49 protein-coding genes, 1 rRNA gene and 1 riboswitch (1 of these 51 cut by a window edge) are annotated in these 56,701 nt (G+C 72.7%); of the genes, 21 read left to right on the plus strand and 29 right to left on the minus strand.

Features of this window, described 5'->3' with window-relative positions:
* The 4 genes from ACFVU9_RS06500 to ACFVU9_RS06515 form a co-directional block, all read right to left on the minus strand.
* Positions 1-93: ribosomal RNA gene (locus ACFVU9_RS06500) — 16S ribosomal RNA — on the minus strand; the annotation flags it as partial.
* A gap of 410 nt (positions 94-503) precedes the next feature.
* Positions 504-1,580: a threonine aldolase family protein gene (locus ACFVU9_RS06505; protein WP_380448890.1), complete on the minus strand. Its 1,077-nt coding sequence runs from the start codon at positions 1,578-1,580 to the stop codon at positions 504-506.
* Positions 1,577-2,335 (minus strand): SDR family NAD(P)-dependent oxidoreductase, encoded by a 759-nt coding sequence (locus ACFVU9_RS06510; RefSeq protein WP_380448888.1) that lies wholly within the window; start codon positions 2,333-2,335, stop codon positions 1,577-1,579. Before ACFVU9_RS06510 ends, ACFVU9_RS06505 begins: the two co-directional genes overlap by 4 nt.
* Complete coding sequence (locus tag ACFVU9_RS06515; RefSeq protein ID WP_380448885.1) at positions 2,332-3,732, minus strand: DUF6421 family protein; 1,401 nt, start codon at positions 3,730-3,732, stop codon at positions 2,332-2,334. The genes ACFVU9_RS06510 and ACFVU9_RS06515 overlap by 4 nt, the downstream gene beginning before the upstream one ends.
* Positions 3,733-4,239: 507 nt before the next feature.
* Between ACFVU9_RS06515 and ACFVU9_RS06520 the strand changes: the two genes are divergently transcribed.
* The 5 genes from ACFVU9_RS06520 to ACFVU9_RS06540 all read left to right on the plus strand — a co-directional run bounded on the left by ACFVU9_RS06520 (position 4,240) and on the right by ACFVU9_RS06540 (position 9,086).
* Positions 4,240-5,148, plus strand: coding sequence for an ABC transporter substrate-binding protein (locus ACFVU9_RS06520; RefSeq protein WP_387590636.1), 909 nt, complete (start codon positions 4,240-4,242; stop codon positions 5,146-5,148).
* Positions 5,109-6,113 (plus strand): amino acid ABC transporter permease, encoded by a 1,005-nt coding sequence (locus ACFVU9_RS06525; RefSeq protein ID WP_380448881.1) that lies wholly within the window; start codon positions 5,109-5,111, stop codon positions 6,111-6,113. Before ACFVU9_RS06520 ends, ACFVU9_RS06525 begins: the two co-directional genes overlap by 40 nt.
* Positions 6,114-6,169: 56 nt before the next feature.
* Positions 6,170-6,931: an amino acid ABC transporter ATP-binding protein gene (locus ACFVU9_RS06530; protein ID WP_380502977.1), complete on the plus strand. Its 762-nt coding sequence runs from the start codon at positions 6,170-6,172 to the stop codon at positions 6,929-6,931.
* A 341-nt stretch (positions 6,932-7,272) separates the two neighbouring features.
* Complete coding sequence (locus tag ACFVU9_RS06535; RefSeq protein ID WP_387590641.1) at positions 7,273-7,881, plus strand: DUF5134 domain-containing protein; 609 nt, start codon at positions 7,273-7,275, stop codon at positions 7,879-7,881.
* Between the two features lie 257 nt (positions 7,882-8,138).
* Positions 8,139-9,086: a M56 family metallopeptidase gene (locus ACFVU9_RS06540; RefSeq protein WP_380502982.1), complete on the plus strand. Its 948-nt coding sequence runs from the start codon at positions 8,139-8,141 to the stop codon at positions 9,084-9,086.
* Between the two features lie 102 nt (positions 9,087-9,188).
* On the opposite strand, the gene ACFVU9_RS06545 is transcribed toward ACFVU9_RS06540, so the two are convergent.
* A complete protein-coding gene (locus tag ACFVU9_RS06545; protein ID WP_380502985.1) occupies positions 9,189-9,614 on the minus strand; it encodes a MarR family winged helix-turn-helix transcriptional regulator in 426 nt (141 codons plus the stop codon).
* A gap of 86 nt (positions 9,615-9,700) precedes the next feature.
* Here ACFVU9_RS06545 and ACFVU9_RS06550 point away from each other — a divergent pair, with 86 nt between their 5' ends.
* Together ACFVU9_RS06550 and ACFVU9_RS06555 are read left to right on the plus strand one after the other, a co-directional pair.
* Positions 9,701-11,218, plus strand: coding sequence for an MFS transporter (locus ACFVU9_RS06550; protein ID WP_380502988.1), 1,518 nt, complete (start codon positions 9,701-9,703; stop codon positions 11,216-11,218).
* Between the two features lie 332 nt (positions 11,219-11,550).
* The gene (locus ACFVU9_RS06555; protein WP_380502991.1) at positions 11,551-12,183 is read left to right on the plus strand and encodes a TetR/AcrR family transcriptional regulator; all 633 of its coding nucleotides are present in this window, start codon (positions 11,551-11,553) and stop codon (positions 12,181-12,183) included.
* A gap of 127 nt (positions 12,184-12,310) precedes the next feature.
* On the opposite strand, the gene ACFVU9_RS06560 is transcribed toward ACFVU9_RS06555, so the two are convergent.
* The gene (locus tag ACFVU9_RS06560; protein WP_329930454.1) at positions 12,311-13,177 is read right to left on the minus strand and encodes a helix-turn-helix transcriptional regulator; all 867 of its coding nucleotides are present in this window, start codon (positions 13,175-13,177) and stop codon (positions 12,311-12,313) included.
* A 418-nt stretch (positions 13,178-13,595) separates the two neighbouring features.
* On the opposite strand from ACFVU9_RS06560, the gene ACFVU9_RS06565 reads away from it, so the two are divergent.
* Positions 13,596-14,120, plus strand: coding sequence for an ATP-binding protein (locus ACFVU9_RS06565; RefSeq protein ID WP_387590646.1), 525 nt, complete (start codon positions 13,596-13,598; stop codon positions 14,118-14,120).
* A 498-nt stretch (positions 14,121-14,618) separates the two neighbouring features.
* Here ACFVU9_RS06565 and ACFVU9_RS06570 read toward each other — a convergent pair whose 3' ends face one another.
* Positions 14,619-14,891: a DUF397 domain-containing protein gene (locus ACFVU9_RS06570; RefSeq protein WP_380442137.1), complete on the minus strand. Its 273-nt coding sequence runs from the start codon at positions 14,889-14,891 to the stop codon at positions 14,619-14,621.
* A gap of 571 nt (positions 14,892-15,462) precedes the next feature.
* Between ACFVU9_RS06570 and ACFVU9_RS06575 the strand changes: the two genes are divergently transcribed.
* The 3 genes from ACFVU9_RS06575 to ACFVU9_RS06585 all read left to right on the plus strand — a co-directional run bounded on the left by ACFVU9_RS06575 (position 15,463) and on the right by ACFVU9_RS06585 (position 18,762).
* Complete coding sequence (locus tag ACFVU9_RS06575) at positions 15,463-16,440, plus strand: hypothetical protein (RefSeq protein ID WP_380502994.1); 978 nt, start codon at positions 15,463-15,465, stop codon at positions 16,438-16,440.
* Between the two features lie 362 nt (positions 16,441-16,802).
* Positions 16,803-16,962, plus strand: a riboswitch (cyclic di-AMP (ydaO/yuaA leader).
* Complete coding sequence (locus ACFVU9_RS06580) at positions 16,949-18,277, plus strand: transglycosylase family protein (protein ID WP_387590650.1); 1,329 nt, start codon at positions 16,949-16,951, stop codon at positions 18,275-18,277. It overlaps the preceding riboswitch by 14 nt.
* A 284-nt stretch (positions 18,278-18,561) precedes the next feature.
* Positions 18,562-18,762, plus strand: coding sequence for a hypothetical protein (locus ACFVU9_RS06585; RefSeq protein ID WP_380442142.1), 201 nt, complete (start codon positions 18,562-18,564; stop codon positions 18,760-18,762).
* Between the two features lie 174 nt (positions 18,763-18,936).
* Here ACFVU9_RS06585 and ACFVU9_RS06590 read toward each other — a convergent pair whose 3' ends face one another.
* From ACFVU9_RS06590 to ACFVU9_RS06610, 5 genes are all read right to left on the minus strand, one after another.
* The gene (locus ACFVU9_RS06590) at positions 18,937-19,956 is read right to left on the minus strand and encodes a LacI family DNA-binding transcriptional regulator (RefSeq protein ID WP_380442144.1); all 1,020 of its coding nucleotides are present in this window, start codon (positions 19,954-19,956) and stop codon (positions 18,937-18,939) included.
* Between the two features lie 25 nt (positions 19,957-19,981).
* Complete coding sequence (locus ACFVU9_RS06595) at positions 19,982-21,697, minus strand: glycoside hydrolase family 13 protein (protein ID WP_380442147.1); 1,716 nt, start codon at positions 21,695-21,697, stop codon at positions 19,982-19,984.
* A gap of 75 nt (positions 21,698-21,772) precedes the next feature.
* Positions 21,773-22,678 carry a sugar ABC transporter permease gene (locus ACFVU9_RS06600; RefSeq protein WP_387590655.1) on the minus strand — a complete coding sequence of 302 codons (906 nt, stop codon included), beginning with the start codon at positions 22,676-22,678 and terminating at the stop codon, positions 21,773-21,775.
* An 84-nt stretch (positions 22,679-22,762) separates the two neighbouring features.
* A complete protein-coding gene (locus tag ACFVU9_RS06605; RefSeq protein WP_359972458.1) occupies positions 22,763-23,767 on the minus strand; it encodes a sugar ABC transporter permease in 1,005 nt (334 codons plus the stop codon).
* 136 nt (positions 23,768-23,903) lie between these two features.
* Positions 23,904-25,181, minus strand: coding sequence for an extracellular solute-binding protein (locus tag ACFVU9_RS06610; RefSeq protein WP_380442152.1), 1,278 nt, complete (start codon positions 25,179-25,181; stop codon positions 23,904-23,906).
* Between the two features lie 309 nt (positions 25,182-25,490).
* Between ACFVU9_RS06610 and ACFVU9_RS06615 the strand changes: the two genes are divergently transcribed.
* A complete protein-coding gene (locus ACFVU9_RS06615) occupies positions 25,491-26,012 on the plus strand; it encodes a GNAT family N-acetyltransferase (RefSeq protein WP_387590658.1) in 522 nt (173 codons plus the stop codon).
* Here the strand turns inward: ACFVU9_RS06615 and ACFVU9_RS06620 are convergent.
* Both ACFVU9_RS06620 and ACFVU9_RS06625 read right to left on the minus strand, forming a co-directional pair.
* Positions 26,009-27,073 (minus strand): aldose epimerase family protein, encoded by a 1,065-nt coding sequence (locus ACFVU9_RS06620; RefSeq protein WP_387590661.1) that lies wholly within the window; start codon positions 27,071-27,073, stop codon positions 26,009-26,011. The genes ACFVU9_RS06615 and ACFVU9_RS06620 overlap by 4 nt on opposite strands.
* Positions 27,074-27,369: 296 nt before the next feature.
* A complete protein-coding gene (locus ACFVU9_RS06625) occupies positions 27,370-30,432 on the minus strand; it encodes an ATP-binding protein (RefSeq protein ID WP_387590664.1) in 3,063 nt (1,020 codons plus the stop codon).
* Between the two features lie 297 nt (positions 30,433-30,729).
* Between ACFVU9_RS06625 and ACFVU9_RS06630 the strand changes: the two genes are divergently transcribed.
* The 3 genes from ACFVU9_RS06630 (at position 30,730) to ACFVU9_RS06640 (ending at position 34,327) form a co-directional block, all read left to right on the plus strand.
* A complete protein-coding gene (locus ACFVU9_RS06630; protein WP_380503005.1) occupies positions 30,730-31,677 on the plus strand; it encodes a hypothetical protein in 948 nt (315 codons plus the stop codon).
* Positions 31,678-32,182: 505 nt separating this feature from the next.
* A complete protein-coding gene (locus ACFVU9_RS06635) occupies positions 32,183-33,706 on the plus strand; it encodes an aldehyde dehydrogenase family protein (RefSeq protein ID WP_387590667.1) in 1,524 nt (507 codons plus the stop codon).
* Between the two features lie 297 nt (positions 33,707-34,003).
* Positions 34,004-34,327, plus strand: a complete 324-nt coding sequence (locus ACFVU9_RS06640) for a nuclear transport factor 2 family protein (RefSeq protein WP_380442165.1) — start codon at positions 34,004-34,006, stop codon at positions 34,325-34,327.
* Positions 34,328-34,382: 55 nt separating this feature from the next.
* Here ACFVU9_RS06640 and ACFVU9_RS06645 read toward each other — a convergent pair whose 3' ends face one another.
* The gene (locus ACFVU9_RS06645; RefSeq protein ID WP_380442167.1) at positions 34,383-35,606 is read right to left on the minus strand and encodes a serine hydrolase domain-containing protein; all 1,224 of its coding nucleotides are present in this window, start codon (positions 35,604-35,606) and stop codon (positions 34,383-34,385) included.
* 128 nt (positions 35,607-35,734) lie between these two features.
* On the opposite strand from ACFVU9_RS06645, the gene ACFVU9_RS06650 reads away from it, so the two are divergent.
* The 3 genes from ACFVU9_RS06650 (at position 35,735) to ACFVU9_RS06660 (ending at position 39,319) form a co-directional block, all read left to right on the plus strand.
* Positions 35,735-36,259 (plus strand): NUDIX hydrolase, encoded by a 525-nt coding sequence (locus tag ACFVU9_RS06650; protein ID WP_380442169.1) that lies wholly within the window; start codon positions 35,735-35,737, stop codon positions 36,257-36,259.
* Between the two features lie 33 nt (positions 36,260-36,292).
* On the plus strand, positions 36,293-37,159 hold the full coding sequence (locus ACFVU9_RS06655) for a TetR/AcrR family transcriptional regulator (RefSeq protein ID WP_380442171.1): 867 nt from the start codon (positions 36,293-36,295) through the stop codon (positions 37,157-37,159).
* 177 nt (positions 37,160-37,336) lie between these two features.
* Entirely contained in the window at positions 37,337-39,319 is a 1,983-nt protein-coding gene (locus ACFVU9_RS06660) for a hypothetical protein (protein WP_387590670.1), read from the plus strand.
* A gap of 126 nt (positions 39,320-39,445) precedes the next feature.
* Here the strand turns inward: ACFVU9_RS06660 and ACFVU9_RS06665 are convergent, their stop codons facing one another.
* From ACFVU9_RS06665 to ACFVU9_RS06720, 12 genes are all read right to left on the minus strand, one after another.
* Entirely contained in the window at positions 39,446-40,465 is a 1,020-nt protein-coding gene (locus ACFVU9_RS06665; protein WP_387590673.1) for a TetR/AcrR family transcriptional regulator C-terminal domain-containing protein, read from the minus strand.
* 63 nt (positions 40,466-40,528) lie between these two features.
* The gene (locus ACFVU9_RS06670) at positions 40,529-41,239 is read right to left on the minus strand and encodes a spermidine synthase (protein WP_380442179.1); all 711 of its coding nucleotides are present in this window, start codon (positions 41,237-41,239) and stop codon (positions 40,529-40,531) included.
* 97 nt (positions 41,240-41,336) lie between these two features.
* Positions 41,337-42,434, minus strand: coding sequence for a YeiH family protein (locus tag ACFVU9_RS06675; RefSeq protein ID WP_387590676.1), 1,098 nt, complete (start codon positions 42,432-42,434; stop codon positions 41,337-41,339).
* Positions 42,435-42,441: 7 nt separating this feature from the next.
* Positions 42,442-43,023 (minus strand): cysteine dioxygenase, encoded by a 582-nt coding sequence (locus ACFVU9_RS06680; protein ID WP_380442182.1) that lies wholly within the window; start codon positions 43,021-43,023, stop codon positions 42,442-42,444.
* A gap of 158 nt (positions 43,024-43,181) precedes the next feature.
* Complete coding sequence (locus tag ACFVU9_RS06685; RefSeq protein WP_380442229.1) at positions 43,182-44,087, minus strand: LysR family transcriptional regulator; 906 nt, start codon at positions 44,085-44,087, stop codon at positions 43,182-43,184.
* Between the two features lie 208 nt (positions 44,088-44,295).
* A complete protein-coding gene (locus ACFVU9_RS06690; protein WP_380489200.1) occupies positions 44,296-45,165 on the minus strand; it encodes an amino acid ABC transporter permease in 870 nt (289 codons plus the stop codon).
* On the minus strand, positions 45,162-45,806 hold the full coding sequence (locus ACFVU9_RS06695; RefSeq protein ID WP_380442186.1) for an amino acid ABC transporter permease: 645 nt from the start codon (positions 45,804-45,806) through the stop codon (positions 45,162-45,164). The genes ACFVU9_RS06690 and ACFVU9_RS06695 overlap by 4 nt, the downstream gene beginning before the upstream one ends.
* A gap of 13 nt (positions 45,807-45,819) precedes the next feature.
* Entirely contained in the window at positions 45,820-46,686 is an 867-nt protein-coding gene (locus ACFVU9_RS06700) for a glutamate ABC transporter substrate-binding protein (protein ID WP_380442231.1), read from the minus strand.
* Positions 46,687-46,813: 127 nt separating this feature from the next.
* Positions 46,814-47,533 (minus strand): amino acid ABC transporter ATP-binding protein, encoded by a 720-nt coding sequence (locus tag ACFVU9_RS06705; RefSeq protein WP_380490073.1) that lies wholly within the window; start codon positions 47,531-47,533, stop codon positions 46,814-46,816.
* A gap of 56 nt (positions 47,534-47,589) precedes the next feature.
* A complete protein-coding gene (locus ACFVU9_RS06710) occupies positions 47,590-47,835 on the minus strand; it encodes a LapA family protein (RefSeq protein WP_380442188.1) in 246 nt (81 codons plus the stop codon).
* Positions 47,836-48,024: 189 nt separating this feature from the next.
* A complete protein-coding gene (locus ACFVU9_RS06715) occupies positions 48,025-49,797 on the minus strand; it encodes an ABC transporter ATP-binding protein (protein ID WP_380442190.1) in 1,773 nt (590 codons plus the stop codon).
* Between the two features lie 73 nt (positions 49,798-49,870).
* Positions 49,871-51,745, minus strand: coding sequence for an ABC transporter transmembrane domain-containing protein (locus tag ACFVU9_RS06720; protein WP_380489210.1), 1,875 nt, complete (start codon positions 51,743-51,745; stop codon positions 49,871-49,873).
* Between the two features lie 446 nt (positions 51,746-52,191).
* Here ACFVU9_RS06720 and ACFVU9_RS06725 point away from each other — a divergent pair, with 446 nt between their 5' ends.
* Positions 52,192-53,055, plus strand: coding sequence for an aldo/keto reductase (locus ACFVU9_RS06725; RefSeq protein WP_387590683.1), 864 nt, complete (start codon positions 52,192-52,194; stop codon positions 53,053-53,055).
* Between the two features lie 306 nt (positions 53,056-53,361).
* On the opposite strand, the gene ACFVU9_RS06730 is transcribed toward ACFVU9_RS06725, so the two are convergent.
* Positions 53,362-54,225: a MarR family winged helix-turn-helix transcriptional regulator gene (locus ACFVU9_RS06730; protein WP_380442196.1), complete on the minus strand. Its 864-nt coding sequence runs from the start codon at positions 54,223-54,225 to the stop codon at positions 53,362-53,364.
* Positions 54,226-54,630: 405 nt separating this feature from the next.
* Here ACFVU9_RS06730 and fabG point away from each other — a divergent pair, with 405 nt between their 5' ends.
* Positions 54,631-55,395 carry a 3-oxoacyl-ACP reductase FabG gene (gene fabG / locus ACFVU9_RS06735; protein WP_380489214.1) on the plus strand — a complete coding sequence of 255 codons (765 nt, stop codon included), beginning with the start codon at positions 54,631-54,633 and terminating at the stop codon, positions 55,393-55,395.
* A 244-nt stretch (positions 55,396-55,639) separates the two neighbouring features.
* Positions 55,640-56,497, plus strand: coding sequence for a phosphatase PAP2 family protein (locus tag ACFVU9_RS06740; protein ID WP_387590687.1), 858 nt, complete (start codon positions 55,640-55,642; stop codon positions 56,495-56,497).
* Positions 56,498-56,530: 33 nt separating this feature from the next.
* Here ACFVU9_RS06740 and ACFVU9_RS06745 read toward each other — a convergent pair whose 3' ends face one another.
* Positions 56,531-56,701, minus strand: the 3' portion of a protein-coding gene (locus ACFVU9_RS06745; RefSeq protein ID WP_380442202.1) for an I78 family peptidase inhibitor. The gene runs 90 nt beyond the window's last position; 171 of the gene's 261 nt are visible here — the last part of the coding sequence; its start codon lies off the right edge, out of view; the stop codon is at positions 56,531-56,533.

Here is a 56,701-nt window from a genome sequence, read left to right on the forward strand (position 1 = left end):
ACTGATCCACCCCGAAGGGCTTCACCGTTCGACTTGCATGTGTTAAGCACGCCGCCAGCGTTCGTCCTGAGCCAGGATCAAACTCTCCGTGAATGCTTTCCACGAAAGAGCGGCACGGCAACCACCGGAATAGGGTGGTCCCGCGCACTGCGTCCTCGCTAGTGTTATTTCAAAAGGAATCTCCAACCCCGATCAAGTGATCGAGGCCGGGGATGTCAACATATCTGGCGTTGACTTTTGGCACGCTGTTGAGTTCTCAAGGAACGGACGCTTCCTTCGAGCCGCCTTCCAGCGGGCCCTCCGGGCGCTTCGTTCTTTCGTGTTTCCAGCTTATCAGATGTTTTCCGCTCCGTTTTCCGGAGTTTCATTCATCGGATTTGCTTTCCGCTTTCGTTGCCCCGGTCTCCCGCGGCGACTCCGGAACTGTACGGGGCCGGAGGCGCCCCGTGCAAATCGTCCCGCCCTGCTGTCGCAGGACGGGACGATCCGCTGGTGGAGCGCCGTCAGACGCGGCCCATCTCCTCGGCGATGGCCGCCGCGAAGGCGTCGATGTCGGCCTCGGTGGTGTCGAAGGCGCACATCCAGCGCACCTCGCCGGTGTGCTCGTTCCAGAAGTAGAAGCGGTACCGCTTCTGCAGCCGCTCGCTGACGTCCCGCGGGAGGATCGCGAAGACCGCGTTCGCCTGGACCGGGCGCACGATCTCGACGCCGTCGATCTTCCGGACGGCCGCCTCCAGGCGGCTGGCCATGGCGTTGGCATGGCCGGCGTTGCGCAGGTAGAGGTCGCCGGAGAGCAGCGCCTCGAACTGCACGGAGACGAAGCGCATCTTCGACGCGAGCTGCATCGAGGTCTTGCGCAGGTACTTGATGTTGCGGACCCGCTCGGGGTTCAGCACCACGACGACCTCGCCCAACAGCAGGCCGTTCTTCGTGCCGCCGAACGACAGCACGTCGACGCCGACGTCCGTCGTGAAGGCGCGCAGCGGCAGGCCGAGCGATGCGGCGGCGTTGGCCAGGCGGGAGCCGTCGACGTGGACGAGCATGCCGAGCTGGTGGGCGTGCTCGGTGATCGCGCGGATCTCGTCGGCGGTGTAGAGGGTGCCGAGCTCGGTGCTCTGGGTGATGGAGACCGCGAGCGGCTGCGCGCGGTGCTCGTCGCCGAAGCCCCAGGCCTGCTGGTCGAGCAGTTCGGGGGTGAGCTTGCCGTCGGGGGTGGGGACGGTGAGCAGCTTGATGCCGCCCATCTTCTCCGGGGCGCCGCCCTCGTCCACGTTGATGTGGGCGGACTCGGCGCAGACGACCGCGCCCCAGCGCGGGAGCAGCGCCTGGAGGGCGACCACGTTGGCACCGGTGCCGTTGAAGACCGGGTAGGCCTCGGCCTTCTCGCCGAAGTGGCGGCGGAAGACGTCCTGCAGGTGCGCCGTGTAGTCGTCCTCGCCGTAGGCGACCTGGTGGCCACCGTTGGCGAGCGCTATCGCGGCGAGGACCTCGGGGTGCACGCCGGCGTAGTTGTCGCTGGCGAAGCCGCGGACGGCGGGGTCGTGCCGCCGTACCGCGTCCGTGCGGGTGGAGTCGTTCATCGGGCTGTCAGCCACAGGTGCTGTCCGTTCAGTTCTGCTGCGGGGCGGTCCCAGAGGCCCGCCAGGTGAGTGGCGAGGTCGGCCGTGTCGGTGAAGCCGGCGAACTTCGCGTCCGGCTTCTCGGCCCGCATCTCCGGGCTGACCAGCGCCTTGATCACCAGGATGGCAGCTGCGGCGGTGGGCTCGCCGTCGGCCGAGGTGGTCTCCTTCTTGAAGGAGTCGGCCATGGCGAGGGTCCACGCCTCGGTGGCGGCCTTGGCGGCCGCGTAGGCGGCGCCGCCGGCGGTGGGCTTGTGGGCCGCGGCGGCGGAGACCATCGCGTACCGGCCGGCGGGGCTGCGGACCAGCGCGGGCTGGAAGGCCAGCGAGGTGTGCTGGAGGGTCCGCACGACGGTGTCGTGCAGGAAGTCCCAGTCGTCGAGGCGGGTGTCGAAGAACGTCTTGCTGCCGCGCCAGCCGCCGACCAGGTGGAACAGGCCGTCGACGTGGCCGTGCTCCGCCTCCAGGTGGTCGGCCCAGTCGTGGACCTCCTGCGGGTCGAGCAGGTCGATCACCTGGCCGCTGACCTTCGCCCCGCGCACGGCGACGCGGGTGGCGTCGAGGGCGCTCTCCAGCCGGACCGGGTCGATGTCGGCACCGATCACGGTGGCGCCGTCGGCGGTCAGGCGGCGCAGCACGGCCTGGCCGGCCGGGCCACTGGCTCCGGCGACGGCGATGACCTTGCCGGCCAGCGGGGCGTTGGGGGTGGTGGTCACGCGGCGACTCCCTTGGTTCCGTTGCCGGTGATGCCGGCGGTGGCGGCGATGACGCCGCCGAGCTTCTTGGACAGGGCCTCGTAGAACATGCTCAGCGGGAACTCGTCCGGGAGCACCGCGTCGCACAGCGCCTTGTTGAGCGCCTTGCCGTCGGTGATGTCGAGCGGCAGCGCGTCGGCGCCCTTCGCCCACGTGGAGGCCGGGTGCGGGGTGAGGTAGCGGGAGACGAGCTGGTAGGCGGCGATCCAGTGGGCCGGCTTGGGCCGGTCGATGCCGTCGCGGTACAGGGTCTCGATCTCGGCGCAGAGCTCGTTGGTGACCTGCGGGGCGCGGTCCCAGTCGATGGTGAGGCGGTTGTCCCGCCAGCGCAGCGCGTCGTTCTTGTGCAGGTAGGCGAAGAGCAGCTGGCCGCCCATGCCGTCGTAGTTGCGCACGCGGTCGCCGCTGACCGGGAAGCGGAACAGGCGGTCGAAGAGGATCGCGTACTGGACGTCGCGGGCGTGCTTGTTGCCCTCGGCCTCCAGCTGCACCGCCTCCTTGAAGGTGGTGAGGTCGCAGCGGAGCTCTTCGAGGCCGTACATCCAGAACGGGCTGCGCTGCTTGATCATGAAGGGGTCGAACGGCAGGTCACCGTGGCTGTGGGTGCGGTCGTGGACGAGGTCCCACAGGACGAAGGTCTCCTGCGCGCGCGCCTGGTCCTTGAGCAGGCCCTCGGCGTCGTCCGGGATCGCCAGGCCGAGCTGCTGGACGGCGCTGGTGGTGACGGCGCGGAAGCGGGCGGCCTCGCGGTCGCAGAAGATGCCGCCCCAGGTGAAACGTTCCGGCGCCTTGCGCACGGCGACCGTCTCGGGGAAGAGGACGGCGGAGTTGGTGTCGTACCCGGCCGTGAAGTCGGTGAAGGTGATCGGGACGAACATCGGGTTGTCGAAGCGCGTGCGCTCCAGCTCGGCCAGCCAGTCGGGCCACACGACGCGCAGCAGGACGGCTTCGAGGTTGCGGTCCGGGTTCCCGTTCTGCGTGTACATCGGGAAGACCACGAGGTGCTCGAGGCCGTCGACGCGCTGGTCGGCGGGCTGGAAGGCGAGCAGCGAGTCCAGGAAGTCGGGCTCCCGGTAGCCGGTGTCGGCCCACTTGGCTAGGTCCGCGTCGACGGCGGCCAGGTAGGCCTCGTCGTGCGGGAACAGCGGGGCCAGCTCGGCGACCGCGCTGCGGACCGTGGCGACCAGCGGATCGACCGTGTGCCGCTGGACGGCGGCCAGGTCGATCGAGCCGTCCTTGGACTGCAGCGGGCGAAGGGTCTCGACGGCCTCCTTCAGGCGCAGCCACGCCGGGTGGCCGGCGAGGGTCGAGACCGGGGCGTCGGCCGCCACAGCGAGCCTTGGCGAAAGATTCTGCATCGTGGACTCACTTCGACAGGAGGTTTTCGATGGAGACACCATAGATACGAAAGGTTCTCCTGTTCAAGGGGGCTCCGATCGGAGAACCTCCGGTGGTGGGGGGTTTCGGGGACGCCGCGACCGGATGTCCGGCATGTGGACGCCGCGGTGGATGTTCTGGACACGGGCGCCGTCGGGATGCGAACCTCCCGCCATGCTCCCGGCGGTGATCACGATGACCGAGCGGCACGACGGCCTGTTCCGGGTGCCCTCTCGTTGTCACGCCTGCCGTGGCACGCGCGGCTGTTGCTGTCGCCGCCGCTGCTGTCGTTGATCCGCCGATCCGCTCGCTCGCCGATCCGCCGATCAGGCGCGGAGGGCGCCGCGGACGCGGGCCCGTACGCCGACCATGCCGCGTGTGTTCCGGCGCCGCCACCGGGGGAAGTGACCCGCCGGGTCCGCGGCCGCCTCCGGCCCCGGCCGCCGCATCTCCTGTCCTGCCCGGCCTTCCTTCCCTGGAGCCCTGCCATGACCGACCTCCGTCTCCGCCCCGGCTTCCGCAAGTCCGCCGCCCTCCCCGTCGCCGCGCTGCTGGCGGCCGCCGCCGCGCTGACCGCGTGCGCGCCGCAGGACGCCAAGACCGACGGGGCCGCGGGCGCGGGCGCGGGCGCGTCGGGCACATCGGCCGGCTGCGCGCCGGGGGCGCTGGCGACCCGGACCGCCGGCACGCTGACGATCGGCACCGACAAGCCCGCGTACGACCCGTGGTTCTCCGAGGACAAGCCGGAGAACGGCAAGGGCTTCGAGTCCGCGGTCGCCTACGCGGTCGCCGACAAGCTCGGCTACCCCAAGGAGAAGGTGACCTGGGTGGTGGCCCCGTTCAACAAGGCCACCTCGCCCGGCCCGAAGGACTTCGACTTCGACGTCAACCAGGTGTCCATCAGCGCCGAGCGCAAGCAGGCGGTCGACTTCTCCTCCGGCTACTACGACGTCCGGCAGGCCGTCATCGCGCTCAAGAACTCCAAGGCCGCGAGCGCGAAGAGCATCGCCGACCTCAAGGGCGCCAAGCTCGGCGCGCAGGTGGGCACGACCAGCCTCGACACCATCACCGACACCATCAAGCCGAGCACCCGGCCGGCCGTCTTCGACTCCAACGACCTGGCCAAGGCCGCGCTGAAGAACGGCCAGGTCGAGGCGCTCGTGGTCGACCTGCCGACGGCCTTCTACATCACCGGCGCCGAGGTGCCGGAGGCTCAGGTGGTGGGGCAGTTCGAGAGCGCGTCGCAGGGCGAGCAGTTCGGACTGGTGCTGGACAAGGGCTCCCGGCTCACCGGCTGCGTGTCGCAGGCCGTGGACGCGCTGCGGGCGGACGGGACGCTCGCGAAGCTGGAGAAGCAGTGGCTGTCCGACGCCGTCTCGGCACCGGTGCTGAAGTGAGCGGCGGCATCGAGGCCAGTGGCGGCGTCGAGGTCGGCGGGGGTGTCGGGGCCGACGGCGCGGCGGGCCGGGAGGCGGGCGCGCGGGACGACGGTGCGCCCGGCGGCGGGGAGGACGACGGTTACCGTCCGTCCGAGCGCCGGCTCGCCCGGGACGCCTACCGCCGCGGGCGGACCCGGCGTTCGGCCCTGATCGCGGGCTCGTCGACGCTGCTGACGGCCGTCGTGCTGTACCTGCTCATCGTCAACTCCCCCGGCTGGGAGGTGACTCGACGGACCTTCTTCAACCTCGACTACGCCCGGCAGGCGCTGCCCGAGGTCCTGACCGGGCTCCGGCTCAACCTGGAGCTGATGCTCGGCTGCGGCGTGCTGATCCTGGTGTTCGGCCTGCTGCTGGCAGTGCTCCGGACCCTGCGCGGTCCGGTGTTCCTGCCGGTCCGGCTGCTGGCCACCGCGTACGTGGACTTCTTCCTCGGGCTGCCGATGATCATCTGCCTGCTGGTGATGATCACCGGGGTGCCGGCACTGCGCCTCACCGGGGTGACCACCGATCCGCTGCTGCTCGGCGGGGCGGCGCTGGTGCTGACGTACTCGGCGTACGTGTCCGAGGTGTTCCGCGCGGGGATCGAGTCGGTGCACCCGAGCCAGCGGGCCGCGGCGCGCTCGCTCGGGCTCACCAACGCGCAGGCGATGCGGTACGTCGTGCTGCCGCAGGCGGTGCGGCGGGTGGTGCCGCCGCTGATCAACAACCTGGTCAGCCTGCAGAAGGACACCGGGCTCGTCTCGATCGGCGGGGCGATCGACGCCGTCTACGCGGCGAAGATCATCGCGTCCCGGTCGTTCAACTACACGCCGTACCTGGTCGCGGGGCTGGTGTTCATCGTGCTGACCATTCCGCTCACGCGGTTCGCCGACTGGCTGACCGCGCGCATGAACCGTCGGCAGGTCCAGGGAGGTGCGGTGTGAGCGGGGCGAGCAGTACTAACAGTACGAGCAGTGCGAGGGGTGTGGGCGGGGACCCGGTGGGCGCCGGAGCGGACGTGCTGCGGCTGGAGTCGGTGCGCAAGACCTTCGGCTCACAGGTGGTGCTGCGCGACGTCGACCTCGCCGTGCCCGAGCACTCGGTGACGGCGCTGATCGGGGCGTCCGGCTCGGGCAAGTCCACGCTGATGCGGTGCGTGAACCTGCTGGAGGGCGTCGACGACGGCGCGATCTTCCTGGACGGCGAGGACATCACCGACCCGCGGACGGACGAGGACGCCGTCCGGCGCCGGATCGGTGTCGTCTTCCAGGCCTACAACCTGTTCCCGCACATGACGGTGCTGGAGAACATCACGCTCGCGCCGCGCCGGGTGCACGGGCTCGGGCGGGCCGAGGCGGAGGCGAAGGCACTGGAGCTGCTGGACCGGCTCGGGCTGGCGGCCAAGGCGAAGGAGTACCCGGACCGGCTCTCCGGCGGGCAGCAGCAGCGCGTCGCCATCGTGCGGGCGCTGGCCACCGGGCCGCGGCTGCTGCTGCTCGACGAGATCACGGCGGCGCTCGACCCGGTGCTCGTCGGGGAGGTGCTGTCGGTGGTGCGCGATCTAAAGGAACAGGGCATGACGATGGTCCTGTCGACGCACGAGATGGGGTTCGCGCGCGAGGTGGCCGACCAGGTCTGCTTCCTGGACGGCGGGGTGGTGCTCGAACAGGGGCCGCCGGAGCAGGTGTTCGGCGATCCGCGGGAGGAGCGGACCCGGCGGTTCCTCAGCCGGATCGTTGCCTCGGGGCGGCTTCAGGGCTGAGACGGGACGCACGGGGGCGGGCTCCGGCAGGTGGATTCCGGCGGGGTGGCGGCGGCAGGGTGGCGGGGTCCGGCGAGATCTGGCGAGGTCTGGCTGGGGGCTTGTTGAGGCAGGCATAGGGCGCTCGCAGGAACGCACTCCGCTGGTCACCACCGTGCGCCCCTGCACGCGCCCTGGCCTCCCGGGAGCGGCAGCGGTGATCGTGGACAGGACGAACGCCGCAGAGTACGGGTGGCGGCGAACAGCTGACAGGTTTCAGATGACAGATTTCGTTATCTGTTATCTGAAACCTGTCAGCTGTTCGCTGTTCGCCGTCCTCCCGTCACCCCAGGAGGCCGCCGTTGCACGGACCCACGCTGGTCAACTGGCTCCTCGCCCTCCTCACCGCCACCGCCGGGGCCTACTGCCTGACCCGCCTCCGGTATGCCCCGGGAGCCCCCGGAGCCCCGCACGCACCGCACACCACCTGCGCACCGGCGCCCTCCACCACCCACCCGACGGGCGCCCGACGGCTTCTCGCCCGGGAAACCGACGCCGCCGAAGCGCTGATGGGGCTCGGCATGGCCGGAATGGCCGTCACCGGCGCCGCCGTCCCGGCGCCCGTCTGGGCCTGGCTGTTCGGCGTCCCCGCAGCCCTCTTCCTGCTCGCCGCCGCCGGCACCCCGGACCGCCGCGGACACCGGCTGCACCACGCGATCGGCGGCCTCGCCATGACCTACGCAGCCCTCGCCATGACCGCCTCCCCCGGCCATCACCACCACGCCCCGAGCACCGGCGCCCCGCTGCTCACCGGCGCGCTGCTGGTGTACTTCGGCGCCTACTCCCTCTGGGCCGGCACCCGGCTCCTGCACGCCCCCGGCGGAAGCGTCACCGTCGGAACGGCGGGCCTCCCGCAGGCCTGCCGGCTCACCATGGGCATCGGGATGTTCGCGATGCTCCTGACCATGTGACCTTGCCCGCCCCCGACGCCCACGCCCAACACCCACACCCAACGCCCGTCCCCGACGCCCGTCCCCCACCCCACCCCACCCGCCGCCCCAACCCCCACCCCACGCACCCTGGCCGAGCCACACCCGGGACCAAGGTCCCCGGGCCCGCGTGGCGTTGGTCACTGGCCGCCCGAAAGCCGTTCCACCGGACGTCGCCAGCGCATAGGTTGGCGAGGAGCGCGTTGTCGCGCTCCGTGCGCACTCGGGGAGCCCATGCGATGACTGCCCTGATCGGCCTGCTGCTGCTCGGCCTACTGCTCTCCACCGCCGTGCCCCGGCTGCTCGCCCGGGCCCGCTGGGTGGAGCGCGAACCCGTGCTGGCGCTGCTGGCATGGCAGTGCCTGGTCGTAGCCGTCCTGCTGTGCTGCGCGTTGAGCCTGGTCCTGGCCGCCTCGGCCGCGCTGCCCGAACTGCGCGCACTCGTGTTCGCCGGCGCGCCGCACGGGGTGGAGGCGGCGTACGGGCTCCAGGACGCCGAAGGCTGGGGCCGGCTCTGCGCGGCGGTGCTGGCCGCGGGCGGGCTGCAGACGGTGCTGGCGGTCACCCGTGAGGTCCGTTCGGCGAAGGCTCTGCGCAACCACCGTCACGCTCAACTCTCCGACCGCGCTCCCGAGTTGCCGGAGGCCATCGCGGCCGCCCGCAGCCGCCGGGAGCGCCTGGTGGTGCTGGAGAACGTCCGGCCGGAGGCCTGGTCGCTGCCCGGCCCGAACTCCCGGCTGGTGGTCACCACGGGCGCCCTCCAGCAGCTGACCGCACGGGAGTTGGCGGCCGTACTGAGTCACGAGCGCGGGCACGTGCGTGCCCGGCACGACTGGCTCGCGCAGGCCGCCCAGGCACTTGCGTCCGGGTTCCCGGGGGTCCGGGTGTTCAGCACCTTCCGGGACCAGGTCGGCGAGCTGGTCGAGCTGGCGGCCGACGACCGTGCGGCCCGTCGGCACGGACGGCACACCACCGCCCTTGCGCTGGCCGAACTCAACCTGGGCCGCGGGGTGTTCGGCTCCTGTCCGCCGGGCCTCGCGCAGTCCCCGAAGCGGGTGGACCGCCTGCTCGCGGGCCGCCCCCGGCTGTCCGTTCCGCACCGGCTCCAACTCACCGTCGCCGCGCTCGCCGCGCCCGTGGCCGTCGTGCTGCTGGCCGCCGCTCCGGGACTCGTCTCGCAGTTCTAGCCAGACGCCCCATCGCCCCGCCGGACCCTCAGGACCGCCGAAGAACCTGCCGAAGAACCTGCTGACGAACCTGCTGGGAAATCTGCTGACGAACCGTCAGCATCACGCCTCACACGGGCCAGTGACCTCATCGCCGAGCGTGCGCGCAAGCACGTCGCGGTGGAGCGGACGGGCCTGCCGGTAGCGCTCACGCCCCTCGTCCGTGAGGACGATCAGGATGCCGCGGCGGTCGTCCACGCACATCTCGCGCGTCACCAGTCCCGCCTTCTCCAGCCGGCCGATCAGGCGGGACAGCGCGCTCTGGCTGAGGTGGACGACGTCGGCGAGCTCCTGGACCCGGAGCCGGTGGCTGCGGTCCACCGAGCAGCCCTCGACCAGGCGCTCCAGCACCTCGAACTCACTCATCCCGAGCCCGTGCTTCTCGCCCAGCTCGCGGTCGAGCGCACAGGAGGTCTCGGCGTGCCGGGCCAGCAGTTCGCGCCACTGCGCGACGAGACCGGCCTCCGCCGGGGAGTCGAGTTCAGCCACGGCGCCACCCTACCACCGCCACCGCAACTTATGCGTTTACATCTTATTCACTTGCATTGATTGCACGTGCATGTAGTCTCCTCCCCATGACCACCGCGACCGTCACGTCACCCGACGCACCGTCAACCGGCGGACAGGCCTGGACCCCCCGCCTCTGGGGCACCCTGTTCGTCCTCTGCGCCGCGATCTTCCTGGACGCCCTGGACGTCTCCATGGTGGGAGTGGCCCTCCCGTCCATCGGCTCCGAACTGCACCTCTCCACCTCGACCCTGCAATGGGTGGTCTCCGGCTACGTGCTCGGTTACGGCGGCCTGCTCCTGCTCGGCGGACGGGCGGCCGACCTGCTCGGCCGCCGCCGGGTGTTCCTCGTCGCCCTGGGCGTCTTCGGCGCCGCCTCCCTGCTCGGCGGACTGGTCGACGACGGCGGACTGCTGATCGCCGCCCGCTTCCTCAAGGGGACCGCCGCCGCGTTCACCGCCCCGGCCGGCCTGTCGATCATCACCACGACCTTCCCGGAGGGCCCCGCCCGCAACCGGGCGCTGTCCATCTACACCACCTGCGCCGCCAGCGGCTTCTCGCTCGGTCTCGTGCTCAGCGGCCTGCTCACCTCGGTCGGCTGGCGCTGGACGTTCCTGATGCCCGTCCCGGTCGCGCTGATCGCCCTGCTGCTCGCCGTCCGCCTGCTCCCCCGCCCGGTCGAGGAGCGCGCCAAGGGCGGGTACGACGTCCTCGGCGCGATCACCGGCACGCTCACCGTCCTGCTGCTCGTCTTCACCGTCACCGAGGCGCAGGGTGCCGGCTGGCTCAGCCTGCGCACACTCGGCTCGTTCGCCGTGGTCGCCGCCCTGGCGGCCGCGTTCCTGGTGACCGAGAGCCGCGCCGCCCACCCGCTGGTCCGGCTCGGCATCTTCCGCAACGGCGCGGTGGCCCGGGCCAACGTGATCGCCTTCACGATGACCGGCGCCTACGGCGGCTTCCAGTTCATCGTGACGCTCTACCTCCAGCACCTGCTCGGCTGGTCGGCGCTGGAGATGGCGCTCGGGCTGCTGCCGGCCGGCGCGTTCATCGCGCTGTCCGCGCCGTTCATGGGCCCGATCGTGGACCGCTTCGGCACCGGCCGGCTGCTGCCCATCGGCGTCCTGTCGCTGACCGCGGCGTTCGCACTGTTCCTGCGGCTGGACGAGCACAGCTCCTACCCCGCGCTGGTGCTGCCGTCGATGCTGCTGCTCGGCGTCGGCTTCGCGCTCGCCTTCCCCTCCGTGAACATCGCCGCCACCGACGGCGTCGCGGACGAGGAGCAGGGCCTGGCCTCGGGCCTGGTCAACACGGCGATCCAGGTCGGCACCGCCGTCGTGCTCGCCGGTGCGACCGCGATGATCACCGCCGGGAGCGCCGGCGGCGACAGCCCGCAGGCGCAGCTGGACGGCTACCGGCCGGCCCTGCTGTTCGTCACGGCGGTCGCGCTGCTCGGGTTCCTGATCGCCCTCGTGGGCGCACTGCTGGAGCGCCGGAAGAAGTCAACTCCTGTGTCTGTCCCGGACTATGACTACACGTCACGGGCATCCGGGCCCACCGACCGGGCCGAGGTACTGGCCGAGCGCTGACCACTTCCGCCCGCGCCGCTTCCGCCCACGCCGAACCGCCCACGCGAGACCGCACCGGACCCGCACCGGACAACGGCGGACCGCACCACACCGCGCCGCGTCGAGCCGACGCGGACGTCCGCCCCCCAGGCACTGCCGCCGGCTCCACCAAACCCCCGTGTTGGTGGAGCCGGCCGTCTTCGTAACGGCCGCCCCCGCACCAGCCGTCCGTGCGCCGCTCGTCAACGCGGTTCCACGGATCGGCCGTCGACTCCCCCAGTATATTGGCCGGGAGCCAACGAACGTTCGGAGCTGTCACGATGGCACCCCGCGGGGATTCGGTCAATGAGGAAATGCGTCAGCGCTCGCGCCGGCGCATCATGCGGGCCACCGTCGAACTGGTCGACCAGCACGGATACGCCGGGACCACGCTGAGCGACATCGCCGAGCGCGCCGGACTCGCGCGCGGGCTGCTGTCGTACTACTTCGACGGCAAACGGCTGCTCATGCAGTCCGCCACGCACCGGATGATGCACCAGTCGCTCAGCAACGCCCTGGCCGAACTCGCGCCGGACGCGACACCCGAGGCCCGGCTGGCCCGCGCCATCGACGCCGTCCTCGGCCTCGCCCTCGACCACCCGCGGGTGATGCGCTCCCACCTGGCGCTGATCCTCGACCCGGACACCGGCTCCTTCGTCCAGGACCCGGAGCAGCAGCAGCTCGGCGCGATCCTCCAGGGCCTGCTGCGGGAGTGGGGCGCGCCGGATCCGGCCGCCGAGCACGCGGTGCTGCGCAGCGCGCTCATGGGCGGGTGTATCGGCCTCCTGCTGCCGGGCGCGGAGGTGCCGCTGGCGCCGATCCGGGCCGACCTGTTCCGGCGCTACGACCTGCCGTGGGAGCTGGGCCGCCCGCCGCAGCCGCTGCCACAGCCACAGCTGCCGCTGCCGCTGCCGCTGGAACGCGAACGGCCGCCGGCCCGCGGCTGACGGCCGGTGGGCGGCGGCGGATGCTCCGGCGGCCGGTGCTCGCCGACGGCCGGTCCGGGCGGCGGGCAAGCACGGCTCGTGGTCCGGCCGTTCGGGCCCGGACGTCCAGGCCCCTCCGGGCGGAGGCTCAGCGTTCCTTCAGGATCGAGGCGAGCAGGTCTATGGTGCGCTCGGGCGTGAGGCTGTCCACGCAGAGGCGCTCCATGACCTGGATGTAGGCGTCCACGTCGTCCCGCTTGTCGAGGTAGAGCGCGCTGGTGAGCTGCTCCAGGTAGACGACGTCGGCGAGGTCCTGCTCCGGGAAGCGCAGGATCGTGAACGCGCCGGACTCGCCCGCGTGCGCGCCGAAGCGGAACGGCATGACCTGGATGACGACGTTGGCCTGCTCGGCGACGTCGATCAGGTATTGGACCTGGCCGCGCATCACCTTGGGCCCGCCGACCGGGCGGCGCAGCGCGGCCTCGTCGATGACGGCCCACAGGCGCGGGTTGTTGCCCTCGGTCAGCAGCTTCTGGCGGCGCAGGCGGAGGCTGACCCGCCGTTCGACCTCCTCCTCGCTGATGACCGGCCGACTCTGACCGAAAACCGCCCGCGCGTACTCCTCGGACTGCAGGAGTCCCGGGATGAACTGCACTTCGTACGTGCGGATCAGCTGCGCGGCCTCCTCCAGGCCGACGTAGGTCTGGAACCAGCCCGGCAGCACGTCGTTGAAGCTGTGCCACCAGCCGGACTTGTTGGCCTCGCGGACCAGGCCGAGGAGGGCCTCCCGCTCCAGGCCGTCGTCCACGCCGTAGAGGCTGAGCAGGTCGGCGACGTCGCGCTCCTTGAAGCTGACCCGGCCGAGCTCCATGCGGCTGATCTTGGACTCGGAGGCGCGGATCGCGTAGCCGGCGTCCTCGCGGGTGATGCCGCGCGCCTCACGCAGGCGTCGCAGCTGTGAGCCGAGGAGGATCCGGCGGACCATCGAGCCGCCGCCCGGCTGAACTGTGGTCATGCGGTCGAAACCTCCACCTAGGGCAAACAGCGCACAGTCTGCCATCAGTTGAGCGCTCACGGTGCCGATACTGACGGATGTTCCTATCAGTTCTGCACTCCACACACCAGGATGCACGTGCATCCGGCGCTTGCATATGCCAATAGTGCGACTGCACGTGAATCGACTCTTGCATCTGCAGTGAGCGCAGAGGACCATGGTGCACGTGCACCTGCACATCCCTGGCAATCCCGCGGGCTCCGCGTCGACCCCACGCGCGACTCCGTGCACCAGCCCGGCAGCGTCCCCCACGCCACCGGGCCTTCGTGTGCGCGCGCGCCTCGTCGAGGAGGGGGCCGTGCGGCCGAGCGAGTCGGAGGTGACCGGCATGACCCCGGCGGGTCCAGCCGTGTCCGCCCCCTTATGGGAGGAGCTCTTCATGGGCACCGGTACGGCTTTGGCGGTTGACCCCCACGTGGTCACCTGTACGCTCGCTCCTCGCTTCGAAGCCGTCAGAACCGCACGTGACTTCGCCCGGACCGCTCTGCAGCGCTGGGGGCTGATGGAGCTGTTCGACGACGTCGCGCTGGTCGCGTCGGAACTCGTGACCAACGCGCTGCGGCATGCGATCGGCGCACGGCCCGACCCGGTGGGCGGCGCCCTGGGCGAGTACGACTTTCCCACACAGCACGGTGGTGACGGCAGGCTGCCGATCCGAATAAGCCTCGTGCACCGCGCGCCGCAGATCGTCTGCGCGGTCAGCGACCCGAGCAGCATCGGCCCGGTCGCCCGGGAGGCGGACTTCGTGGCCGAATCCGGCCGCGGGCTGCACCTGGTGGACTCGTTCAGCCACTCCTGGGGCTGGCACCCGCTGGGCGGGGGCAAGGTCGTCTGGGCGCTGTTCGAAGCCGACGCGCAGGCCGCGACCCCCGAACTCGGTGGCCGGCACCGGCGCTCCGCCTAGCGGCGGACGGGCACGCACCCCCGCAGCGCGGGCACGCGTCCCCGGATCGATGGACACCCCGGGAGGACCGAAACCCCGGGAAGAAGCGGTAGTTCGCCCTCGCCGGGCTCGCGCCGGAGACCCACCGGCCCCCCGCAGCGCACCCGCGACGACCAGTGCGCCCCCGACGGCCGACGGGCCGCCAGTGCGCGGGACAGCAGTGCACCGGACAGCAGTGCACGGGGCAGCGTTACGCGGGACAGCAGCGCACCGGACGGTGGAGAAGCCCGCGAAGAGGCACACCACCGAGCATGTGACCGAGCGCGTGACGAACCGCGCGGACGACCGCGGGGCCGAGCCCGCGGAGAAGACAAAGGCCGCCGTGGTGTCAGCACCCACGACGGCCCCCCGATGGCTCCTGGTGCGGAGCCGTGGCCGGACCGACGGACGTCCGGTGAAGCGGCCGGACGGCCCGGTGAACGGCCGGATGGCCCGGTGAACGGCCGGATGGACGTCCGGTCAGGCGGACAGGTGGTCGAACTCCCCGTCCTTGGCCCCCAACAGCATCGCGGCGATCTCGGCCCGCGTGTAGATGAGCGCCGGACCGTCCGGGAAGCGCGAGTTGCGCATCGCCACGTCGCCCCCCGGCAGCGCGGCGAACTCGACGCAGTTGCCCTGGGAGTTGCTGTGCAGGCTCTTCTGCCAGACCACTCCCTCCAGCTCGGTGGCGGCCATCCCGTTGTAGGGACCGTACGAGCCGCCCAGTTCCTGCGATTCGTGCGAGTCGTGCATAGAAGTCTCCCGAAGAGCCCCGGAGTTGCGGTCCAGCGCGGCGCCCCCGGCACCCGCCGAACGAACGGGCCGGCCCCGTACCAGCCCGGCACAACGCCTCACTTGACGCGATGATAGCCCTTGTGCACGTGCATCAGCACGAGACGGTGCAGGTGCACGAGGCCTTTCACCGGCCGACCTGAACTCTTCACGGACCCTTCTCCTGACGGTACGTAAACGGACATAGCCGACCGAACCGGCCCGCTTCCGATAACCGGCCGTGAGCGGCTCCCCGCTAAATGTTGATCTTCGAAAGCCGGGAGTCGCGCACTCGTGACCCTCCGTCAGACCGCCCGTCGACTGTGAGACATCTCACGCGCCACGGGTGCAACGTGACGCCCCACCGGACACGTCTCCAGGAGATACCGGCGGACGCGCGGGGGTTGGGCCAGGTATGTCCGGAATATGACCTAATGACCGCTCATCGACCCGCGCACGCGAGAGCTCCGCGCGCCGCGCACACCACGCTCGCGCGAAACCGGCACGGCAGCCGACTGCAGCCCTGACGGGCCGATGTCCTACGATCTCCGCCATGAGCACCGCAGCCATCCCGGGCGCGCCACTGCCCGTTCGCACTCCAGGCTCCCGTGCGCGGGGGCGCCACCGTCGCCCCGAGCGCCCCGAGATCCCGTCCGGCTCCCCGGCCCTGGTGCTCGCCGTGCCCGCGACCGCCGGGCCCGAGTCCCGCTCGGTCGTCGAGGAGCTGCTCTCGATCGTCCGCAGCGAGCAGAACGGCGTCCAGACCGCGGTGGGCTACCTCCCCGGCGACGGCACCGAGGGCGCGGACGGCACCGAGCGCAGCATCGGCGAGCTGCTGGCGGCCGCCGCCGAGGCCGGCGTCCCGGCACCGATCCTGGTACCCCTGGTGCCCGGCCCGCACGACTTCCTGCCCGAACTCCACGCACTCGCCGCCGAGTACGGCGCGCACGTCACCGACGTGCTGGGCCCGCACCCGCTGCTGGCCGAGGCCGTCCACGTCCGCCTGTCCGAGGCCGGGCTGGCCCGCGCCGACCGCGCCCGCCTGTTCGCCATCGCGACCGCCGCGGACGGCGTCGTGCTGACCACCGTCGGCGGCGAGGACGCCGCGGCCGCCGCCGGCATCACCGGCGTGCTGCTGGCCGCCCGCCTGGCCGTCCCGGTCGTCCCCGCCGCGCTCGACGTGCCCGGCTCGGTCGCCGCCGCCGTCGCGCACCTCAAGGAGACCGGCTCGCAGCGCCCCGCGCTGGCCCCGCTGGTGATCGGCCCGGAGGCGGACTCCGAGCTGCTCGCCACGGCCGCCGAGGAGACCGGCTGCCCGTCCGCCGCGCCGCTCGGCGCCTACCAGACGGTCGGCCAGCTCATCGCCTCGCTGTACCTGGCCGCGCTGCCGGCGCCGTCCGCGGAGGCCCTGGCCGCCGCGCAGGCCCAGGCCGAGGCCGAGGCGGCGGAGGCCGCCTCCGAGGGCTCCCGCGCGGCCCACGCGGCCGGCGGGACGGCCTCCGGGGCGACCGGGGAGGCCGCCGGCGAGTAACCGCCGACAACGCGTACGGAAGGGCTCGGAGCGACCACGCTCCGGGCCCTTTCGGCTTGCGGCGTAAGGGAATTAAGAGCCGAATGCGCGAGATGTCCGTTCTGTGATTGTTTGCGATCGGATGACCGTCCGTCATGCGATTCCTGAGAACCTGCCAGTTGTGCACATCCGCAGGTTTATTGCGAGAAAACGATCATTTTCGATCTTGGAGAAGGAAAGTTTTGGTGGCTTTCCATAATCCGTGATGCGCATCACAGGTATTTGCAGTTCGTACTTAAGTCTGCTTAACGTGCTCCCCGTTCGTGACCACACGGACCCAGCACATCCGCAACGCCGAGTCCTGCCGTCGGGTGCGCTGGAAGCGCGAAAACGCACCACGGCAGGAGCGGGGGACCCACAGGTAAGTCGCCCCGGACCGATCCACGGAACGGTCCTGGGCTAGGGGTGAAGCCGCGCCACAGCGCGGCCGGGCAACTCCGGCCCGAATCCGACAGCTCACCTCGCAGGCGTGGGAGAGGACCGCGTCTTCATGCTGCCCACCAACGGCACTCGCCTGTCCAGCCGCACCCGCCGCGTGATCGCCGCCCTCGGCGTCGCCGGCGTCGGCCTCACCATCCCCTGCCTCACCTCCGGCACCGCCTCCGCCGCCTCCGTCGCCACCTGGGACAAGGTCGCCCAGTGCGAGAGCAGCGGCGACTGGAGCATCAACACCGGCAACGGCTTCTACGGCGGCCTGCAGTTCACCTCCAGCACCTGGGCCGCCTTCGGCGGCACCTCGTACGCCCCGCAGGCCAACCAGGCCACCAAGGACCAGCAGATCGCCGTCGCCGAGAAGGTCCTCGCCTCGCAGGGCCCCGGCGCCTGGCCCGTGTGCTCCGTCCAGGCCGGCCTGACCGCGGGCGGCGCCCCGGCCGCCGTCGACACCTCCGCCGCCGCGAGCACCGCGAAGGCCGCCCCGGCCGCCCCGGCCGCCCCGGCCGTCAAGCCGGCCCCGAAGCCCGCCGCCAAGCCCGCCGCCCCGGCGCAGGACCAGGCGCAGGCCCCGGCCGCCGCCGACTCCGCCAAGGGCACCTGGGCGCAGAAGCGCCAGGACTGGACCCAGGGCGGCACCACCCAGGCCGGTGCCTCGGACTACACCGTCGTGGCCGGCGACTGGCTGTCCACGATCGCCGACAAGCACAACGTCAAGGGCGGCTGGCAGCGCCTGTACGAGCTGAACCGCGGCACCCTGACCGACGGTCCGGACACCATCTACCCGGGCCAGCACCTGTCCTTCGGCGACTCCGCCCAGGCTCCGGCCGGCCAGTCCGGTGACTTCAACTGGTTCGACCGCTCGCAGAAGCCGGGCCAGTCCTCCGCCGGGAACGCCGTGAACGCCCAGCCGGCCGCCGAGGCCCAGACCCCGGCCGCCAAGCCGTCCTCGAAGCCCGCCGCCAAGCCCTCCGCCCAGGCGCAGACCCCGGCCCCGGCCGTCACCGGCTCGATGGCCGCCGCGGTCAGCTTCGCCAAGGCGCAGGTCGGCCAGGCGTACGTCTACGGTGGCACCGGCAACGGCGGCTGGGACTGCTCGGGCCTGACCCAGGCCGCGCTGCGCGCCGCGGGCATCTCCATCCCGCGCGTCGCCAACGACCAGGCCGCCGCGAGCACCCACGTCTCGCTGGACAGCCTGCAGCCGGGCGACCTGCTGTTCTGGTCCAACAACGGCCAGGACTCCGGCGTCTACCACGTCGCCATCTACATCGGCGGCGGCCAGTACGTCGAGGCCGCCAACCCGAGCTCGGGCGTCCGCCTGCAGACCATCGCCAACTGGGCGCCGGACTTCGCCGGCCGCGTCTGAGGATCCTTCCGGAACCGTCCCGCCGGGGACGGGTGACGGATCGCGGATGACAGCGAACAGATGACAGATAACAGATTTCATCATCTGTTATCTGTCATCTGTCACCCGCCCACCGCCCCGGGGAGAGACTGGTCGCTCTCCCCGGGGCTTCGGCGTACCCGCCTCCGAAGTCCGTGCCGCCTCCCCCCGGCGCGCACCCGCGGCTCCGCGCATCGGAGCATTCGCGTGGTCAAACCCCGGCCCAGCGGGCATGCTGCTGCTCTGCACCCGAGGAGGAGTCACCCATGGCCCAGGTCACCGTCACGCTCGACGCGAACCTCGCGATCGACGCGATGATGCTCTCCGGCACCAAGAGTCCCCAGGACGCCGTCGAACTGATCCTGCGCGACTACCTGGCCCGCGGTCGCCGCACCGAGACCCGCACCGGCGACGCCGCCGACGGCCACCGCGTCACCGCCGACCGCCCGACCGTCCAGGAGGGCTGACCCCGGCCCGGCACGGCACTCGCGGCACAGCCCAGCACGGCGCAGCACAAGCCCAGCACAGCACAGCACAGCCCGGCACAGCACAGCACAAGCCCAGCACAGCCCGGCACGGCACGCCGAAGGGCCCCGGAGAGCAACCGCCCTCCGGGGCCCTTCACACGGCCGTCACCGGCCTCAGCGCGCGCAGGCCCCCGTGGAGCCGCGCATGACCAACTCCGGCTGGAACATGAACTCCCCGCGCTGGGCGGCGTTCCCGCCCACCTCCTCCAGCAGCGCGTCCACCGCCGCCGTCGCCATCGCCTCGACCGGCTGGCGGATCGTCGTCAGCGGCGGCTCGGTGAAGGCGATCAGCGGCGAGTCGTCGAAGCCGACCACCGACACGTCCTGCGGCACCGACAGCCCCCGCTGCCGCACCGCCCGGATCGCCCCGAGCGCCATCATGTCGCTGCCGCACACGATCGCCGTGCACCCCTTGTCCAGCAGCGCGCCCGCCGCCGCGTGCCCGCCCTCGACGCTGAACAGCGTGTGGTGGACCAGCTCCTCGGCCTCCTCCTGCGTCCGCCCGAGGACGGTGCGCATCGCGGCCGTGAAGCCCTCGATCTTGCGCAGCACCGGCACGTACCGCCTCTGGCCGACCGCCAGCCCGATCCGCTCGTGCCCCAGCTCGGCGAGGTGCTGGACGGCCATCCACATGGCGGCCCGGTCGTCCGGCGAGATGAACGGCGCGTCGATCCGCTCGCTGAAACCGTTGATCAGGACGAACGGCACCCCGCGCCCGGCCAGCCGGGCGTAGCGGTCGTGGTCGGCGGTGGAGTCGGCGTGCAGACCGGAGACGAAGACGATGCCCGCCACCCCCCGGTCCACCAGCATCTCGACCAGTTCGTCCTCGGTGGACCCGCCGGGCGTCTGGGTGCACAGCACCGGCGTGAAGCCGTGCCGGCTGAGCACCTGCTCGATGACCTGCGCGAGCGCGGGGAAGATCGGGTTGCTGAGCTCCGGCGTGATCAGCCCGATCAGCCCGGCGCTGCGCTGGCGCAGGCGGGTCGGCCGCTCGTACCCGAGCACGTCGAGGGCCGCCAGCACGGTCTGCCGGGTGGCGGCGGAGACGTTCGCCTTGCCGTTGAGTACGCGGGAGACGGTGGCTTCGCTGACCCCCGCCTGCGCCGCGATGTCTGAAAGTCGCGCCGTAGTCACGGTCCCAGAGCCTATTGCAACCACGTCAGACCGCCCACCAGCCGGTGCTGTCCGGTGCGAGCACCGTCTCGCCGCCGTCCACGACCAGTTCCGCCGAGGCGAGCAGCAGCGTGCCCGGGGCGGGTATGCGCACCGGCTCGCCGCTCGCGTTGACCGTGCAGACGAAGGAGCCGCGGCGGAAGGCGAGCGTGCCCTGCGGGGCGTCCAGCCACTCGACCCCGGTGCCCGCGCCCAGGTCGGGCTGCGCCCGGCGGACGGCGAGCGCGCTGCGGTAGAGCTCCAGGGTGGAGGTCGGGTCGCCGGTCTGCGCCTCGACGCTGAGTTCGGCCCACTGGGCCGGCTGCGGCAGCCAGGACGGCCCGCCGGCGACCGGTCCGAAGCCGTACGGCGCCTCGGTGCCGGACCACGGGATCGGCACGCGGCAGCCGTCGCGGTAGCCGTCCTGTCCGGCCTGGCGGAAGAAGGACGGGTCCTGGCGGACCTCGTCGGGCAGGTCGGTGACGTCCGGCAGGCCGAGCTCCTCGCCCTGGTAGACGTAGGCGGAGCCGGGCAGCGCGAGCATCAGCAGGGTGGCGGCGCGGGCCCGGCGCAGGCCGAGCGCGCGGTCGCCGGGGGTGCGGATCTGGGTGCCGAGGCCGGGCTCGTTGGCGAAGCGGGTCGCGTGCCGGGTGACGTCGTGGTTGGACAGCACCCACGTGGTGGGGGCGTCGACCGGGCGCATCGAGTCGAGCGAGACGTCGATCACCTCGCGCAGCGCGGCGGCGTCCCAGTCGGTGCCCAGGTACTGGAAGTTGAAGGCCTGGTGGAGCTCGTCGGGGCGGACGTAGTTGGCGGTGCGCTGGACGGTCGGGGTCCAAGCCTCGGCGACGCCGATCCGCTGACCGGGGTACTCGTCGAGGATCCCCCGCCAGCTGCGGTAGATCTCGTGCACGCCGTCCTGGTCGAAGAACGGCATGACGTCGTTGCCGAGCAGCTTGAGCTGGTCGGAGCCGCCGAGGTCGGGCAGGCCGGGGGCCTTGACCAGGCCGTGGGCGACGTCGATGCGGAAGCCGTCCACGCCCATGTCGAGCCAGAACCGCAGGATCGAGCGGAACTCGTCGGCGACGGCCGGGTTCTCCCAGTTGAAGTCGGGCTGCTCCGGGGCGAACAGGTGCAGGTACCAGTCGCCGGGGGTGCCGTCGGGGTTCTCGGTGCGGGTCCAGGCCGGGCCGCCGAAGATGGACTCCCAGTCGTTGGGCGGCAGTTCGCCCGTCTCGCCCTTGCCGGGGCGGAAGTGGTAGCGCTCGCGCAGCGGGGACGCGGGGCCGTCCCGCAGGGCGCGCTGGAACCACTCGTGCTGGTCCGAGGAGTGGTTGGGGACGAGGTCGACGATGATCCGCAGGCCCAGGTCGTGGGCGTCGCGGATCAGCGCGTCGGCGTCCAGCAGGGTGCCGAACATCGGGTCCACCGCGCGGTAGTCGGCCACGTCGTAGCCGGCGTCGGCCTGCGGGGAGGCGTAGAACGGCGAGAGCCAGACGGCGTCCACGCCGAGGTCGCGCAGGTAGGGCAGGCGGCTGCGGATGCCCGGCAGGTCGCCCATGCCGTCGCCGTTGGAGTCGGCGAAGCTGCGCGGGTACACCTGGTAGATGACCGCGTCCCGCCACCAGCCTCTGGACGCACTGCCAGTCACCGGAGCCAGGGCGGCCGCCTCGTGAGCGGTGTCGGCGGCGGGCCGGGAGGTGTCGGCCAGGTTCTGGGTCATGGACGGAATCCCTCGGGGAATAGAGGAGCGAGGAGCGCTGAGACGGGTGCTGGCGAGTGCCGGCGTGTGCCGGCGTTACGACTTGGAGGCGCCGGCGGTCAGGCCGGTGACCAGGTGTCGCTGCACCAGGTAGAAGAAGACGGAGGACGGGATCGCGATCAGCACCGCGGTCGCGGCCATGAAGTTCCACTGGGCGTCGTGCTCGCTGACGAAGGTCTGCAGGCCGACGGCCAGCGTGTACTTGTCGGAGCTGAGCATGAAGGTGGAGGCGAACGCGACCTCGGCCCAGGCGGTCAGGAAGGAGTAGAACGCGGCCACCGCCAGGCCCGGGCGGGCGAGCGGCAGGACCAGCCGCCAGAAGGTGCCGATCGGGCTGAGCCCGTCGACCCGGCCGGCCTCGTCGATCTCCACCGGGATGGTGTCGAAGTAGCCCTTCAGCAGCCAGGCGCAGTACGGCACGGTGGTGGTCGAGTAGACCAGGATCAGGCCGGTGTAGCCGTCGAGCAGGCCGAGCTCGGACAGGATCGTGTACATCGGCACGATCAGCACCGCGATCGGGAACATCTGGGTGACCAGCAGCGACCACATGAGCGGCTTGTGGCCGGGGAACTTCATCCGGGAGACGGCGTAGCCGGTGGTGGCGGCGACCATGACGCCGAACACCGTGGTGATGCCGGAGACCAGGAAGGAGTTGCCGAACCAGGTGAAGAAGTCGGTGCCGAACAGCACGTGGTCGTAGTTCGACAGGGTCAGCTTGCCGAGGATCTTCCCGGGGTGGAGGTAGTCCGTCTTGTCCGGGCCGAGCGAGATGTAGAGGATCCACAGCACCGGGAACAGGGCGATCAGGCTGGCGAGGATCAGGGCGCCGTGGGACAGCGCGGTGACCAGCGGGCCGCTCTCGCCGCGGCGGCGGACCTTGGCGGGCCGGGCGGCCGGTGCGGGGCGCGCGGCCGGCGCGGCGGCTTCGGTGGTGGTGCTCATCGAGGGTACCTGCCTTCGTGGGTCAACTGGGTCCGGGGCCGCAGCCGTTGGCCTGTTGCTGTTGGCCTGTTGGCCGTTGGCCTGCTAGCCGTTGGCCTGCTCGTTGCGGGCGAGCCAGCGCCGGTAGAAGGCGGTGAAGACGATGAGGATGGACAGCAGGATCACGCCGTACGCGGCGGACTGCGCGTAGTCCCGGGGCTGCTGGCCGAAGCCGAGGCGGTAGGCCCAGGTGACGAGCAGCTGGGCGTCGGAGCCGCCGCTGGTGCCGAACAGCAGGAAGATGACGGCGAACTGGTTGAAGGTCCAGATCACGCCGAGCAGGACGACGGTCGAGGAGACGGTGCGCAGTCCGGGCAGGGTGACGTGGCGGAAGCGCTGCCACGGGGTGGCGCCGTCCATCTCGGCGGCCTCGTACAGCTCGGCCGGGATGGACTGCAGGCCGCCGAGCAGCGAGATCATCATGAACGGCACGCCGACCCAGGTGTTGACCAGGACGGCGGCGGCCTTCTGCGCCAGCGGGTCGTCCAGCCAGCCGGGCTGGGGCAGGTGGAGGGCGGAGAGCAGGCCGTTGACGGCGCCGCCGTCGGCGAGCATCAGGCGCCAGGAGAAGACGGTGACGAAGGTCGGCACGGCCCACGGGAGGATGAGCAGCATCCGGTAGACGGCGCGTCCGCGCAGCTTCTTGTTCAGCAGCAGGGCGAGGCCCAGGCCGATGGTGTAGTGGAGGACGACGCACAGCACCGTCCAGGTGATGGTCCACACGAAGTGGGACCAGAAGCGGTCGTACGAGCCGGGGCCCCACAGGATGTCGGCGTAGTTGTGAAGGCCGACGAACTTGTAGCTGGCCGGGATGTGGTTGACGCCGATGGTGCGGGCCGAGTTGAGGCTGTTGGCGTCGGTGAGGGTGAGCCAGACGCCCTCGACGAGCGGGTAGAGCACGAGCACGCCGAGCACGAGCACGACCGGGGCGGTCATCGCGTAGGCGTACCAGTGCTTGGCGTAGGAGCGCTTGAGGCGCTCCAGCGGGCCCGGACGCTGCTCGCGCGGCCGGCTGCCCTTGCCGGTGGCGCCCTGCACGGCGACTGACATCGATTACACCTTCTCGGGGGAGGTCTCGGGGAGAGCGGGTCCGGCCGCCTCGGGAGGAGCGGGTCCGGCCGCCGGGCCCGCCGGGGTGAGGGACGTGGGGGTGTCCCTCACCCGCGGCGGGCCGGGCGGCTGACGGCTACTTGGCGAAGCCCGGGAGGAGCTTGGCGTAGTCGGTGGCGACGGTGTTCAGCGCGTCCTGGGTGCTGGTGCCCTGGACGGCCTTGCCGAGGTTGGTGCCGAGCGAGGCGAACAGCGAGCTGTACTCGGGCAGTTCGGGGCGCGGCTTGGCGCTGGCGAGGACGGCCTGGAAGCCGGCGATGCCCGGGTCGGCCTTGACGTCGGCGGTGAAGGCGTCGGAGCGGGTCGGCAGGGTGGAGTTCTTCTGCGCGATGAACGCCTGGCTCTCGGCCGAGGTCATGAAGGCGGCGAACTTCTCGGCGGCGGCCTTGTGGGCGGCGTCGGAGCCGGCGTAGACGGAGATGTTGTGGCCGCCGGTCGGGGCGCCGGCCTTGCCGCTGGAGCCGGCCGGGACGGCGGCGATGCCGAGGTTCTTCTTGTCGGCGAAGGCGGAGCCCTTGTAGATGTTGGTGATCTCCCAGGGGCCCTGGATGATCGCCGCGACCTTGCCGCTGTTGAAGGCGTCCATCATGTGGGCGTAGGCGTCGGTGGTGACGTCGGCCTTGGCGGTGCCGGGCGAGGTGAACATCGACTTGTAGGTCTCGATGCCCTTGACGGCCTCGGGCGAGGTGATGGTGATCTTCTTGCCGGCGGCGTCGACGGTGTCGGTGCCCTCGCCGAACAGGAACGGCATCGCGTAGTAGCCGTCGGCGGCCTTCAGCCAGAAGCCGTCGACGCCGTCCTTGTCCTTGATGGTGGCCGCGTCGGCCTTGAGCTCGTCCCAGGTCTTCGGGGCGTCGGTGATCCCGGCCTTGGCGAAGAGGTCCTTGTTGTAGAGCAGGCCCAGGGTGTCGGTGACCAGCGGGACGCCGTACAGCTTGCCGTCGTACTTGGCCTGCTGGACGAGGCTGGGCTGGAAGGCGGAGGTGTCGGCGGCGGCCGGGGTGCCGTCGAGCGGCTCCAGGTAGCCGGCCTTGGCGAAGGCGGCGGTCCAGCCGACCTCGGAGCGGAACACGTCGGGCGCGCCCTTGGCCCCCATGGCGGTCTGCAGCTTGTTCTGCGCCTGGTCGAACGGCACGTTGACGAAGTCGACCTTGACGGTCGGGTTGGCCGCCTCGAACTTCTTGACCAGTTCCTGGTAGTTCGGCGCCTCGTTGGTGGCGTTCGAGGTGTCCCAGTACGTGAGGGTGACCGGCCCGTCGGCCTTGCCGTCCGAGCTGGAGCCGCTGCTGCCACAGGCAGCCATCGAGACCGCGAGGGCCACAACGAGGGCAGAGGCCGCGATGCCACGCCGCATGAGAACTCCTTGGGAGGGTGGGGGTGCCCGAGATGTTCGGAGACAGGCGCATAATGGCTGCCTCGTGCCGACTGCACCTTCGCTGCCGTCGGGCTGGAAGGAAGTTAACAGCGGGCGAAACGTCACGGAAACCCCTTGCAGAAACTTTCTGCAAGAAACGCCGATCGTTACAGCCGCGTGTCCTGGATGTTGCCGCACGGTAGTGGACAGCGCCCGGCTATGTCCGGCTTTGACCGTTCCGCTCCATCGGCCTGTGGCCTGGAACACCACCCTGCGTGGCGGAAAGCCGCTTGCAGGACACTGGGTGGCATGCGCATCAGACCAGCCGTGAAGGACGAACTGCCCCTGCTGTGCGAGCTGGAACGGGCCGCCGGAGCCCCGTTCGCCGCCATCGGCATGCCGGAGATCGCCGAGGACGAACCCCCGACCCCCGGGGAACTCGCCCGCTACCTGACGGACGGCACCGCCCTCGTCGCGGTCGACGACGGCGACCGCCCCATCGCCTACCTGCTCGCCGAACCGGTCGACGGCGCGTGCCACGTCGAGCAGGTCTCGGTGCACCCCGGCCACGCCCGCCGGGGCATCGGCCGCGCGCTGATCGAGCACCTCGCCGCCACCACCGACGCCCCCGCGCTCACCCTCACCACGTTCGCCGACGTCCCGTGGAACGCCCCCTACTACGCCCGCTGCGGCTTCCGCCCGCTCGCCGACGGCGAACTCACGCCGGGCCTGCGGGAGATCCGCCGCCAGGAGGCCGAGCACGGCCTCGACCGCTGGCCCCGGCTCTGCATGCGCCGGGACCTGCCGGCGCGCCAGGGGGTCATCGACTAGTTCGTCCCGAAGCGCAGGACGGTCGTCGAGCGGAACTCCTCCCCCGGGCGCAGCACCGTGCCGGGGAAGTCCGGGTGGTGCGGCGAGTCCGGGAAGTGCTGCGTCTCCAGCGCGACCCCGGCGAACGGCCCGTACGCCACCCCGCTCGCGCCCGTCACCGCGCCCTGGAACTTGTTGGCCGTGTAGACCTGGACGCCCGGCTCGGTGGTCAGCACCTCCAGGGTGCGCCCGCTGACCGGGTCCTCCAGCAGCGCCGCCCGGGCCGGGGTGCCGTCGGCCGGGCGCGGACGCAGCACCCAGTTGTGGTCGTACCCGCCGGGCCCGGTCAGCTGCGGGTGCTCGTCGTGCACGGACTTGCCGATCGGCCGGGCCGTCGTGAAGTCGAACGGGGTAGCGGCCACGGGTTCGATCCGCCCGGTGGGGATCTGCCGTTCGTCGGCCGGGGTGTAGGCGTCGGCGTCGAGGGTGAGCAGGTGGCCGAGGACGTCGCCGCTGCCTTCACCCGCGAGGTTGACGTAGGCGTGGTTGGTGAGGTTGACGACGGTCGGTTTCGTGGTGACGGCGCGGTAGGCGATGGTGAGCTCGCCGCCGGCGTCGAGGGTGTAGGCGACGGTGACGTCGAGGGCGCCGGGGAAGCCCTGGTCGCCGTCCGGGCTGTGCAGCCGCAGTTCGACGCCGCCCGGGATCCCGGTGGCGTCCCACATCCGGTTGGCGAAGCCGTCGGGGCCGCCGTGCAGGGTCATTCCGCCGCCGGTGGGGGCGAGCAGGTGGTCCTCGCCGTCGATGGTGATCCGCGAGCCGTCGATCCGGTTGGCGTAGCGGCCGACGACGGTGCCGTAGTGCCGGGCGGGGCCGAGGATCTGGGCCAGTTCGTCGGTGGCGAGCAGGAGTTGGGCGCGGCGGCCGGCGCGGTCGGGCGCGGTGAGGGTGTGCAGGGTGGCGCCGAGGGTGAGCACGCTCGCCTCGTACGGGCCGGCGGTGAGCGTCCAGCGCTGGATCGCGGCGCCCGCGCCCGAGGCGTCGAGGGGTTCGTGGCGCACGCCGGTGGCCTGAGTCGCCATGCCCTGCTGCTCCTCACTGGCGGCCGGGGCGGGTGCCGCGGTCGCGCCGAACGGGGGTCGATCCGGGGGGGTCGGTCCAGGGGTCGGCCGGGAACCGACCGGGGATGGGACGGGGTGGAACGGGGGTGGGCCGGGAATACCGTCAGGAAGCCGGCCGTGGCCGCCCCGGTCTGCGTCAGCCTAACGACGGGAACGGCCGCGGGGGCGCTCCCGAACCCCCGCGCGCCGCCCGAGCGCTTCCGTCCGCCGGGCGCGGACGCCCGGCCGCGACGGCGGCCCGAGCCGAAGGACACGCTCTACGCGTCGCCCGCCTCTTCCTGCTCCGCGTCCCCGGCCGGCCGGGTCGGCTGGGCCGGCGTGGTCGGCCACGTCGGCCGGGTGGCACGCGGCTGGCCCGGCAGCCCGAGCGCGGTGGCCAGGCCGTCCGGCCCGCTGCCCGCCTTGCGGTAGACCGCGGCCAGCCGCCGGTTGACCAGGCTCAGCTGCAGCCCGAGCTCGTCGGCGATCCGCTGCGGCGGCACGCCCCGCAGCGCCAGCTGGGCGACGTCCCACTCCGGCTGGCTGAGCGCCTCGCGGGAGGCGCGGAAGTCGCCCAGGCGGTTGGGCCGCAGGCCGTAGTTGGCGAGCTCCCGGCGCGCCTGCTCGACCAGGCCCTCGGCCGAGCAGTGCTGGGCCAGCTCGATGCCCTGGTACAGGTACTCCTGGGCGTCCTCCAGCCGCCCGACCCGGCGCAGCGCCGCCCCGAGCTCGACCAGCGCGACGGCGTGCTCGTAGCCGGCCGGGGACTGGCCGAGGTAGGCCACGGCCTGCTCCAGGAGCTCGACCGCCTGCTGGCCGTCCTCGATCTGGGCGTGCAGCCGCAGCGCGGTGCCGATCGCCGAGGCGGTGCCGAAGGTCCGGGCGTCCCGGACGGCCTTGTGGGCGTACTCGCGGGCGCGGTCGGGCTCGTCCTGGGCGATGGCGATGGCGAGGTGGCCGGCCCACGGCGCCCAGACGGTGTTGTGCCAGCCGCGGGCCTCCAGCTGGGCGCCGGCCTCGGTGAGCGCGGCGGCGGCGCCGGCGTAGCGCCGCTTGGCGACGAGCAGCTTGCCGTACAGGGAGGGCGCGTCGGGCAGGACCATCGCGGTGTCGTGGTACGGCGGCTGGAAGCCGAAGCCGGTGGCGAGGTCCCAGGCCTCCTCGACGCGTCCGCGGGCGAGCAGGGTGTCGACGAGCACGCCGACGGCGTCCCACGCGAGCGGCAGCTTGGGGGCGATCCGCTCGGAGAGGCGCAGGGCGCGGCGCAGGAAGTCCTCGGCCTCGGCGAGCAGGCCGCGGCGGAAGCGGGCGAGGCCCATCAGGAAGTAGGCGAAGCCCCGGTGGGCACCGCTCCACCCGGCGACCTCGGACTGGACGATGGCGTCGGCGAACAGCCGCTCGGCCTGGGCGATGCGGTCGTTGTACGTGTAGGTGAGGCCGAGCATCGCGGGCAGCTCGAAGCCCCAGGTGCTGTCGGTCCAGCCGAGTCCCTTGGGCAGCCGGCCGGCCTCCAGGACGTCGTCGGCGTGGGCGAGCGCGTCGACGGAGGGCTTGCCGCGCAGGGTGAGGTCCCAGGCGCGCATCGCGAGGACCGCGCGGTCGGCGGGCTCGCGGCCGGTGAGGCCCTCGCACATCTCGCCGAGCCGCCGGGAGCGGCCGGGGCCGTCCTCCTCGGACTTGCGGAAGGCGTGCCACATGAACGAGGCGGCCTGGAGCCGCAGCCGGCCCGCGGCGTCGTCGGTGGCGGCGACCTCCTCCTGGCACACCAGCGCGGCCTCGCGCAGTTCGCCGCTGTGCGCGAGCACTTCGGAGAGCCGGAACGTGGCGTCCACCCGCAGTTCGGGGCGCAGCGGCCCCTCCTCCGGGTCGAGGGCGAGCTTGAGCTGGTTGACGGTGGCGACGGGGTCGGTGAGCAGCGCGGAGCAGCCGAGTTCGTAGAGCACCTCGGCGCGGATGCCGTCGGCGGGCGGCTCGTTGAGGGCGCGGTGCAGGCAGCGCTGGGCGGCTTCGGGGGCGCCGATGAGCAGGTGTTCGGCGGCGGCCTTGCGCAGCTTGCGCACGGTGCGGTCGTCGCCCTCGCCCGCGAAGGTCTCGACGAGGTGGCGGGAGGCGGAGAGCAGGCCGAGCCCGGCGTTCTCGATCTCGGCCGCGGCGACGCCGTGCATGCCGGTGCGGGTGGCCTCCGGCATGGTGTTGTAGATCGAGCTGCCGATCAGCGGGTGGACGAACTCCAGGTTCCCGTTGGGGGTCTGGGTGAGGACGCGCTGCTTGCGGAGCTGCTTGATGGACTCGCGGGCGCCCTCGGCGCTCTGGGTGGAGATGCGGGTCGCGAGGTCGATCCGGATGTCGGTGCCGAGCATGGCGCAGGCCCAGGCGAAGCGCAGGGTGCTGGCGCCGAGCCGGTCGAGCCAGGTCTTGAGGGTCATCCCGTTTGCGTCGACGGCGAGTTCGCGCAGTTGGACGGAGTTCTCCTCGACCGGTTCGAGCTCCTGGTCGCGGACCTGGTCGAGCAGGGCGATGGCCTCGTAGGGGTTGCCGTTGACGACGTTCCAGAACTCGTAGCAGAAGGCGTCCTCGGCCTTCTCGCCGAGTTCCGCCCGGATGATGTCCGTGACCGAAGTGAGGGAGAGGCGGTTGAGCTCGTGCCGACGGGTGGCGAGCTTGAGGACGGTGGAGTGGTGGGGGTGGGCTTCGGGTTGCCAGTCGTGTTCGTCCTCGCGGAACGCGAAGACGAGCAGGACGGGCAGTTCGCGTGCGCGGACGGCGAACTGGGTGAGCCAGGACAGGGATTCCAGGTCGGCCCAGTGCAGGTCGTCGACGATCATCACCAGGGGCGCGCTGCGGGGCGCGAGCTGGGTGAGGACGTAGTCCAGTCCGTCGCGCACGCCCTGCGGGTCGAGCCGGCGGGCGCCGGCCTTGGGCTGCTTGAGGCCCATGGCCGGTCCGACGACCTCCTCCCAGGTGCCCATGACCTGCCGGAACTCGGCCGGCGGGAGACCGGTGAGCGCGGGCTGCAGGAGCTGGCGCAGCACGTGGTAGGGCTCCTTGACCTGCTGTTCGCCGCCGCGCGCGAACAGCACGGTGGCGCCGTCGCGGAGCTTGGCGGTGCGCCGCACCTCGTGGAGCAGGCTGGTCTTGCCGATGCCGGGGCGGCCGGAGATGGTGAGGAGTTCGCCGATCTCGGTGCCGCCGGCGGCGAATTCGCGGCACAGCTTTTCGACGGCGGTCTCGGCGGAGCGCAGTTCCGCGTCACGGTCGCGCAGCCTGACCCGGGGAGCGGCGCCGTCCCCGTCCCGGCCGGGGCCGGTTCCCGCCCGAAGTCCGTTGCCCTGCTCGGTCACGTCATGCCTCCGCCGCTCCTGCTGACTCCCTGGTCGTGTGCCGAGGTTAGCGCCGCGGGGGGCGTGCCGTGCGGCATTCGCGCAGGCTGAGACGGACGGTGAGGGTTCGGACGGCTTGCCAAGGGCAATTGCCCTATATCCCTAACGTCCGATCATTACATCAGATACCCTACGGCCCGCGAGGCGAAGATGATCTTGTCCTGCCACCCTCACGCACGGAGCCTCGCTGCGTCAACTCCCCCCACACGCCGTGTCCGAACCGTTAGCGCCCCCACCCTCCGCTGCACCGGGAGTCCGATGTCTGACGACACCTCACTTCAGATCCCGTTCCCGCACCGCCGCAGTTCCCACATCCCGCACGCCGCCGCGCTGCACCGCGACTGGCTCCACCGGCACCCGCTGCTGGCCGACGCCGACCGCCCCGGGTACGCCCACTGGGAGATCGTCGAGCTCGCCGCCCTGGGCTACCCGGACGCCGGACCGGACGAACTCGCCCTCGCGGCCGACCTGATGGGGTTCTACTTCCTCTTCGACGACCAGTTCGACGGCCCGCTCGGCCGCCGGCCCACCGAGGTCGCCCCGATCTGCGAGCGGCTCATCGCGGTCCTGCACGGCGCGCGCGCCGACCAGCGCTCCCCCGTCGAGACCGCGTTCGCGGATCTCTGGGACCGCAGCGCGCGCGGCATGCCCGCCCGCTGGCAGGCCCGCGCCGCCTACAACTGGGAGTGGTACCTGGCCAGTCACCCCGCCGAGGCCGCCGGCCGGATCTCCACCCGCCCGCCGGACCGGGCCGGCTACCTCGTGCTCCGGCGGGGCACCGCGGCCATGGAGACCATCTTCGACATGGTCGAACGGCTCGGCCAGTTCGAGGTGCCGCCCGCCGTCCTGCACCACCCGGTGCTCCGTCAGCTGCGCCAACTGGCCGCCGACATACCCTCGTTGAGCAACGACGTGCGGTCCTTCCCGCTGGAGGCCCCGCGCGGCGACGTCAACAACCTCGTGCTGATCGTCCAGCGCGAACGCCGCTGCTCGGCCGAGGAGGCCTGCGCGGTGGTCCTCGACGAGGCGCAGATCATGGTGGAGCGCTGCGGCGAGCTGCACGCCCAGCTCCCCGAGGTCTACCGGGAGCTGGGCCTGTCCCGGGTCGAGGCGAGCATCGCCCAGCGCTACGCCGACGGACTGCTCACCTGGCTGGCCGGCTACCAGTACTGGGAGTCCCGCACGGGCCGCTACCACTCCGTCTGACGTCACTCCGTCAGACGTCACTGCGTCCGACACCGCGCCGTCCGACCGCTCCGCCTGGCGCCGGACACCCACCGGCACCGCACCAGGGCCGCCCGCCTCTCCCCCAGCGCCGCACCCGCCGACGGCGGGGCGCCGCAGGGCGGCCCCGGTCCGACGCGGCCCCGCCCCCGGGACCCCGCGCCCCGGGGCCCCGGACACCCCGGAGCCCGTGCACCCGACGCCCGACGCGACGCGCGCCCTGGTACCACGAGGCGCGCGGCCGGGCCCCGGCGATCTCCACAACGGCCGGAACGCGCACCCTCCGTACACGAGTTCCGTACGGACCGTAGCCGCGCCGCGCCGTCGCGACTATCGTGCTCGGCGGCGGGCGCCCCGGCGGGCCCCGCCGCGAGCGCGCGTTCACATCCCTCCCGCCGGACCGCTCCCGAACCGTGCGGTCCGGCCCGCCGCCCGGCCGCAGGACAGGACACGGGCAGCGCCCGACGTCGCGAGGAGACACCAGAGCATGACGGTCTACCAGCCGCCCGGCACCCCCGACAGCATCGTCGCCTACCGTCCGCGCTACGAGCACTGGATCGGCGGCGACTGGGTGCCGCCGGTGCGGGGCGAGTACTTCGGGAACCCGACCCCGGTCACCGGGGAGGTCTTCACCGAGGTCGCCCGCGGCACCGCCGAGGACATCGAGGCCGCCCTGGACGCCGCCCACGCCGCCGCGCCCGCCTGGGGGCGCACGTCCGCCGCCGAGCGCGCCCAGGTGCTCCTGCGCCTGGCCGACCGGATGGAGGCGAACCTGGAGCGGCTGGCCGTCGCGGAGAGCTGGGAGAACGGCAAGCCGGTGCGCGAGACCCTCGCCGCCGACCTCCCGCTCGCCGTCGACCACCTGCGCTACTTCGCCGGCGCGCTGCGCGCCCAGGAGGGCGGCATCTCCCAGCTGGACGAGGACACCGTCGCGTACCACTTCCACGAGCCGCTGGGCGTGGTCGGCCAGATCATCCCGTGGAACTTCCCGATCCTGATGGCGATATGGAAGCTCGCCCCGGCGATCGCGGCCGGCAACGCCGTCGTCCTCAAGCCCGCCGAGCAGACCCCGGCCTCCGTCCTGCTGCTCGCCGAGCTCACCGCGGACCTGCTGCCGCCCGGCGTCGTCAACATCGTGACGGGCTTCGGCGAGGAGGCCGGCGCCCCGCTCGCGGCCAGCCCCCGCATCCGCAAGATCGCCTTCACCGGCGAGACCAGCACCGGCCGGCTCATCTCCCGCGCCGCCAGCGACAACCTGATCCCGGTCTCGCTGGAGCTCGGCGGCAAGAGCCCCAACGTGTTCTTCGAGGACGTCGCCGACGCCACCGACGCCTTCTACGGCAAGGCCGTCGAGGGCTTCGCGATGTTCGCCCTCAACCAGGGCGAGGTGTGCACCTGCCCGAGCCGGGCGCTGATCCAGTCCTCGGTCTACGAGCGCCTGCTCGCCGACGGCCTGGAGCGGGTGCGCGCGATGCGCCAGGGCAACCCGCTCGACACCGAGACCCAGGTCGGCGCGCAGGCCAGCGCCGAGCAGCTCAAGAAGATCCTCTCCTACTTCGACATCGGCCGCGCCGAGGGCGCCAAGGTGCTCGCCGGCGGCGAGCAGGCCGACCTCGGCGGCGCCCTGGCCGGCGGGTACTACGTGACGCCGACGGTCTTCGAGGGCGACAACCGGATGCGGGTCTTCCAGGAGGAGATCTTCGGCCCGGTGGTCTCCGTCACCCGCTTCGACGACTTCGCCGAGGGCGTCGCGCTCGCCAACGACACCCAGTACGGCCTCGGCGCGGGCGTCTGGACGCGCGACCTCAACACCGCCCACCGCGCCGGCCGCGCCATCCAGGCCGGCCGCGTCTGGACCAACTGCTACCACGCCTACCCGGCCCACGCGGCCTTCGGCGGCTACAAGAACTCCGGCATCGGCCGGGAGACCCACAAGGCGCTGCTGGAGCACTACCAGCAGACCAAGAACCTGCTGGTCAGCTACTCGCCCGACGAGGTCGGCTTCTTCTAGGCCTCCCGACAGGCCTCCTGACCAGGGATCTCGGTCAGGGACCACGGCCAGGAACCACGGCCAAGGATCACGGCCAGGTCCTTCGGCGGCCGAAGTCGTCGCGGGTCGGGAGACCGCTGCCGGTCTCCCGATCCGCTGCCACTCCCCGTGACATCAGGGCAAATACCACCAAATCGCCCATTTGTTGATCCAAGCACATGAATGCGTGAATTTCGCCGACGCGCCGCCGACATGCCCGGACCCGCCCGGCGAACGTCGTACACAGGGGCTCCCGTCACTTCCAACCCGGGAGCCCCGATGACCATCTCCCCCGCCAAGCTCTCCGACCCCACCGTGCGCGCCTTCGTCGCCGCGATCAACGCGAACGACCGCGCCGCCTTCCTCGCCACCCTCACCCCGGACGCCACCATGTCCGACGACGGCTCCGACCGCGACCTGATGCAGTGGATCGACCGGGAGATCTTCGAGCCGAACGGACACATGGACGTGCGGACCGAGTCGAACGACGGCCACGCCCTCGTCGCCGACTTCACCAACGCGACCTGGGGCGAGATGCGCACGGCCTGGCGGTTCACCGTCCAGGGCGGGAAGATCAGCCGCTTCGAGACCGGCCAGGCCTGAGCGGCACCGGCCGGGCCCGGGCGCCGCCGGCCGGACCCGAGCGCCGGCCGGCCCGCTACCCGTCGAGCCCCAGGCACCCGCGCACGGCGCGGATGAGGTTGCGCGAGCGGATGTCCCCGGTCACGCCCGGCTGCATCCCGTTGGTGACGTAACCGAAACCGAGCCCGAGGTCCGGGTCGGCGAAGCCCAGCGAGCCGCCCCGGCCCGGGTGCCCGAAGCTCGCCCGGGACGCCATCGGCGCCGTCGGGCCGTGCCGCCAGAAGCCCAGGCCGAACGTGGAGTTGACGATCAGCACCCGGTCCGGGCCGCTCACCGCCGGGCCGACCGCCCGGGCCAGCACCTGCGGCCCGAGCAGCGGGGCGAGCGTGCCGCCCGAGCCGTCGTGCCGGTCCGCCGCCCCGACCAGCGCCGCGTAGAACCGGGCCAGCGAACGGGCCGTCCCGATACCGCCGGCCCCGGGGATCTCGGCGGCCTGCACCGCCGGGTCGTTGAGGTCCACTCCCGGACGCACCGAGGCGAACGAGCGGGCGGTCAGCGAGGACGGGTCCTGGTAGGCGTCCCGGACGGACTGCTTGGGCCGCAGCCGCAGCCCGCTCGGCCCGGTCCTGGCCGCCTCGGGGGCGGGCAGGTCCACCAGCCGGCCGACACGCGGCGCCGCGCCGGCCGGCAGCCCGATCCACAGGTCCAGGCCGAGCGGCCGGGCGATCTCCTCGGCGAAGTACCGGCCCACGGTGCGCCCGCTCGCCCGCCGCACCACCTCGCCGACCAGCCAGCCGAAGGTGTACGGGTGGTAGCCGTGCGCGGTGCCGGGCTCCCAGGCGGGCTCCTGCGCGGCCACCGCCGCGGCCGCCCGCTCCCAGGTCAGCACGTCCTCCAGGCGCAGCGGCACGTCCAGCGCGGGCACCCCGGCCTGGTGCGAGAGCAGCCAGCTCACCGGCACCCCGCCCTTGCCGGCCGCCGCGAACTCGGGCCAGTAGGAGGCCACCGGCGCGTCCAGGTCGAGCTCGCCCCGCTCGGCGAGCAGGAGGGCGGTGGTCGCGGTCAGGCCCTTGGTGACCGAGCGCAGCACCTGCGCGGTGTCCGCCGTCCAGGCGACGGCGGGCGCGGGCCGGCCGCCGACCTCGGGCCGGGCGTCGCCGCCCCACAGGTCGACCACCTTGCGGCCGCGCACGTACAGCGCGAAGGCGGCGCCGAGCTCGCCGTAGTCGCGGAAGTTCCGCGCGAAGGCCTCCCGCACCGGCTCGAAGCCCTCGGCCGTCTCGCCCCAGATCTCCGTCATCGCGCGCCGTCCTCAGCTCGTCCGGCCCGATCGGGCCCGACCGCACCTGTCCGTACATGTCTCTGCACGTGTCCGAATGTGTTCGCGCCCGCGTTCGAACCGGGCCCGGAAACCCTAACCTGTCCGTCATGACCAACCCTGCCGCAGTGAACCCCGCCGAAGAGCTGCTGGACGTCGTCGACGAGCACGACCGGGTGATCGGAACCGCGGTGCGCGGGGAGGTGTACCGGCGGGGCCTGACCCACCGGTGCGTCTTCATCCTGGTCCGCGACCCGGCCGGGCGGATCTTCGTCCACCGGCGCACCGACACCAAGCTCTTCGCCCCGGGCGCGTACGACATGTTCGTCGGCGGCGTCGTCGGCTCCGGCGAGACGTACGGCGAGGCGGCCGTCCGCGAGGCCGAGGAGGAACTGGGCGTGAGCGGCATCGCCCCGCGCCCGCTGTTCAAGTTCCTCTTCCGGCAGGACCACCTGTCCTGGTGGTGCGACATGTACGAGGCCGAGTGGGACGGCCCGGTCTCCCCGCAGGAGTCCGAGGTCGCCTGGCACGACTGGCTGACCCCCGCCGAACTCGACGCGCGCCTCGCCCGCGACGACTTCGTCCCCGACGGCCGCGAGGCCTACCGCCGCTACCTGGACTTCCGCGCCGCATAGGGCCCGTTGCGCCCGCCGGATAAGGTGGCGCGCATGGCCTCCCGTACGCCGTCGCCGACGGCCGCCCGCACCGGACGGACCGCCGGCCCGGACCGGACCCCGGCGCCCGCCGCGCCCGCCGCGGCGGGCGAGCGCCCGCGCCGCCGGCTGAGCGTCGACGAGCGGCGCGAGCAGCTGATCGCCGTCGCACTGGAGCTCTTCAGCGTGCGCCCGCCGGAGGAGGTGTCGATCGACGACATCGCCGCCGCCGCAGGCGCCTCCCGGCCGCTGGTCTACCACTACTTCCCCGGCAAGCAGGCGCTGTACGAGGAGTCGCTGCGCCGGGCCGGGCGCGAGCTCGCCGGACGCTTCGAGGAACCCCCCGAGGGGCCGCTGTCCGAACGCCTCTTTCGTGTGATGGGGCGCTACCTGGACTTCGTCCAGAGCCACGGACCCGGCTTCGCGGCGCTGCTGCGCGGCGGCTCGGTGGCCGCCAGCGCGGGCACCTCGGCGGTGATCGACGAGGTCCGGCGGGCCGCCCACGACCAGATCCTCGGCCACCTCGCCATCCCCGACCCGAGCCCCGGGCTGCGGCTGACCGTCCGCGCCTGGATCGCCAACGCGGAGATCACCTCGCTCGAATGGCTGGCCGAGCGCTCGGTGCCGCTGGAGGAGCTGCAGCTGCACCTGGTGCAGGAGTTCGTCGCCGCGCTGGTCCTCACCGCCGCCCGGGAACCGGCCCTCGGCGCCGAGCTCGCGTCGTTCCTCGCCGACGAACGGCCGGACGGGCCGACCGGGCGCCTCGTGCACGACCTCGCCGGACTGCTCGCCGTGCCCGGGATCACCGAGGCGCTCGGGGCGCTCGCCGCTCCGCCCGCTCAGCCCGTCGCCGACGGGCCGTCGGCGCAGGCCACGGAGTAGCCGGCCCCGGCTTGGCCGGTGGTCCGCAGGACGGCCGCCGGTTCTGCCCCGACGGTGGGCTCTGATAGGAATGACCACGGCCGGGAACAGCCGCGGACCCCGGCGGCATGCCACCGGGCGCGCGCCCGGACCACCCGGACACCGACCGCGGACGCACCAGAGCGGGGGGCTCAACAGTTGACCCAGGACGGCCAGTTCGACAGCCAGTTCGGCGGCCGGTTCGACGACCGGTCCACCGCGGAGGCCAACCCCTTCGCCGCCGCGGAGCAGGTCAGCGCGACCCTCTCCACCCTCACCGACGCCCTCCTCGACGGACGCACCTCCCGTCACCCGGTGGCCTCGCTCGACCCGCGGCGCGGGTCGAGCGGGTCGTCGGAGCGGCACCCGGCCGCCGAGGAACTGTTCGGCCTGCCGCTGGCGCCCAACGGACCGGTGCACGCCGCCGTCGACCGGCTCGGCACCGTCGTCACCGCCGGAACGGCCCGCCCCGGCACCGGCGCGCCGGTCGCGGAACGGGCCGTCACCGCGCTCCTCGCCCGCTACGGCGGCGGCGCGGTGCGCGGCACGACCGCCGACCGCGGCACCGCCTCCGCCGCGCTCTTCCAGCTGCCCGTCACCGGCGAGATCGCCGACCCCAAGCTGCGCCCGCCGTTCGCGCCCGCGCTGGCGGCGCTGGCGGGCGGTCAGCAGACCCGACTGCCCGTCGAGCTGGCCACCGGCGCCGGCACCGAGGTCCGCCTGGTCGTCCCGCCCGGCTTCCACCCCGTGACCTCCCCCGACGGCCCCGCGGGCGTCTCGTCCCGCGCGGTGCCGCCGCTGGGCGCGACGCCGGACGGAACGCCGGACGGAGCGGCCGGCCACGGCGCCGACCGGGCCGTCGCCGCGGCCGTCGACGGGCTGACCGGACACCTGGCCGAGGTCGCCGAGGAACTGTTCAGCGCCACCGGCCCCGGCCCGCGCCGCGACTTCGCCGTCATCACGGCCGCCCTCGCCGACGTGGTCCACGCCGCGGGCGCCGTCTACGCGGGCGTCTGCGCCCTGGAGGCGGACGGCCGCACCACCGAGGCCACCCTGGTCGTCTCGCTCGCCCGGCACCCGCTGCCGATCACGGCGCTCGCCACCGAACTCGCCACCGTCCGCCGGCACGCCGAGGTGTGGACGGTCCTGCTGCCGGCCGGGCCGGCCGCCGTCCTGGTCGAGGGCCGGACGGTCCCCGTGCCCGGGGCGCTGGCCGCCGACGGGCAGCGACGCTGGGTGGTCACCTCGGTCGTCGAGGCGTTCGTCCCGCTGCCGGACGGTGCGTCGGTGCTCTGCGTCCAGCTCTCCACGGCGCAGCCGGAGGACTGGGACCTGTACACGGAGGCGTTCGCGGAGCTGCTGAAGAGCGTCCAGTTCGGGTGGGACGGCACGCCGGGCGTGCCCGCGCCCGTACCCCTGCCTCTGCCCGCCGAACGGGAGGCGGCCGTGCCTCTGGACCACAACCCGTTCGCCGCGCTCGCCGACGCGACGGCCGTGCCCGCGGCCGAGGACGACCCCGCACTGCGGGGCACCCCGGTGGCCGTGCTCCCGCCGGACTTCAACCCCTTCGCGGCGATCGCCGACGGGCCGGACCGGAACGAGCAGGGCGAGAACAAGCCTGACGAGGAGCGCGAGGCGGAACGCGAGGAGAACGAGCCGGACGGCGACCCGGCCCTCCGGGGCACGCCCGTGCGGGTGCCCCCGCCGGACTTCAACCCCTTCGCCCCGGAAACCCTCCCGCCCCTCCCGGGCAACGAGCCGGAGGCCTCCCCGGCCGGCGCGCCCGCCGTGGCCACCGACCCGTTCGGCACGGTGGTGGCCGACGAACCGAGCGACCCCTTCGGCACCACGCTCGCGTCCCAGCGTCCGCCCGTCCCGCCGCCGCCGTCGGTCCCGCCGCGCATCCCCGCCCAGGTCGACGGCCCGGGGCACGCGCCGACGGACGACGAGGACGGGCCGGACGGCGACCCGGCCCTCCGGGGCACGCCCGTGCGGGTGCCCCCGCCGGACTTCAACCCCTTCGCCCCGGAAACCCTCCCGCCCCTCCCGGGCGAGGCCCCGGACGGCACCCCGGACGGCACCCGCTCCGGCGCCGACACCCCGGCCACGCCCCCGATGCCGGAGGCCCGGCCGTTCGGCTGAGCCGACGGCGGCGGGCAGACGGCGGCGAGCAGACGGATGACAACTGACAACTAACAGATTTCAGATTTCGTTCGCTGAAATCTGTTAGTTGTCAGTTGTTCGCTGTCACCTGTCCGCCGTCGCCCGTCAGCCCCCGCCCGACCGCCGGGCGATCACCGCGCCGATCCCGTCGAGCATGCGCGCCACCCCGAACGCGAACAGCGCGTCCAGGCTCATGTCGATCTCCGGCCCCCGGTTCAGCGCGTCGAACATCGGGAACCGCTCCGGGTCCGCCATCAGCTGGTCCCGCTCCTCGCCGTCCTGGCGGTCCATCCACTCGTCCGCGGACATCCCGCTGTCCTGGACGGCCTGCGCCTCCCGCTCGAAGTGCACCGCCAGCCCACACACGAAGGCCGCCAGCGTGACCGACGCCTGGGCCATCTCCTCGACGCCCAGCCCCAGTCCGGCGAGCGCGGCCAACGTGCGCTCGGTGTGCACGGCCGCGTCCGGCGCCAGCACCGGCCGGGTGAACGACATCGTGCCCGCCAGCCACGGGTGCCGCCGGTAGATCCGCCACTGCAACCGGGCGACCGTCTCCAGCGCCTCCCGCCACCCCGCCGGCAGCGGATCGGGCAGCGGCTCCTCGCCGAAGACCCGGTCCGTCATGAGCCTCAACAGCTCGTCCTTGCCCGGCACATGGCGGTAGAGCGACATCGTCGCCACACCGAGGTCGGTCGCGATGCGCCGCATCGACAGCGCCGCGATCCCCTCCTCGTCCGCCACCCGCACGGCCGTCGTGACGATCCGCTCCCGGGACAGCTCCCGGTCTCCACCCCGCTCCGCGACCCGGTCCCCACCCCGCGCCGCCCGCCGCGCAACAGCCGTCCCCGAAGGTCCGGTCGAGCCGCCCGGAGCCGCGAGGGCGGCCGACGGACCAGCAGCAACAGGACCCCCCGCCACCACCGTCCCGACCCCGGGCACCGCCCGGACCAGCCCTTCCTCCCGCAGCCGGCTCAGCACCTTGGTGGCCGTGGCCATCGCGACCCCCCACTCCCGGGTGATCGCCCTGGTGGACGGCACGCGCTCCCCGGGCGCCAACTCCCCCGAGGCGATCCGCCGTCGGAGCTCCGCCAGGATCCGCCCCGACGGCGTCCCGTCCTCCGCCATGCCCAACTCCTCAGCCCCACAGCACCGAAACGAACGATCGGACCCCGCCCGACCCGAGCCGGATCAGCCCGCGCGCCGCGCCAGGTGCACCACGTCCGGCACTCCCCGGGAGACGGGGACCTCGTGCGAAGCGACGTCCGAGAACCCAGCCGCCCGCAGCGCCTCGTCGAACGCCGCCGAGGGCTGGGCGCTCCAGACCGCCAGCACCCCGCCCGGCCGGAGCCGGTGCCACAGCACCGCGAGCCCGTCGGCCCCGTACAGGGGCGCGTTGCCGTCGGTGACGGTCCAGTCCGGCCCGTTGTCGATGTCGAGGCACAGCGCGTCGTACCGCTCGCCGTCGGCGGCGGCGAGGTACTCCAGCAGGTCGGTGTGGAGCACCTCGACCCGCTCGTCCTCCAGCGCGCCGCCGGAGAAGGCGCCGAGCGGCCCGGTCCGGTGCCAGTCGATGATCGCGGTCTCGCGCTCGACGATCGCGATCCGCCCCCAGCGCGGCTCGGCGACCGCGTAGGCGAGCGAGAAGCCGACGCCGAGCCCGCCGATCAGCACGGACGGCCGCCCGGCGGCTCCGCCCGCGCGGTCGAGCTCGTCGAGCGCGGCCTGGATCAGCAGCCGCTCCGAGCGGCCGTCGGCGGTGTCCATCAGGAAGCAGCCGTTGGCGATGATCTCGAAGTCCGGCCCGCGCCGGCGCAGCACCACCTCGCCGAACGGACCCTCGCGCCGGTCGAGCGTGACCACGGCGTCGCGGTCGTTCCGTTCGGGCAGTGCGGTCGGCATGCGCGTTCCTCGGCGGACTCGGGTGCGGGACGGTCCCGCAGGACCACTACCCGCCCGACAATACCCAAGGTCGTCACCGTGCCAGCAGCCGTTTTCCTCAGGTCGTGAGCAGCACTCCGGCGTACGAGACCCCCGCGACCATCACCCAGGAGCCGAGGCCGAGCAGGGCGATCCGCCCGCCGGTGCGGACCATGGTCGGCAGGTGGACGGCGCTGCCGAGACCGAACAACGCGGCGGCGAGCAGCAGCTCCTGGGCGTCCCCGGCCACGGTCAGCGCCCGCTCGGGCAGCACTCCGGTGGTCCGCAGGACGATCATCGCGAGGAAGCCCGCGACGAACAGCGGGACGATCGGCGGCCGGGTGTCGCTTTTGACCGACTCTTTAGCAGTTAGTCCAGCAATGTTCTCTTTGTTCCACCGCTGCCTGCGCCGCACCGCGACCGCGACCCCGGCGACCAGCGGCGCCAGCAGCACCACCCGCATCAGCTTGACCAGGACGGCCTCGCGCAGCGCTCCGGGCCCGCCGGTCTGCGCGGTGGCGACGACCTGCCCGACGTCGTGCACGCTCGCGCCGACCCAGCGCCCGAACTCCACCTCGCCGAGCCCGAGCGGGTGCTGGAGCAGCGGCAGCACGGCGATCGCGAGCGTGCCGCACAGCGTCACGAGCGCGACCGAGGCGGCGACGTCCTCCTCGTCACTGCCGGAGGCCTGGCTGACCGCGCCGATCGCCGAGGCGCCGCAGATCGAGTAGCCGGTGGCGATCAGCAGTGGCTGGTCCCCCGGCAGCCCGAGCCTGCGCCCGAGCCACAGCGTGCCGCCGAAGGTGGCCGCGACGACGGTGATCACCATGGCGACGGTGGCCCAGCCGAGGCCGAGCACGTCGCCGAGGCTGAGCTTGAGGCCGAGCAGCACGATCCCGAGCCGCATCAGCCGCTTGCCGGCCGTGGACAGGCCGGGCCGCGCCACGCCGCGCACGACCGGGCGCAGCCCGGGCAGGTGGGCCGCCGCCATGCCGAGCACGACGGCGGCGGTGAGCTTGGGCACGGCCGGCACGGCCGCGTGGACGGCGAGCGCGGCGCCGACGCCCGCGGCCGCGAGGAGCAGGCCGGGGGCGTCGCCGCCCAGCGGGGGGAGGGAGCGGGTGCGGGTGCGGGTGGTCCGCTCCCGGGTGGTCCGCTCCCGGAGGGTCAGCGCCACGCCACGCTCACCGCTGCCCGTCGGCGGGCAGCCGGTAGACGCGCCGGATGCTGGTGCCGAGGCGCGAGACGTCGGCGCCGTACACGTGGATGGAGATGGCGGTGGTGCTGCACGCGTTGCGCACGAGGTGGATGTCACCGGGCGGGGCGAAGGCGGCGACGGTGCCGGCCGGTCCGGCCACGTGCTCGGTCTCCACGAGCCGGGCGGTGCGGCCGTCGGAGATGAGCCGGTAGCGGATCTCGCTCTCCTGCCCCTGGTGGACGCCGGCGACGCACCAGGAGACGTGGTCGTGGATCGGGGTCTGCTGGCCGGGCAGCCAGACGAGGGCGACGACGGAGAAACTGCCGTCCTCCTCGGCGTGCACGACGTGCTGCCGGTAGCGGGCGGGGTCGGCCTCGCACTGGGCGGGGGTGAGCAGGGCGCCGGGGCCGTCGGGGTCGGCCGACAGGTGGGGGGCGAGGCGTTCGCCGACCAGGTACGCCGTGAGCTCCGGCGGCAGGCCGCGGTCGACGACGGCGCGGATCTCGCCGATGAGGGCGTTCATCCGCTCGGTGAGACGGTCGCTGTCGACCGTGGCTGGGGCTGTCATGCCAGCAGGTTCGGCCAAGCGGACCTATCACGTCCAACGAGGGATCGTAAGCGGTATTCCAACGTGCGCTTATAAGTCCGCAGGCGATCTTCCCCCCGATGGCGAACCCGGGAACCCGTCTTCACCAGCCGACGGCCGGCAGTGCACCGGGACCGGGCTCAGCACCCCACCCGGCTCGCGGCCGCCTGCCGCAGGTGGTCCAGCACCAGCGCGGTGGCCGGGATCCGCCGGTGCTCGCGCAGCACGTACGCACTCACGTGCCGCCGTAGGTGCGGCTCGACGGCCCGCCCGGTGACCTTGCGGTGGCACATGAAGGAGAGCACGAGGGCCGGCATCAGCGCGATCCCGACGCCGGCCGCGACGAGGCTCTGCACCGCGAGGTTGTCGTCCGTCGAGAAGACGATGTCCGGCGCGAAGCCCTCCTCCGCGCACACGTGCAGCAGGTTCGCCCGGCAGCGCGGGCACCCGGCGATCCACCGCTCGCGGTCGAGGTCGACGAGCCGCACGGCATGCCGGCGCCCGAGCGGGTGCCCGACCGGCAGCAGCACCGTGAGCAGGTCCTCCATCAGCGGAATCTCGTCCAGCCCCTCCGGCACATCGGCCGGGGCGCCGGGGTAGCGGAAGGCCAACGCGATGTCGCACTCCCCCCGCAGCAGCCGCTGGACGGAGTCCGGCGGCTCGGCCTCCAGGAGCTCGACCCGCACGCCCGGGTGCTCGTCGAGCAGTCGCGCCATCGCCTGCGGTATCAGGGTCGCGTTGGCGCTCGGGAACGCGCAGACCCGCACGCGCCCGGTGCGCAGCCGGGCGAGCGCGGCGAGCTGCTGCTGGGCGGCGGAGAGGCTGCCGAGGATCACCTCGGCGTGCCGGGAGAGCGCCTCGCCGGCCTCGGTGAGGCGCAGTCCGCGTCCGGCGCGGGTGAACAGGGGGACGCCGACGGTGCGTTCGAGCGCCTTCATCTGCTGGGTGATGGCGGGCTGGGTGTAGCCGAGTTCGCGGGCCGCCGCCGAGTAGGACCCGGCCCTGACCACCTCGTGGAACGTCCTGATGTGCCGCGAGTCGAACACCGGCTCCATGGCCCCTCCGCCCGGTCGTCTGCCTCCAGCCTCCGCAATCATAAGAGGAAATTGGAGGTTCCGGGCCTGACCCCGAGCACACCTATGGTTCAGTCGCGAACCAGCCGCCACACCGGCACGGCGGACCCACCCCGGCGCGACCGCTCCACCACCCCCTGGCCGCCGCCCCGCGTCACCCGCGTCACCCGCGTCACCCGCCTCACTGCTGCGCCGACGGCGGCAGCCCCAGCGCCACCCCCGCCTTCGCCACCGGCGCCCCGCCCCGCACGCTCGGGCTGCGCCGGCTGCGCCGCTCGACCCACCGGGCGAGCCAGGAGAGCAGCAGGCACATCCCGATGTAGATCGGCGCGATCACGATCACCACGGGGATGAACGGGAGGTCGTAGTCGAGGTTGGTGGCGATCAGCTTGCCCGCGTGCAGGAACTCCTCGTAGGTGATGAGGAAGCCGAGCGAGGTGTCCTTGAGCGCGACCACCAGCTGGCTGATGATCGCCGGCAGCATCGCCCGGTTGGCCTGCGGCACCAGCACGTAGGTCATCACCTGGGTCTTGCGCAGCCCGAGCGCGTACGCCGCCTCCCGCTGCCCCTTCGGCACGGCGAGCACGCCGGCGCGGAACACCTCGGCCAGCACCGAGCCGTTGTACAGCACCAGCCCGGCCACCAGCGCCCAGAGCGGCTGCACCTTCAGCGCGACGAAGACGAAGAAGATCATCACCAGCAGCGGCATGGCCCGGAAGAACTCGACCACCAGCGTGGAGAACCAGCGCACCACCCGGTGGTCCGACAGCCGCCCGGCCGCGAACAGCGCCCCGAACGGCAGCGCGAACAGCACCGTCCAGCCGAACGCCTGCAGCGTGTTGCCGAGCCCGCGCAGCAGCAGGTCCTGGACGCCGCGGTACTCGAACGGCTCCCACTTCGCGTACGTGAACTGGTGGGTGTGGAACAGCATGTAGACGACCCACCCGATCAGCCCCGCGATCAGCACCAGCGCGACCACGCCGTACGTCCGGTGCCGGGCGAGCGCCTTCGGGCCGGGGATGTCGTACAGCGCCGAGGATTCAACGGTCATCGCGACACCGCCAGTCGTCGTTCGAGCAGGTTGAAGACGGCACTGATGGCCAGGGTGATGATCAGGTAGCCGACGGCGATCCAGACGAACGTCCAGACGATGCTGTAGCCCAGCTCGTTGATGGTCCGGTAGGTGCCCAGCAGCTCGGTGACGCTGAAGGAGCCGGCGATCGCCGTGTTCTTCGCCAGCGCGATCAGCACGCTGCCGATCGGCGCGACCACCGAGCGGTAGGCCTGCGGCAGCACCACGAGCCCCATCGTCTGCCCGAAGGTCATGCCCAGGCTGCGCGCCGCCTCGCCCTGACCGAGCGGCACGGTGTTGACGCCCGACCGCATCGCCTCGCAGACGAACGCCGAGGTGTAGCAGCCGAGCGCGAGCACCGCGAACGTGTAGAAGGGCAGCGTGATGTCGAACCGCGGCAGGCCCAGCACCACGATGAAGAACAGCAGGGTCAGCGGGGTGTTGCGCAGGATCGTCACCCACGCCGTGCCGAAGATCCGCAGCGGCTTCACCGGCGAGACCCGGAAGCTCGCGATCAGCACGCCCAGCACCAGCGACAGCACGGCGCTCACCGCGAACAGCGAGAGCGTGCCGAGGAACCCGTCCCAGTAGGTCGACCAGTTGTCGGTCAGCGTTTTCACGGCGCGGCCCCTCTCAGTACCGGTCGATCTGCGGCGGGGTCGGCGCGGGCTCCCCGGAGAGGCCGAGGGTCGCGTCGAACGCCTTCTTCCAGTCGCCGTTCTGCTCGTGCTGGGCCAGGGCATCGTCCAGCGCGTACCGCAGCACGGTGTCGTTCTTCGGCGTCCCGATCCCGTACGGCTCCGTCGAGAACAGCGGTCCGACGACCTTGAGCTCGTCCGGCACCTTCGCCGCGTAGCCCAGCAGGATCGCGTTGTCCGTGGTGACGGTGTCGACCTGGCCGGTGATCAGGTTGTCCACGCAGGCCGAGTAGGTGTCGTAGCCGATCAGCTTCGCCTTCGGGTACTTCGACTGGATCCGCTGGTACGGGGTCGAGCCCGCCGCCGAGCACACCTTCTTGCCGTCCAGGTCCTGCGGGCCGTGGATGCTGTTGTCGTTCTTGCGCACCAGCAGCGACTGCCCGGCGACGAAGTACGGGCCGGCGAAGCCGACCAGCTTCTTGCGGTTGTCGTTGATGGTGTAGGTGCCGACGTAGTAGTCCACCTGGCCGTTCTGCAGCGCGGTCTCGCGGTTGGCCGAGGCGATGGTCTTGAACTGGATCCGGTCCGGCGCGAACCCGAGCGAGGCCCCGACCATCTTGGCGATCTCGATGTCGAAGCCCGAGTACACGCCGGTGGCCGGGTTCTTCTGCCCCAGGTACGGCTGGTCCTCCTTGGCACCGACCACCAGGTGGCCGCGGCCGCGGGCCGCGTTCAGGGTGGGCGAGCCGGTGATCGCGGCGGCGTCCTGCACCTGGTAGCTGGGCAGGGCGCTGGGCTGCGGGCCCTTGGGCGGCGGGGTGCCGGCCTTGCCGCAGCCCGCCACCAGCACGGCGAGCACCAACGCGGCGGCGGCCCCGCCCTTCCTCGCCCCGGCCCTCGTCGTCCCAGCCTTCCTCGTCCCGGCCTTCTCCGCCGCCCTCGTCGTCACGGCCTTCCTCGTAACGGCCTTCCTCATCACCGGCGCCGCCTCAGTGCTTCAGGATCTTGGAGAGGAAGTCCCGGGCGCGCTCGCTCTCGGGAGCGCTGAAGAACGCCTCCGGGGCGCGGTCCTCGACGATCCGGCCGTCCGCCATGAAGACCACCCGGTTCGCCGAGGCCCGGGCGAAGCCCATCTCGTGCGTGACGACGACCATCGTCATGCCCTCGTGGGCGAGCTGGCGCATGACGTCCAGCACCTCGTTGATCATCTCGGGGTCGAGCGCCGAGGTGGGCTCGTCGAACAGCAGCGCCTTCGGGTCCATCGCCAGCGCGCGGGCGATCGCCACGCGCTGCTGCTGGCCACCGGACAGCTGCGCCGGGTACTTGCCGGCCTGATCGGCCAGCCCGACCCGCTCCAGCAGCGTCCGGGACTTGGCATCCGCCTCCGCCCTCGGCCGGCCGCGCACCTTGATCTGGGCGAGCGAGACGTTCTGCAGCACCGTCTTGTGCGCGAACAGGTTGAAGGACTGGAACACCATTCCGACCTCGGCCCGCAACCGGGCCAGCCCCTTGCCCTCCTCGGGCAGCGGCTCGCCGTCGATCAGGATGGTGCCGCCCTCGATCGGCTCCAGCCGGTTGATGGCCCGGCAGAGCGTGGACTTGCCGGAACCGGAGGGTCCGATCACCACGACGACCTCGCCGCGGCCGACCGTCAGCTCGATGTCCTGCAGGACGTGCAGGTCCCCGAAGTGCTTGTTGACGCCGCGCATCTCGATCAGCGGCGCGAAACCGGACGCGCCGCCCTGCGCGGGCCCGGGGTCGGTGGTCACCGGGCGCGCCGCCCCTTCAGCAGCCAGCCCAGCGCGCCGCCCGCGAGCAGGGTGGCCAGCAGGGCGATCCACAGCGGCGCGGTGACGGTGAAGACCCAGAACTGGATCTTCACCTTGTCGAGGTTGGCGAACAGGAACCACACCGCGAGGATGACGATGACGCCGATCCCGATGTACCGGGTGGGGATCCCGCCGATCTCGCTGCGCTGGGGGCCGGACGAGCCGCCTGAAACTTTGGTCACCGGAGCAGTCTGCGGGCCCGGACCCCGTTTTGCCCGGTTACGCGCCCTTCCGTGCGGGTGGAGTAACCCGCACGGGGCAATCCGGCCCCGTGCGGGTTTGGGGCGTTCCGGGCCCTGCGCTCGCCGCGCGGGACCGGAACGCTCCGGACCTGACGACCCCGGACCTGACGACCCCGGACCTGACCGGCACTACCGCTCGTCCCGCCAGGAGCGCCACAGCGCCGCGTACGGACCGCCGGCCGCGACCAGCTCCGGGTGGCTGCCGTACTCGCTGATCCGCCCGCCCTCGACCACCGCGATCACGTCGGCGTCGTGCGCGGTGTGCAGCCGGTGCGCGATGGCGATGACCGTCCGCCCCTCCAGCACCCGGGAGAGCGAGCGCTCCAGGTGCCGGGCGGCGCGCGGGTCGAGCAGCGAGGTGGCCTCGTCCAGCACGAGGGTGTGCGGATCGGCCAGCACCAGCCGGGCCAGGGCCAGTTGCTGGGCCTGCGGCGGGGTCAGCACGGCGCCGCCGGAGCCGACCTCGGTGTCCAGGCCCTCCGGGAGGGCGTCCACCCAGGCACCGGCATCCACCGCGTCGAGCGCGGCCCTCAGCTCGGTGTCATCGGCCCCGGGCGCGGCCAGCCGCAGGTTGTCCCGCAGCGTACCCACGAAGACGTGGTGCTCCTGGTTGACGAGCGCCACCTCGGCCCGGACCCGCTCGGCCGGCATCCGCGCGAGCGCCGCGCCGCCGAGCGTGACGCTGCCCCGGCCGGGCGCGTAGATCCCGGCCAGCAGCCGCCCGAGGGTGGACTTGCCCGCCCCGGACGGCCCGACCAGCGCCACCCGGCTGCCCGGGGCGACGTCCAGGCTGATCCCGTGCAGGACGTCCGCGCCCTCGCGGTAGCCGAACCGCACGTCCGTGGCCTCGACCCGGCGGCCGTCCGGGCGCGCGCCCTCGTCGCCCTCGTGCTCCGGCACCTCGCGGACGCCGACCAGCCGGGCCAGCGAGGCCTGCCCGATCTGCAGCTCGTCGTACCAGCGCAGGATCAGGTCGACCGGGCCGGTGAGCATCTGGGCGTACAGCACCCCGGTGGTCAGCTGGCCGACGGTGATCCAGCCGCGGAGGGTGAACAGTCCGCCGAGCACCAGCGTGGCCAGCACCGCCGAGGCGTAGACCGCGTCGACGGTCGGGAACCACACCGAGCGCAGCCACAGCGTGTACCGCTCCCAGGCCAGCCACTCGCGCAGCTTGCGGTCGGTCAGGCGGACCCGCTGGTCGCCCAGGCGCAGCGCCTCGACCGTCCGCCCGGCGTCCACCGTCTCGGCGAGCACGGTGTTCACCGCGGCGTACCCGGCCGACTCGTTGCGGTAGGACTGCGGCGCGCGCCGGAAGTACCAGCGGGAGCTGGCCAGCAGCAACGGCAGCCCGACCAGGGAGGTGAGCGCGAGCAGCGGCGAGGTGACCAGCAGCGCGCCGAGGACCAGCAGCAACGACACGACGGCGACCGCGAGTTCGGGCACCGCCTCGCGCACGGACTTGTCCAGCCGGTCGATGTCCGTGGTGCCCCGGGAGACGAGGTCGCCGGTGCCGGCCCGCTCCAGGACGCCGGTGGGCAGCGCGACCGAGCGGACCAGGAAGTCCTCGCGCAGGTCGGCGAGGACCCGCTCGCCGAGGATCGCGCCGCGCATCCGGGACCAGCCGGTGAAGGCGGACTGCACCGCCAGCGCCAGCAGGTACCAGGCGACGGCCACCCCGAGGGAGGCCCGCGCACCGTCCGGGGCCAGCGACTCGACCAGCCCGCCGAGCACCCACGGCCCGACCAGCCCGGCGAGCGTGGCCACCGAGTGCAGCGCCACCACCCCGGAGAAGGCCGTGCGGTGGCGCCGCGCGAGCAGCCGCAGGTACGCGCGCACGGCGGCCGGCGAGCCGACCGGCAGGGTGGCGGCCGGCCCCTGCTCCTGATGCAGAGGGGGCTTCATGACGTACTCCTCGCTGGCTTCGCAGGACAGTTGTTCGCAGCACAGTTGTTCGCAGGACGGTTGACGGACGTGCTCACGCGGCCCCCTCCCCGGCCCCCACGGAAGCCGCCTCCGCCCCGGGCACGGTCTCCCCGCCCCGGGCGGCCGCCCCCGCAACGGTCTTCCCCGCAACGGCCTCGCCCCGGGCAGGAGCCCCGGGCGCGGCCTCCTCGTCACGGGTGACCACCGACCGGTACGCGGGCTCGGTCCGCATCAGCTCGCGGTGCCGCCCGGCCACGACCGCCCGGCCGTCGCGGACCAGCACCACCCGGTCCGCCTGGTCGAGCAGCAGCGGGCTGGTCGCGAACACCACGGTGGTGCGCCCGGCCCGGACGTCGCGCAGCCCGGTGGCGATCCGCGACTCGGTGTGGGCGTCGACCGCGCTGGTGGGCTCGTCCAGGACGAGCACCGGCGGGTCGGCCAGCAGCGCGCGGGCCAGTGCGAGGCGCTGGCGCTGGCCGCCGGACAGCGACCGGCCGCGCTCGGTGATCCGGGCGCGCATCGGGTCTCCCCCGCACTCCGGCGAGCCCTCCACCAGGGCCTCCAGCACGTCGTCGGAGCGGGCGGCCGCGAGCGCCTCGGCGACCGGGACCCGGCCCGAGGACGGGATGTCGAACAGCCCGGCCAGTGTGCCGGAGAGCAGTACCGGCTCCTTGTCGTGGACCAGCACCGCGGCTCTCGCCTCGGCCAGCGGCACCGCGTCCAGCTCCGTCCCGCCGAGCCGGGCGGAGGGCTGCCGTTCCTCCTCGGCCGTCGGGACGTGCCCGCCGAGCCGCTCGGCGAGCGCTCCGGCGAAGTCCGGATCGCCGCAGACCACGGCGGTCAGCTCGCCGGCCCGCGCGGTCAGCCCCGTCACCGGATCGTGCAGGTCGCAGGTGCCCGGCCGGGTGAGCGCGGCCTCGGCCGCGCCGCTGGTCCGGCGCAGCGAGAGCACCCGGACGGCCCGGCCCGCGGAGACCCGGGCCACGCTCCAGGCGTGCGCGGCCTCGCCGAGGATCCGCAGCGGCGCCGCCAGGAAGGCGGTCGCGCCGTACACGGCGATCAGGGTGCCGACGGCGAGTTCCCCGGAGGCCGCCAGCCGGGCCCCGTACCAGGTGACCCCGACGACGAACAGGCCCGGCAGCAGCACCTGTTGGGCCTGCATCAGGGACCACAGCCGGGCCGAGCGGACGGCCGCGGCGCGGACCTTCTGGGAGGCCGCGCGGTAGCGCTCCAGGAACAGTTCTTCGCCGCCGATGCCGCGCAGCACCCGCAGCCCGGCGACGGTGTCGGCGGCCAGTTCGGTGGCCTTGCCGCCGAGCGCGCGCTGCTTCTCGTAGCGCCGCTCGAACGGCCCGATCAGCGGCCAGACGGAGGCCGCGAGCACCGGCACGCCGAGCAGCACGCCGAGGCCGAGCACCGGCTCGGTCACCAGCACGACCGCGCTGACCGCCAGCCAGACGATCACCGCGGCCCGGACGCGGGCGACGAGCTCGACGTACCAGCCGATCCGCTCGACGTCCCCGCTGCCGACCGCGACGACCTCGCCGGTGGCGATCCGCCGGGACAGCCCGGCGCCGAGGTGCGAGGCCTGCCGGGCGACCAACTGCCGTACGTGGGTGGCGGCGTGGATCCAGTTCCAGACCGCCTGGCGGTGCAGCAGGACGGTGCCGAGCGAGGCGACGGCGGCGAGCAGCACCACGAGGGCGCCGGCCCGCCAGATCCCGCCCGCGTCGCCGTCCACGGCGGCCTGGACGCCGTGTCCGAGCGGTACGGGCAGGGCGGCCTGACCGCCCATCTCCAGCAGCGCCCAGCAGGTGGAGAGCACCTGCCCGCGCCGCTGGGCGCGCTGGAGCCAGCGCAGGAAGGCGAGGGGTGAGGAGAGGTCGGGGCGGCCGGGATCGGCCAGGGGGAGGGGTGCGAGCGGCATGACACTCCGATGCCGGTGGTTCGGGGGACGGTCCTGGGGTGGCCCGGTCGGCGCGCGGAGCGGCGGCACGCGAAACGGCGGCACGCCGGTTCGGCGGCACGCGGCCTGCGGCGAGCAGTCCGCGGTGCGCACGGTCCGGGAGGCTTCGGGATGGTTCGAGGCGCCGCGCGCCACGGGCGGCGCGGGCCACGGCGACGGAAACGCGCCCGGCAGCGGCCGGGGCTGACTGGGGAGGGCACGAAGGGCCCGTGTCTCAGGAGGTCATGGCCGCGAGCCTGCCAACCCCGGTGTGATCCGCGCAACAGGTTTTCCGGGCCCGCCCCCGCGGTTCCCCGCCCGGACGGCCCGCGGCCCCGGAAGGTTCACCCGAACGGCGGGAACAAACACTCCATGAGTTCCGGTTGCCCCACTGGAACCCATGGTCGACCAGGAGGGCACCCCTTCCCGTGAGCAACATCCCCACCGTGACCCTGAACGACGGCACGCGGATCCCGCAGCTCGGCTTCGGCGTGTGGCAGGTCCCGGACGCGGAGGCCACCCCGGCCGTCCGCGCCGCCATCGAGGCGGGCTACCGCTCGATCGACACCGCGGCGATCTACGAGAACGAGACGGGCACCGGCCAGGCCGTCACCGAGGCGCTGGCCGGCGGCGTGGCCCGCGAGGACCTCTACATCACCACGAAGCTGTGGAACTCCGGCACCCGCGACTGGTCCGGCGCGCAGGGCCGGGACGCGGTCCTGCGCGAGTTCGACGCCTCGCTGGCCAAGCTCGGCCTGGAGTACGTCGACCTCTACCTGATCCACTGGCCGCGCCCGATGCACGGCACCTACCCGAACGTCTGGAAGGCGCTGGAGCAGCTCAAGGCCGACGGCCGGGCCCGCTCCATCGGCGTCTCGAACTTCGGCCCCGAGCAGCTGACCCGCCTGGTCGACGAGGCCTCGGTCGTCCCGGCGCTCAACCAGGTCGAGCTGCACCCGTACTTCCCGCAGACGGAGCTGCGCGCCTTCCACGCCGAGCACGGCATCGCCACGGAGGCGTGGAGCCCGCTGGGCCAGGGCAAGGACCTGCTCGCCGAGCCGGCGCTGGTGAAGATCGCCGAGAAGCACGGCCGCACGGTCGCCCAGGTCGTGCTCCGCTGGCACCTGCAGAGCGGCATCATCGCGATCCCGAAGTCGGTCACCCCCTCCCGCATCCGGGAGAACCTGGACGTGACCGGCTTCGAGCTCGACGCGGAGGACCTCGCCGCGATCGCCGGCGTCGCCACCGGCGAGCGCATCGGCCCGGACCCGCAGGGCTTCGACTGGAACTGAGCCCCGCCCGGCCGCGAGGCCCCGAGGCCGGGACGCCGGGCACCCGTAGCCAGGCGTCCCTGACCGGGAACCCGTAGCCACCGGACCAGCGGTCATATCGAAAGACCGCCCACCCCGTTGAGGAGTGGGCGGTCTTCGACATGCCCGGAAGGGACTCGTGCCGCAAATATGTGAGCACACAAGCACACGATCACTACGACACGAGCCCGAAACCCTCCCCGACCCACCCCCGTCCGACCCGACCCCTGACCCGGGATCGTCCGTACGTTGGCGAATCGTTTTGGCTGGAGCTCAAAAGGGCGGAGGCTAGAGCCTGGCGGCCTTGCCGATCAGCGCGAGCGCCGGAGCGTGCTCGTGCTCGTCCAGCGGCGCCAGCAGCAGCTGCTGGACCTTGGCGACGCCGGCCGCCGAGCGGTGCAGCAGGTCCTGTCCCGCCGGCGAGAGCGAGAGCAGGTTGCGCCGCCCGTCCGAGGGGTCGCGGCGGCGCTGCACCAGACCGCGGCGGACGAGACGGCTCACCATCTCGGCCATCGTGGCCTTGTCCAGCGAGGCCAGCTCGCCGACCGTGCGCTGGTCCGCGCCCGGTTCCAGCTCCAGCGCGTCGAGCACCGCGTACTGCGGAGCGGTGAGCTCCGCACCGACGTGCTCCGACCAGAGCTTGGTGTGCACCTGCTGGCTCACCCTGATCAGGTAACCGATCGCCCGCTGGGCGTCCAGTATCGGCCGCGCGTCGCTGTACACGACCGCCGCGGGCTCCAGCCTGGCTATCTTGGCCATCACCCGGACGATCTCGACCTGCTCGTCCGCGCCGAGCGGCTCGAACAGGGTGCGCTGCACGCGGACCACGCCTCCGGTGGCCTCGCGCACCGCCTGGGCCCCGCTCTGCGACAGAGCGAGGAGTTTGCGCCGGCCGTCGGCCGGGTCGCGCCTTCTCAGCACCAAGCCGCGGCGGACCAGCCGCGCGACCATCTCCGCCATCGTGGCCTTGTCGAGCGAGGCACGCTCGCCGACCGTCCTCTGGTCCGCGCCCGGTTCCAGCGCGAGGACCAGCAGGACGGCGAACTGCGGAGCCGTGAGATCGGCTCCGACGTGTTCGGACCACAGTCGCGTGTGGACCTGCTGTGCAACGCGGATGAGGTGTCCGGGCGACTGCTGCAGTCGCGCAGACACGCGGGTCGTCGGGATCTCCCCCAGCACCATGTATCCGTCCCGATGTCACACCCGGTGTGTGTGGGACACCCGGGTGGGGCAGTAACGGCGAGTGGGCGTCCCGCTATGAGGGAGGGCGCTCCAGCCGTGCAGCCGGTGGCTGCTGGCGGACACTATACAAACGGCTGGCCCTCGCTGGCAGGCAGGGGCGGATAGTAGACGCAGGTTCGGCAACATTGGCATATTTACGCGCCGCCACGCCTTCTCGGTAACCCGTTCTCAGCAGAAAGCCGACCGGTCGGTCCTTACCCACCGTCACCTGCGCGTCTCCGCTCTGGCCGCCCTTCCTACTCGCCGGTAGGGTGTGGCCAGCGTCACCCGGGGACGCCCTTCCCTGGGAAAATCCTGAGAGAGACGAGAGCGAGCATGACCGAGCAGAGCACCCCCCGGGTCGCCGTCGTCACCGGCGCCGGACGCGGCCTGGGCGCCGCCACCGCCCTCCGACTGGCCGCCGACGGCTACGCGGTCGCCGTCCTCGACCTGGACGAGGCGGCCGGCAAGGACACCGTCGACCGGATCACCGCCGCGGGCGGCCGGGCCCTCGCGGTCGGCGCCGACGTCTCGGACGCCGGGCAGGTCCAGGCCGCCGTGGACCGCGTGGTGGCCGAGCTCGGCGCCCCCGTCGTCCTGGTCAACAACGCCGGAGTGCTCCGCGACAACCTGCTCTTCAAGATGTCCGAGTCCGACTGGGACACGGTCATGAACGTCCACCTGCGCGGCGCCTTCCTGATGACCCGCGCGGTGCAGAAGCACATGGTGGACGCGGGTTTCGGCCGCATCGTCAACCTGTCCTCCTCGTCCGCCCAGGGCAACCGCGGCCAGGCCAACTACTCGGCCGCCAAAGCGGGCCTGCAGGGCTTCACCAAGACTTTGGCCATCGAGCTCGGCAAGTTCGGCGTCACCGCCAACGCCGTGGCCCCGGGCTTCATCGCCACGGACATGACCGCGGCCACCGCGGCCCGGGTCGGCATGGACTTCGAAGACTTCAAGCGGGCCGCAGCCTCTCAGATCCCGGTCCAGCGGGTCGGTCTGCCTGAGGATGTGGCCCACACCATCTCCTTCCTCGCGAGCGAGGGCGCCGGCTTCGTGTCCGGTCAGGTGATCTACGTCGCGGGCGGCCCCCTCGACTGACCCCTCTACTGGGCACGGAACCTACACAGGGTGACCATGGGGCGGGCGGCCGGGCGGACCGGCCGGCCGCCCCGTTCTTTTTACCGAGCCTTTTGAAGGATGATTCGAACACCACACGGACTTTCGATCGGGGATTAGCCGAAATCACTCCCCGGACCATCCCCTGCCGACCGGATTGTCGATTTCCCGGGGAAATGACAATTACCCCCGAAATGGCACCGGACGGATGGGTAGGGTCACCCCCGTGCAAGCCCCGAGTGCCTCCCGGCAATTCCCGAAGCAGGGCCCGGAGAACACCTCCCGCCGCCCCGGCCGGCCGGCCCCGGACCGGCCCGTGCGCCCGGCCCCGGACGGCCCCGCGCCGCTCGGCCCGGCCACCGCCGAGCCCGGCTGGCCCCCGATGAGCCGCCGCCGCGCGCTCCTGCTCCTCGCCACCTGCGCCTGCTACCTGCTGGTACTCGCCGGTGTACTCCTCAACACCGCCCTCGTCGACCTCGACTGGTCGGTCCGCCTGCTGCGCCCCTACGAGCGCTGGCCCGGCCTGGAGCCGCTGCTCGGCACCTGGGTGGTGGCCGGCCAGCGCGGCCCCTCCGCGATCGCCGCCTTCGCCTGGCTCGCCTGGCGCGCCCACCGGCTCGGCCGGCTGCGCCCGCTCCTGGTGATGGGCGTCGCCCTGCTGCTGCTCAACGTCACCGTCGGCGCCGTCAAGATCGTCACCGGCCGGCTCGGCCCGCACTACGCCCAGTACGTCGGCTCCCCCGAGCTCTTCTCCGGCGGCACGATCTTCCCGTCCGGCCACACCGCCAACGCCGTCGTCACCTGGGGTGTGCTGGCCTACCTCGCCGTCCGCTGGCGCCGCACCGGCGCGCTGATCGCCGCCGCCACCGCCTGCTCGATCGGCCTGACCACCGTCTACCTGGGCACCCACTGGGTCACCGACGTCCTGGCCGGCTGGGCCGCCGGACTGCTGGTGCTGCTCTCGCTGCCGCTGCTGGAGCCGCTCGTCACCACGGCCGAGGAGTGGATCACCAGCCGCAGGCGCCGGAGCCGGAGCCGAAACCGAAGCGGGAGCCGGAGCCGCCGGGACGTCCGGAACCGATGAACGACGGCCGGGTCAACGGCCCGGTACGGCGCCTCACCCCTCCCAGCTACGCTCCACCACGCCGTCGCGCACCGCGAGGTTGAGCCGCCCCTCCCGGTACTCCATGGTGATCATCGCGTCCGGCTCCAGCACCCGGACCGAGGCCCACCCGTGCCGCCGGGCCAGCTCCCGCGCCCGCTCGATCCGCAGTCCCGCGTAGCCCTC

The organism is Kitasatospora sp. NPDC057936 (assembly GCF_042887525.1).
Lineage (GTDB): Bacteria > Actinomycetota > Actinomycetes > Streptomycetales > Streptomycetaceae > Kitasatospora.

Bases quoted from the DNA above. Each gene is read 5' to 3' on its own strand.
- ACFVU9_RS06690 (WP_380489200.1), bottom strand. From the start codon at position 45,165: ATGACCGTTGAATCCTCGGCGCTGTACGACATCCCCGGCCCGAAGGCG.
- fabG (WP_380489214.1), top strand. From the start codon at position 54,631: ATGACCGAGCAGAGCACCCCCCGGGTCGCCGTCGTCACCGGCGCCGGA.
- ACFVU9_RS06615 (WP_387590658.1), top strand. From the start codon at position 25,491: ATGCGCATCAGACCAGCCGTGAAGGACGAACTGCCCCTGCTGTGCGAG.
- ACFVU9_RS06630 (WP_380503005.1), top strand. From the start codon at position 30,730: ATGTCTGACGACACCTCACTTCAGATCCCGTTCCCGCACCGCCGCAGT.
- ACFVU9_RS06645 (WP_380442167.1), bottom strand. From the start codon at position 35,606: ATGACGGAGATCTGGGGCGAGACGGCCGAGGGCTTCGAGCCGGTGCGG.
- ACFVU9_RS06610 (WP_380442152.1), bottom strand. From the start codon at position 25,181: ATGCGGCGTGGCATCGCGGCCTCTGCCCTCGTTGTGGCCCTCGCGGTC.
- ACFVU9_RS06515 (WP_380448885.1), bottom strand. From the start codon at position 3,732: ATGCAGAATCTTTCGCCAAGGCTCGCTGTGGCGGCCGACGCCCCGGTC.
- ACFVU9_RS06600 (WP_387590655.1), bottom strand. From the start codon at position 22,678: ATGAGCACCACCACCGAAGCCGCCGCGCCGGCCGCGCGCCCCGCACCG.
- ACFVU9_RS06570 (WP_380442137.1), bottom strand. From the start codon at position 14,891: ATGCACGACTCGCACGAATCGCAGGAACTGGGCGGCTCGTACGGTCCC.
- ACFVU9_RS06715 (WP_380442190.1), bottom strand. From the start codon at position 49,797: ATGAAGCCCCCTCTGCATCAGGAGCAGGGGCCGGCCGCCACCCTGCCG.
- ACFVU9_RS06520 (WP_387590636.1), top strand. From the start codon at position 4,240: ATGACCGACCTCCGTCTCCGCCCCGGCTTCCGCAAGTCCGCCGCCCTC.
- ACFVU9_RS06605 (WP_359972458.1), bottom strand. From the start codon at position 23,767: ATGTCAGTCGCCGTGCAGGGCGCCACCGGCAAGGGCAGCCGGCCGCGC.
- ACFVU9_RS06705 (WP_380490073.1), bottom strand. From the start codon at position 47,533: ATGCGCGGCGTCAACAAGCACTTCGGGGACCTGCACGTCCTGCAGGAC.
- ACFVU9_RS06635 (WP_387590667.1), top strand. From the start codon at position 32,183: ATGACGGTCTACCAGCCGCCCGGCACCCCCGACAGCATCGTCGCCTAC.
- ACFVU9_RS06565 (WP_387590646.1), top strand. From the start codon at position 13,596: ATGGGCACCGGTACGGCTTTGGCGGTTGACCCCCACGTGGTCACCTGT.
- ACFVU9_RS06595 (WP_380442147.1), bottom strand. From the start codon at position 21,697: ATGACCCAGAACCTGGCCGACACCTCCCGGCCCGCCGCCGACACCGCT.
- ACFVU9_RS06680 (WP_380442182.1), bottom strand. From the start codon at position 43,023: ATGACAGCCCCAGCCACGGTCGACAGCGACCGTCTCACCGAGCGGATG.
- ACFVU9_RS06720 (WP_380489210.1), bottom strand. From the start codon at position 51,745: ATGCCGCTCGCACCCCTCCCCCTGGCCGATCCCGGCCGCCCCGACCTC.
- ACFVU9_RS06555 (WP_380502991.1), top strand. From the start codon at position 11,551: ATGCGTCAGCGCTCGCGCCGGCGCATCATGCGGGCCACCGTCGAACTG.
- ACFVU9_RS06505 (WP_380448890.1), bottom strand. From the start codon at position 1,580: ATGAACGACTCCACCCGCACGGACGCGGTACGGCGGCACGACCCCGCC.
- ACFVU9_RS06620 (WP_387590661.1), bottom strand. From the start codon at position 27,073: ATGGCGACTCAGGCCACCGGCGTGCGCCACGAACCCCTCGACGCCTCG.
- ACFVU9_RS06640 (WP_380442165.1), top strand. From the start codon at position 34,004: ATGACCATCTCCCCCGCCAAGCTCTCCGACCCCACCGTGCGCGCCTTC.
- ACFVU9_RS06650 (WP_380442169.1), top strand. From the start codon at position 35,735: ATGACCAACCCTGCCGCAGTGAACCCCGCCGAAGAGCTGCTGGACGTC.
- ACFVU9_RS06655 (WP_380442171.1), top strand. From the start codon at position 36,293: ATGGCCTCCCGTACGCCGTCGCCGACGGCCGCCCGCACCGGACGGACC.
- ACFVU9_RS06670 (WP_380442179.1), bottom strand. From the start codon at position 41,239: ATGCCGACCGCACTGCCCGAACGGAACGACCGCGACGCCGTGGTCACG.
- ACFVU9_RS06560 (WP_329930454.1), bottom strand. From the start codon at position 13,177: ATGACCACAGTTCAGCCGGGCGGCGGCTCGATGGTCCGCCGGATCCTC.
- ACFVU9_RS06665 (WP_387590673.1), bottom strand. From the start codon at position 40,465: ATGGCGGAGGACGGGACGCCGTCGGGGCGGATCCTGGCGGAGCTCCGA.
- ACFVU9_RS06540 (WP_380502982.1), top strand. From the start codon at position 8,139: ATGACTGCCCTGATCGGCCTGCTGCTGCTCGGCCTACTGCTCTCCACC.
- ACFVU9_RS06575 (WP_380502994.1), top strand. From the start codon at position 15,463: ATGAGCACCGCAGCCATCCCGGGCGCGCCACTGCCCGTTCGCACTCCA.
- ACFVU9_RS06550 (WP_380502988.1), top strand. From the start codon at position 9,701: ATGACCACCGCGACCGTCACGTCACCCGACGCACCGTCAACCGGCGGA.
- ACFVU9_RS06585 (WP_380442142.1), top strand. From the start codon at position 18,562: ATGGCCCAGGTCACCGTCACGCTCGACGCGAACCTCGCGATCGACGCG.